Below are 57,671 nucleotides of genomic sequence, written 5' to 3'. Positions count from 1 at the left end.
CAGGCAGAGGGGGCAATCCGCCAACTTTAAATCAGCTGTCGGACGGCAGACTGGTTATGATTTACGGTTATCGGGATCAGCCTTACGGCATTCGTGCTCGTATTAGTACGGACCAAGGGGATACCTGGGGTGAGGAAATCATCTTGCGCGAGGATGCCGGCAGCTTTGATATTGGGTACCCGCGCACCGTCGTGCTGCCGAATGATACGATTGTAACAGCTTATTATTACAGCGATGCAATTGGAGCGCCTTGCTATATTGCATGTACTGTTTGGAAACCGTAGCAGGAAGCAGAAAGCGGGTGAATAGAGTGAAACAGTTGCCTAACGGCGTTTGGCCGACGATGATTACACCGTTTACGGAAAATAACGAGATTGATTATGCCTCGCTAGGAAAGTTGATTGATTGGTATATTGAACGCGGAGTGGACGGGTTATTTGCAGTCTGCCAATCGAGCGAGATGTTTAAGCTTAGTTTGGAGGAAAGAGTTGCCTTAGCCGCCTTTACAGTGGAAAGAAGCGCAAGCCGTGTACCGGTGATCGCATCAGGGCATATTTCGGATACCATGGAGGATCAGATTTATGAGCTGCAGGCTATCAGTAAAACCGGTATTGCTGCTCTTGTTTTAATAACGAACCGGCTGGCTTCGGAGGATGAATCGGATGAAGTGTTAAAAAATAGACTAGAGGAGTTGCTGCAGCATCTGCCGAAAGAGCTGCCGCTTGGCTTTTATGAATGCCCGGCACCGTATAAACGGCTTATGACGCCGGAGCTGCTGCGCTGGTGCGCTGATACGGGGCGGTTCCAATTTTTGAAGGATACAAGCTGCGATGTGGAGGAGATCAGAGCCAAGGTGGAAGCCGTCTCCGGAACCGGCCTAAAGCTGTACAATGCAAACTCTGCAACCTTGCTGGAAACCTTGAAGCTGGGCGCTGCAGGATACAGCGGTGTAATGGCTAACTTTCACCCCGAGCTGTATGTATGGCTAGTAAAAAACTTTCAGCAATTTCCGGCTGAGGCCCAGCTCCTTAGCGATCAATTAAGCTTAGCTTCCTTTATAGAAAGACAGGTTTATCCGGTTAATGCGAAGTATCATATGATGCTGGAGCAGGTGAGCAGCAATTACTTTTCAAGAACAAGGGACGCCTCTCAATTCCATGCAACAAATCGGTTAGAAGTAGAGCAGCTGCACAGGCTGGCTAAGCATTGGGAAAGTCAGCTTCCTGGGGTGTAAGCTGGAAGTGCATAAACCCGAAAGACAGACACAGCAAGGTGTCCGTTTTTCGGGTTTTGTTTTACTATTGAAATGGTAGAAAATTGGTGTATGCTGCGGAAACATACATATTCTTGCAACTATAAGGCAGCAACTTTCGTCTTTAACTAGTAGATAACAGTGAAGTCCGTTTATACTAGAGTTGGAGCAAAGAAGGGAGTTGTTCATGCTGAAGAAGATCGGAGTAATGTTCATACTTACGGTATTTATGTTTACTATTTTCAATGATGGCAGAGTACTAGCTTATAATGCACAGCTGCAGCCATTCAAGGATGAGGAATTTGATTATTCCAGGGAACCGATATATACCCTTGCAGCTATGGGCATTATTAATGGCTATGAGGACCTTACCTATCGGCCAGCAAACGATTTATCCAGAGAAGCTTTTATAAAATTACTAGTAACGGCAAATGAACAAAAAGATGATAGAAAGACAGGGAAGCTTCCGAAGGATGTCGCCTCTAATCGTTGGTCAGCCTCTTTTATTTCAGAAGCCTATGAACGGAATTGGCTGGACGGTTTAGTAGATTCCTCCGGCAATTTCTATCCAGCGCAAACGATTACTCGGCAAGAGGTAGCATTGCTGGTAGGTAAAGCATTGCTGGCAACGGAATCCAACGATGCTCAGCTCAAATGGTTAGACAGCGGCTGGAAGAAAGTCAAAGAGTCGCGGAAATTTAGAGATCAAAACGCAATTAATAGCGCTATGCAGCCTTATGTCTACTATGCTGTGCATAGAGGGGTTATGGAAGGAACGCCGACGGGGTTTAAACCACAGGAGCCATTAATAAGAAAACAAGCCGCTGCTGTAATTTTTCGTTTGTTGGACCGCAGCGCAGCAGCAAAAAAGATAGATTTTACAGGGTATTATGCGATCCGTTCTTACGAAGCAGTGAAGCATATTAACAAATTGAAGCATATGATTTTGGGATGGTCGCATTTGGAGTATTCTGGCCAAGGTGATGCCAAGCTTAATACAACGGCAACTGTCAACCGGATTCCTGAAGGCTTTGAAGAGGTTCTGGACGCGGCTAAGCAGGGGAATGTATCTAGAGAATTGATGGTCTTCTATGATCAGTCCAATTTGAAAGATTTTTTGAAGGATAAAGAAGCGCAGAGCAGCTTTATTGGCAGCCTGATAGCTGTGCTGCAAGATCCGGCGTATTCTTTTACAGGGGTAAGCATTGATTTTGAAGGCTTAAAGGATGCTGCAAGCGCACCTGATTTTGTTAAATTTCTGGAAGCATTAAAGGAGCAGCTTGATTTCAAGCATTCGTTGTCTGTTGCTGTACCGCCCGCTGAATATTACAAAGGCTATGATATGAAAAAGATAGGTAGCATTGCGGACACTGTTGTTTTGATGGCCTACGATTTCACCCATAGCAGCAGCAAGCTGCCTTCTGCTCCGTTGCCCTTAGTCAATGAGGCGATCGTGGAGGCGCTGCAATCCGTGCCAAAGGAAAAGCTGGTGCTCGGTATTTCGAAACAAGCTAATCAGTGGGTTACTGCTAACAATGGAACCGTATCCTTGACCAGCCCAGCTATCGCTGATGTTGAGAAACGGCTGGCGATGCCGGGTGTAACAAGCACTTGGAAGATGCCTTACTTTTTGTGGAATTCCACCTTTACTGACGAGCGGGGCAGTCATGAAATTTATTATGAAGACACGCAAAGCATCGCCAAAAAAATATGGCTTGCAAAGTTTTATAATTTAAAGGGCGTTTCGTTGTGGCATATGGGCCACTATACAGCCTCTGATTGGGACATGATCGGTTGGGAAACAGGGAATTAGCACTTATTCAAATATAATCCGGCAATAGAAGAAGATCGCCACCGCCTTGAAAGAAGGCAGGGGAGGCGATCTTTTTGTTTAATGCAACTCTAACGAATAATAGGAGACTGTCGATTAATTGTGGGCAACTATTAAAAAGCAATAAGAAAGGGGAAACGGAGAGCAAGAATGGGAATGGAGAAGCGTCAGCGTCCGCCTTTGTAGGCCAATTATCTCCTTTACAGGGGTTATTTCATCAAAAAAGTTGGACTACAACAGCGGTCGGAATCCCAATCCTGATCGTAGCAACATCCCTTTCGCCTGTTGCCCAATTAATCGCCACCTTAACCTGTAAAGGATGGATCCTGCTAAAGTGCAGGATTTTTTTGGGATTAAAGACAGTTTGAAGGGAACTCCTGCTAAAGTACAGGATTTTCAAACTTTATCGGCTAAAAAGGAGACTGGAGCTCATTAATCCTGTACAAATGCAGAATTTTCCAAAAGTAAAACAGAAATGGAGAAAAATGATGCACTTTCGCATCATTACTAATGGTCTGCTTAAAAGGATCCATTTAATACGCAATCCGCAAAAATTAAATAAAGTGGGGCTGTAAAGCGGCCCCAGCATATCTATACGAAAAAGCTCAGCAGCTATTGCCGGGCTTTTTTGCTGCTCAAAAACGTCGCGAGGTGAGAATGAGTTTGGATAGCTGCACCAAAAAAGTGTATTGACGCCTGCCTGTGTTGCATATATGATAATAGTAATCATTACGATTAAATAAAATAATGGCTTGCAAGTACAGGAGGATACGACATTGCGAAGAAGAACGGTAACTTTATTATTTGCATTATTTATTTCAATTGTATTGCTGGCAGGTTGCGGTAACAGTAATACTTCAGGAGAGGAAGCAGCAAAGCCAGTCAAGGAGTTGGTGTATGCCACTGCAAAAGATATTAACGATATGAACCCGCATTTGTATGCAGGCTCGATGTCAGCCCAAGGGATGGTGTATGAGTCGCTGATTGAAAATACGGAGGAGGGGTTAAAGCCCTTGCTTGCAGAAGCATGGGACATATCCGAGGACGGGAAGGTATATACCTTTCAATTGAGAAAGGATGTGACCTTCCACGATGGGGAGCCGTTTAACGCGGAGGCGGTAAAGGCGAACATCGATGCTGTCCAACGAAATGCCAGCAAGCATTCCTGGATCAAGCTGTCCACGAAAATCGTCAGCTGTAATGTTCTCGATGAATATAAGGTTCAATTGGTATTATCGGAACCCTATTATCCTGCTCTGCTTGAATTGTCGATGACCAGACCGTATGTGTTTATCTCCCCTAAAGACTTTATAAATGGGGAAACGAAGGATGGTGTAAACGGCTTTAATGGCACTGGCCCCTATAGGCTACATAAACAACAAACCGATCGATATGCTATTTTCGAGGCCAATGAAACCTACTGGGGCGGTGCTCCAAGCATAAAAAAAATTACGGCAAAGGTGCTGCCAGCGGGAGAAACGACATTATTGGCGCTGCAAAAGGGAGAGGTGAATTTTGTATTTACTGATGATAGGGGAACAGACAGTATCGATACTGCAGCTATAAATAAGCTAGTTGAATCTGGTCATTTTCGGCTGGTGAAAAGTAACGCAATGAATACAAAAATGATAGTCACCAATAGCAGCAAAGCGGGCAGTCCGGTACATGAGATGGCTGTTCGTGAAGCAATCTGGTACGCGGTAGATAGAGAAACCATAAGCAAACAAATTTTTGACGGCAGTGAGACAGCGGCGGAATCTTTATTTTCTTCTAATGTGAACTATGCAGATGTAGAGCTGAAGAAGCGGGGGTATGATTTAGAAAAAGCACAAGAAATATTGGAAGAAGCGGGCTGGAGCCTGGGAAACGGCAAAGCGGCGCGAGCAAAGGCCGGAAAAAAATTAGCGATGAAGCTGTACTATGACGCTAATTCCTCCTCGCAAAAAACGCAGGCAGAGTTTATCCAGAGCTCTTTGAAACAAATTGGGGCTGAGCTGGAGCTTATCGGCGAGGAAGCTGCTTCTATCGCGAAAAGAAGGGCTGAAGGTGATTATGATTTGTTATTCAATCAAACATGGGGATTGGCGTATGATCCGCAAAGCACGATTGCCGCATTTACTTCCGAATCCTCCTATTACTATACGACAAGCGGAATATCCCAAGCAGCTGAGCTTTACAAAAAAATAGATGAAGTAATGGTGTCAGCGAATGAGGATATACGAAAATCGTTATATGAAGATATTTTAAAAATCGTCCATGACGAGGCTGTTTTTATTCCGCTGACGAATGGCAGTATTACGATCGTAGCTCCAAAGGACTTGCAAGGCATCTCATTTAAACAAACGCAATATGAACTGCCATTTAATCAAATGTATTTCAACTAATCTTCAACGATAAAAAGAGGAGTTAACGATGGGCAGTTATATAATGAAACGATGTTTTATTACTATCCCAATGCTTTTGAGTATTTCCATTATCACGTTTTTTTTAAACAATCTTTCCTCTGTAGATCCAGTTGAAGCTGTGCTGCATGCCCAAGGCATACCGAATATAAACGACGAGTTAATCGCAGAAACGAAAGCAGCGCTCGGCATGGAGCGTCCGTTTCTCATTCGTTACTTGCATTGGCTTGCTTCATGCTTGCAGCTCGATTTTGGACATTCCTACGTGACAGGCAAGCCGGTGTGGTCATTGCTGGGTCCGGCATTTTTGAATACGTTGAAGCTTACGCTGGTGTCTGTTATTGTTATTGCAGTTTTGTCAGTAGCTCTCGGTGTCCTTTGTGCCATGCGAGAAGGAAAATGGATCGATAGATCGATTCGAGGCGTTTCATTTTTTCTAACGTCAATGCCGTCCTATTGGCTTGCTGCGCTTATGGTCTGGTACTTTTCGGTACATCTCGATTTGCTTCCGACAAGCGGAATGGACTCGTACAAAAGCTATGTGTTACCGATTATTGTCATTTCGGTCAGTTATGCGGGCATTTACTTTCGGGTCATTAGAAGCGCTATGCTAAGCCAACTGCATGAGGATTACGTGTTATATGGCAGGGCTAGCGGCTTGCCGGAGAAAAAAATATGGATGCATATTTTTAAAAATTCATTGCAGGTAGCCATTTCAGTATTCGGCATGGCTATTCCGATTATTTTAGGGAGCACAGTCGTAGTGGAAAATATATTTGCATGGCCGGGATTAGGGACGTTAAGCGTAAAATCTATTCTTAATAGGGACTTGCCGATCATTCAAGCTTATGTTCTTGTCTTGGCAGCAGCTTTTGTGCTGTTCAACACTGCTTCCGACATCATCAATGCGGCGATGAATCCTAAGCTAAGAAAGGATCTCTAAATGAAATTTTTTAAACATTTATTGCAGGATAAACTGGCAGTGATAGGCTTGTCTATTGTCGCGATAACGGTTGTTGCGGGAATCTTTGCTCCATTGGCGGCACCTCACCACCCGGAGGCAGTGAATATGGAACTGCGCTTTGCCTCTTCTTCATGGGAATACTTGTTAGGGAACGATCATTTGGGGAGATGCATTTTATCAAGACTGATCTATGGAATCCGCCCCAGTGTCCTTTGGGTGTTTGCAGCATTAGCATTATCGCTGACAATGGGGGCGGTTTTCGGCTTTGCGGCTGGCTACTTTAAAGGGAAAATAGATGCTTTTATTATGAGAGCTTGTGATGTGATGCTATCATTTCCGGGATATGTCATGATATTAGCTGTTATAGGCGTTTTGGGAACAGGTCTTGAAAATATTTTAATTGCGTTTGTATTGATGAAGTGGGCCTGGTTTGCCCGGATTATTAGAACGTCGGTGATGCAGCATGCCGATTCTGACTATATCAAGTACTCAAAAGCTCTTGGCGCCGGCAGCCTTACTATTATGGTTAAGCATATTGTTCCCGTATCGCTGCCAGACATTGCGGTCATTTCCAGCAGCTCTTTCGGCTCCATGATATTGCAGCTATCTGGCTTTTCTTTTCTTGGGCTGGGCATTCAAGCTCCGCATGCAGAATGGGGCATGATGCTGAACGAGGCGCGGGAAGTTATGTTTTCAAAACCTGAATTTATGCTGGCGCCAGGCTTAGCTATTATTATTGTAGTTTCGTCAATAAACTTTTTATCTGATGCGCTGCAAGCTGCTTTAGATCCCAAATTAATGGCCTCCAGCCGCAAGGTAAAATATCGAATGATTCCTGCCGGAAAAGAGGTGGCATAAATTCAGCGATGCCTATTTTAGAAGTGACTAATTTAAAGGTTTGGGACAGTATAACAGGCCGGGTGATTATTCCGGATAGCTCCTTTCAGCTAAAGAAGGAAAGCTGTTTGGCGATCGTTGGAGAAAGCGGCAGCGGCAAGTCTGTAACCTGCAGAGCCATTATGAGATTGCACAAGGCAGGCATTTGCCAAACAGGAGACATTCTGTTAAAGGGTGAAAATTTGTCAGAACTTTCTGAAAAAAATATGAGAAAAAAAAGAGGCAAGCAGCTGTGCATGATTATGCAAAGCGGTATGCGAGCCTTCGATCCCACCTGTGTAATCGGTGTTCACTTAAAGGAAACGCTTGTCCAGCACTTTGGCTGGAGTCATGCTGAAATAACAACCAAGATGAAACACGCAATGGAAAGCGTATTGCTTAAAAATCCAATTGAAGTGCTGAACAAATACCCGCATCAATTGTCAGGCGGCATGCTGCAGCGGGTTATGATTGCGCTTGCCCTCGTACTGGAGCCCGCCATCGTCATCGCAGATGAACCGACGACTGCGCTTGATACAATAGCGCAATACGAGGTAGTTGAACAGTTCATTCGGCTGCGGGAGAACGTAGGCTGCTCGATGATATTTATTTCTCATGATTTGGGTGTTGTTCAAAAAATAGCGGATGAAGTATTAGTCATGAAAGCTGGAGAAATTGTTGAAAAAGCCGACACGAAGACCATTTTCACTGAGGCGCAGCATGATTATACCCGACATTTAGTATCAGCTAAGCTGGCGCTAAATCATCATTTTAACAAAATAATGGGAGGCGTTGGATCTGCTGAGTGTTAGTCACATTGAGAAGTGCTATAAAAAGGGCGGAATGTTTTCAAAAGAAAAACAGATGGTGCTTAAGGGCATCAGCTTCGAGTGCAAGCAAGGGGAATGCCTGGGCATCATTGGCGAAAGCGGCAGCGGCAAATCCACATTAGGACGATTAATGCTGGGCATTGAAAAGCCTGATAGCGGAGCTATTTTATTTGAAGGCATGAACGTAGAAAATCGAAAAGCGAGATTAGGGAAAATTAGCGCTGTATTTCAAGACTATACGTCGTCCATCCATCCGTTTAATACGGTAGAACAGGCTATGATGGAGCCGTTAAAGCTGCTAAAAATAGCAAAACAAGAGGCTCAAGCTAAGATTGATCTGTTACTGCAGCAGGTTGGGCTGCCGCCATCCTATCGAACAAAATATCCGCATGAGCTGTCGGGCGGCGAGGCGCAGAGAGTGTGCATCGCAAGGGCAGCAGCAACAGAGCCAAAATGCATCGTACTGGATGAAGCCGTCAGCTCCCTGGACGGCTCTGTCCAGAAGCAGGTGCTTGATCTGCTTAAGAGTTTGAAAACGATATATGATATGGGCTACATCTTTATTACCCACGATATTCAGGCTGCTGCTTATCTTTGCGATCGAGTCATTATTATTAGAGAAGGCCGAATTGAGGAAATCGTTCATATTGAACATTTAAATGATGTTAAGACTCCTTATGCAAGAAAATTGCTAGAGGCGGTCATTATGCAGCAATAGGAGAATGGAACATGATCAAACAGAGCAGGGGAAGCAGGAAAGCGTTGAAAGGAGCGTTATCATGGCCTTTTCTGCGATTATATATGCTGACTCTATTTTATTTCAGCGCTAATTCTATATTGAATGTCATCATTCCATTAAAAGGTGAGTCGCTGGGAGCCTCTAACACAACAATCGGAATTATTATGGGGGCTTATTTGTTTACAACGATGTTTTTCCGGCCATGGGCAGGCCGAATGATCGATAAGTATGGCCCAATTGCAATTTTGCGTATAATTCTTGTTATTAATGGTGCAGCTCTAATTTTATATACATTTACTGGCTTGGAAGGCTATTTTATTGCCCGCATGCTGCAGGGAGTCTGTACTGCTTTTTTTTCTATGGCATTGCAGCTTGGAATTATCGACTCGCTGCCGGACGATGAGCGTTCGCAAGGCATTTCGCTGTATTCATTGTGCGCTTCTATGCCGGCTGTTATAGGCCCGCTGCTCGCACTGGGCCTGTGGCAAGCAAATGATATGAGTGCTTTCACAGTGGCTATGATTGCCATTGCGGTACTTACAGGAGCGGCAGGTTATACAGCTAAAATAGATAAAAATGATGCGGTATCAGCTGCGAATCCGTTGGGACAGCAACCGACCTTGCTTAAATCGCTAGGACAGCTGGTTGCAAATCGGCATTTATTTAAATGCAGTTTGCTTATGCTGACGGCTTCCCTTGTATTTGGAGCTGCAACAACCTTTATCCCGCTATATGCCCCGCAAATCAAATATGGAAATGCAGCTGTTTATCTTATGATACAAGCAGGAATGGTTGTGCTGGTTCGCTTTGTATGGAGGAAGAGAATGCCCTCGGACGGCAAATGGCATTCATCTTTTGTAATTACAGTCATGCTCATATTAGCAGCAGCCGCGCAGAGTGTAAGCTTTTCTGCATGGGGTGGTGCTTTATTTTTTTATGCAGGCGCGGGTTTGATGGGAGTTGCCCAGGCGCTTCTCTATCCCACGCTGACGACTTACTTATCTTTTGTGCTGCCGCAGCAGAATCGCAATGTATTAATGGGATTATTTATTGCAATGGCTGATCTGGGCGTTTCGCTAGGCGGTGTCTTAATGGGCCCGGTTGCGGATATTTCTTCTTATTCCTCTATGTATATGATTTGCGCTATTATTTGCTTGTTTATGCTCTTTTTTTCAAAAGAACGACGTTAGAGCTTAACGACTTTGCCAAAGCCTCCGTTAGATGTTTTATTTATCAGAAACTTTAGTCCTTACTAGTTAGTTAATATGAAACTAAAGGCATACTAAACAGCAAGCAGAAAGTTCCATTTTTATCATTGTGGAAAGGAAAGCATACATCTATGTCGAAGAGGAGATTATTACGATATAAACGGAGGAAGAGACATAGCTATGCATGCAGTTTACAAAAAAAGAGTGAATGCTGTTTTATCCATTACGCTATCTATGGCAGTACTGCTCGGAAGTCTATTCATTACTTCAGAGCGCACTTATGCGGATGATTTCGTTGAAGAAATTAAAGGCGAGTATCAAGCACTGTATAAGGAGTTTAGCAATCTGTATGAGGAGGATAAGACACAGGTTAGTAAAGAGTATAACTGGCTGTTGAATATTCTGACTGGCGAGCAGGACAAGATGGCGCAAATAGTTGACGCGGATTTGAAGTATTTGACAGAGCTATTTAAAGAAGATTTAAACCAGTTAGAAAGTAAGTATGGGAAACAGAGGGAATATCGCGAAAAGCTGAACGAGTACAGCAGACAAATGAATCCTAACTATTCATCTAGTGCGATGTGGACGTATAACATCACGATTAATAGAAACTATTCGTCAAGTACGCATTGGATCTTTAATAAAGAGATTAACCCCAACTATAGCTCAAGCACGATGTGGAGCTACAAAAATGCAACCAATCCCAATTATTCAAGCGGTACGATGTGGGCCTATACGAATGCGTTCAATCCTAATTATTCCTCCAGTCTAATGTGGGGACTTAGAAATGAAAGCAACGCCAACTATTCATCAAGCACAATGTGGAGCTATAGACTAGGCTATCTTACTTTAGCGGAAGCACGCGAGAAAATGGATAGTGCACTTGCAAAAGGTACAAAAAATTTGCAAGAAGCTCGGGATAATTATATGTCCTCGATCACTAAAACCCGGAAAAATTCGGTAGTTACATTATTTGAGCTTCGGGATAAAACAGCGGACAAGTTTTTGAAAACACGCAAGGAAACAGTGGAAACGATTCAAGCTATTCGAGAAAAGCATTTCGGCAGCCGCTTGAAGGTGGAGTCTATTGCGATTAAATTCGATCCTATTAAAGTTCTAATTAATAATAACTTAATTTCATTTGAACAGCCTCCGGTCATTAAAAATGGGAATACATTGGTGCCGATGAGAGCAATATTCGAGCAGCTAGGCGCTACTATTAAATGGAACCAGGAGGAATATTCAGTCACCGCAACTAAAGGCGACCAAACGATTTATTTGAAAATTGGTGATAAAAAGGCGCAGCTAAATGGCAAAACGATTGAGCTGGATGTGCCGGCGCAAATCGTAAAGGCGAATACGATGGTGCCAGTCCGTTTTATTAGCGAGTCGCTGGGCGCGCTTGTGGAATGGGACGACATGACAAGAACGGTTGTTATTTCAAAAGAATAATAGAGTATTGAAGAGAGCCTGGGAGGGATTAGCCTTCCGGGCTTTTTGTTATATCTTATTAAAATTGAGAAGCGCATGAATTGAGAGTTCTAATATTTTGATTTGTTGAAATAATTTACTTGGAGTAGGTGTAGAAAGTGAATCAGTACAATTTTCAAGCGAAAAACACATATTAAATAAATTAATTCAAATTATTATTGACTTAATAAAATATTTAAATTAATGTATTGCTTGTAAAGCACAAAATTAAACATCAGGCCGAAAGGGGGGGCAAGCGCCAGTATAAGAAAACAAAAGAAAGCGCTTTCTGTGTTTTTGGACGTTCAACATGTTACTTATAGGAGGGGATTTTGTGACGGCTAAATTTTTCAAAAAAAGCGTTCTTGCCATTCTCACATTTCTAGTACTGCTATCAGGGGCTCCAATTCTCGGCTCTTCAGGTGTCACAACGGCTTCTGCACAAAGCAATCTGGACATTGAAGGCCATTGGTCAGCGAACGTTGTAAAACGGTGGATACAAGAGGGGCTGCTTAACGGGTACTCTGATGGTACGGTGAGGCCTGACAAGCAGCTGACGCGCGGTGAATTTATTGCTTTCATTAATCGTGCATTCGGATTTGAGGAAGAAGGCACTATCACCTTTACAGACTTATCTCCGACTCATTGGGCGTATAAAGAAGCAGCAAGAGCCATCCAAGCAGGTTATGTGCAAGGCTATCCGGATGGAACGATCCGTCTCGAAAATAAAATTACAAGACAGGAAGCAGCGGTTGTTATTGCGCGTGTGCTGAAGCTTTCTGATGATGCTGAATACAAGGAAAATACATTCTCCGACTACGACTCTATTCCGGAGTGGAGCAGGCTGGCCATAAATAAGTTGGCAGCGCTTGGCATAATGCTTGGCTCAACGAATGGCAAGTTCAACCCGCAGGCGCCTATGACAAGAGCAGAAGCCGTCGTTTCTCTGGATCGGGGATTTTGGCAAAGCTCTTATTCCTACATCATTACAAAGCCCGGTGTATATGACTTTAAAGATCGCAGTGCAATTATTTATAAAAATGTAATTATAAAAGCCGCAGGTGTTACATTGCGAAATGTAACAATCGAAGGGGATTTGCTGTTATCTCATGAAATAAGCGAAGGCGATACTAACCTGGAGCATGTTAACGTAAATGGCAATGTCACAGCTGCTGGCGGGGGAATCTTGCGTATTGATCAAGGGGAGATTCAATCGCTTGTTATTCCTGAAGGCAGCTTAGGCATTCATATTAATCTGGGAGAAACGGCAAAAATCGTTTCGTTAACAAGCTTTGTGGTTATTCATGTTTCCGGTCAAGGAATCATTGAGACTGCGGTATTAAGCGAAAGCGCCAAAGGTTCTACTTTTGAGAGAAACCCGCTGAATTGGCCTGCAACTTCAACAGGCGGGAGCGGGGGAAACGCTGGTACGCCAACCCCGACACCTACAAAAGATTTGAAGCCCGTCGTCAATGGCACGGCAGAGGCTATCGTTGTAACAGCTGATAATGCAACGGGACAAGTGGCGACCGCAGCAAGTAAATTGATCGAATATGTACAGAAGTCGACTGGCGCAACTCTCCCGTTGATGTCGCAGTCTGCTGCTGAGGGTACAGCTGCTGCAGGGAAAACACTTATTTATGTTGGATTTATCGGTGCTTCTGCCGATGAAACGGCAATTGAGTCTGCACTAGAAGGATTGGATGACGATGGTTTCGTGATTCATTCTGAGAAAGCTGCAAATGTAATCTCAATAATCGGACCGACCGATTGGGGTACTGAATTTGGGGTATATGAATTTCTCGAGCGATATGTCGGCGTTCGCTGGCTAATGCCTGGACCAGACGGTGAGGATGTTCCGCTCAGTATGAATCTTTCTGTGCCAGAAGAACGTGTAGTTCAAGAGCCTTCGTTCATTTCAAGAGCATATGATTCCAATATCGAGAACACGCCGCATCGTATGGCATGGACACGATACAATCGCATGCATACGAGAGTAGAGCATAATCATATTTTTTGGCAAATTATGCCTGCCTCTAAATATCAATCACAGTATCCGGACTTCTATCCGACAGACAATGGACTTATTAATTCGCATGGAGGCTGGCAAATATGCTTTTCCAATCCAGATACTATTGATTTTGTAAGTGATCTTTTAATTGAATACTTCAACAATAATCCGAATGCAAGCTCTCATTCACTTGCTGTTAATGATAACGGAGGCTTCTGTGAGCAAAATCCAAGCCATCCGTCTTACACAACCGAGATGAATTCGATCGGGTTTACGAATATGTCTAACATTTATTACGATTGGGTGAATCAGGTTGCGGAGCAGGTGTTGGCCGTGCATCCTGATAAATATCTTGGAGTCATTGCTTACCACGAAGTTTACGATCCGCCTACCAATGTAGTGCTTCATCCGAACGTTATTGTTTACATAACGGATGAGCGGCTTACTTGGACTGATTCTGAGTTGGAGCAGGAGAATAAAGCTTTTACAGAAAGCTGGAAAGCTGCAGCGCCGGGACTTGCTTTTTATGAGTATTTGTACGGTACGCCTTATCCATTACCACGACCTTATTTCAATCAAATGGATAAGAACTACAAGTATGCAGAAGAGGTAGGCGTAGTTGCTCATTTTACAGAGCTTTATCCGAATTTCGGTGAAGGACCTAAGGCATGGCTGGCTTCTAAATTACAATGGGATGCGAGCGCAGATGCTGATGTGCTGCTTGATGAATGGTATATTCGTGCAGTTGGGGAGGCAGCGGCAGCAGATCTAAGGCAGTACTTCGAAATATGGGAAAATTTCTGGGAAGTGAGAATGCTGGATAGCATTTGGTATGAAAACTGGAAAAACGCTTCACCGAGAAGAAACTTCTTGAATTTCTATGATTCTTCTTATATTAAAGAAGTGACGGAGCAAGAAATAACGTTAAGCCGAAGTCTGATGGAGAGCGTAGTGCAAAAGGCAGTGACCCCGCAGCAGCAAACAAGGGCTAATATTTTAATGCAAGCCTTTGAATACTATGAAGCGAATGTATTAAGTTATCCTTCGGATGCTCCCGTTCAAGAACTCACATCCTCTAATGAAGCTATCGCTTTGCTGGATGAAATGCAAATTAAAATGGAAAAATCGGAATACAGAATTCAGCTTTATGAAAGCTTTAAGACAGATGAAGTACTGCAGCAGCCGCTTGATCCTAGGAATTACGGCATGGGTTGGTCAGGCGTTAGAAGCGAAGAAATTGACGCACTGATTCAATGGATTAAGGACGAGAGGGATAATGGCGAGGTGCAAGCTCATATTGAGAGCATAATTGCAGAGACAAATTCTGAGCTCACAAAGCATTATATGAAGTTTGTTATTGCGGAAGCAACTGGACAGCAGGCACTCAATGACAATATCTCCTTTGAGACAGGGATAACAGGTGACATTGATGATTCTCCGCCTTGGTGGTATTGGTTTGAGTATGGACAGAACGGAGATAATGCACACCGAAGCAATCTGCAAGCAAGAACTGGAAATTACAGTATAGAAACGGTCGGTCTCAAAATTGGCGGTCCGGTTGTGGATGGAGTCGAGATCGATCCGGGCTATCACTCATTGAGTGCCTACTATTATGTGCCTGAAGGATCAACTAGTAATGGCAATATATCCTTGTTTATTAATTTCTGGGATGCAAACGGGAACCACTTAGGTAATGCGATTACGATGAATAAGCTTGCAAGAAATAATGCTGGTAAGTGGTCATTAATCGAATGGGTTGGAGAAATACCAAGCAAAATCGGAGGAGTCCCTGTAAAAAAAGTGCAGTTCGGCACGAATATCTTTGATTTCGCAGACAATGAGCTTCTATATGTCGACGATTTCAAGCTGCTCCGATTGAGTGCTCCGTATGTCCCTTCGCCGGGGGATGACGAAGAGGACAGTGATGTAATTAATCATAACAGCTCATTTGAATACGGCAATGCTGGCGTTGAGGATGCTCTTCCTTGGTCATACTGGATTGACGGCGCCATTGGAACGATGAATAGAAGTAACGAGCAGGCGCGGACAGCGGAGTACAGCTTGAAAATATCCGGAGTGAGCGTAGGAGCGCTTAGTCAGATCGTAGCCGCGCCTGAATCAGGCACCTATACAGTGAAGGCTTACTACTATGTGCCAGAGGATCAAGCAGTGAATGGAAAAGTAAAGCTGTTTATGCACTTTAGAGATGAATCACATGGACATTTGGATACCATACCAACTGTGCATGAAGCTGTAAATGTACAGCCTGGTCAATGGAATTTGCTAGAGTGGACGGGAGTTATTCCGTCTGAAATAGGCGGCATCGGGGTGAAACATTTGCTGCTCGGTATCGAGGCCAAAGACTTTGCAGCTGGAGAGAGCGTCTATATCGACGACATTGAATTGACTAAGCAAATGTAAGGCAGTATCTATGTATGAGTTGCCTCTTAGCCTCTAATAGAGGTTAAGAGGTAAATAACAGATTAGGGGATTGATTCAGTTGACACTACTATGACACGGATGCCGTTGTTTCTCAACAAACCGTAGAGCAGATTCCAAAGGATGCACAGCTTGTTTATTGGGATTATTATCATGACGATCCCGATTTGTACCGTAACTTTATACAAAAGCATAAGCAATTCGGCTCCATCCCCGTATTCGCAGGTGGCGTATGGACATGGCTTGGCATGTGCACACATTATTCGAGAACATTCCGGTGCTCGGAAGCAGCGCTTGCGACGTGTAAGGAGGAAGGAATTCGCGAGGTGTTTATTACTTCGTGGGGAGACAATGGAGCGGAGAACAATATTTGGTCCGCGTTGCCAGGCCTGCAATTTTTTGCTGAGCATGCGTATATGCTCGATTTTGACCAAAGCAAATATGAACGCAGACTTGAATTTTGTACGAATATTCCGCTTGATCATTATTTAATAATCGAGAAGCTGGACGATATTGCCGGGATGGATATTGATCCGCTTGATTTTTCTAACCCATCGAAATATTTGCTATGGCAGGATGTTCTTTTGGGCTTATTCGACAGACATGTGGAAGGATTGGCTCTAGCGGAGCACTACAAGCTTCTGGAAGGAGAGATTAGTAAGCGGATGGATTGTTGTTCCATCTCGCGGCGAGTACTGGAGCTGCCCTCTAAGCTTTGCGGTGTGTTAGGGATGAAGGCGGATATGGGCATTCGCCTTAAAAAGGCCTACGATTCAGCGGACGGTGAAATGCTGTCTTTTATTGTGGACCAGGAAATTCCTGAATTGCTGGTGAGGCTTGAGGAATTGCAGGAAACGCATTATAAGCTGTGGATGAATGCCTATAAATCATTCGGATGGGAAGTGCTGGATTTACGTTATGGCGGTGAATTGCTAGATTAAAGACGGTTAAGAATAGAGTCAGCCTTTATCTGTCAGGTGATATAACAGAGCTCGAAGAACTGGTGGAGGAAAGGCTTTATTTTGACGATCGCGCTCGCAGAGGAACGGTCACTGACCATTTTACTGCCTATCATCGTATGGCGACACCAAATATTTATTGAGCTATTAGATTGGTTAAATTGCAAGCTGCAAGTAAAAGGTGTAGTTTTTTGAAATTTGAATTAAATAATTTATTTTTTCGACACCTATCATAACTTGCTTTAGGGGCGTGTCGTACTGTCTTTTGCAGCATGCTTCCTTAAAGAACATACAGGGAGTCGTTTTATAGTATAAATTATTTTATAAATATATTAATATTTTATATTGACAAAATAAACTAATTTATTTTATAGTAAAGCTGTGCTCGACACTTAATTGTGAGGGGGGAAGCTTGCTAAGTTAATGAGGGGCTTCAAGGACGGCATCATGAAAAGGCATACATGGATATGAATGAGGAGGGGTTACAATGAAAAAGAATGCCAAATTAACGCTGGTACTTGTATTTGCACTTATCATGACATTAGTTTCTGCTTGCGGCGACAGAGGGGGAAATGAAGGAAATTCGCCTTCGCCGACATCTGCAGCTACAAATACCGCAGAACAGCCGTCACAAGATGAGGTATATCCCGAGAACGGACTTTCTAAAACGGAGCAGGTTTCTTTAAAAATAGGTATTGATGAAAACGGTTACGGCAGAGCGTGGCTGGATTATGCGATTGATAATTTTACAAAGAAATACCCGAATGTAAAGTTTGAAATTAATGCGTCACCTGCTATCTATGACATGATTAAAACTAAAATTGCCGCGAATAGCGATACAGACATGTTCGATCTTTTTCCTGGCAAAATTGATTCCAATAGCGTTAAGCTGATCGACGCAGGAAAGTATGAGCCGATTGATGAGCTGTGGGAAAGAGATGTTCCGGATGTGCCGGGCCTGAAGCTGAAGGATGCGTTGCTTGATGGCGTTTACGATAATAATCCGAGATATAAAGGGAAATCGTACAACGTCCCAGTGGGCGGTTATACAACGGGATGGTTCTTCGATAAAAAGCTGTTTGAGGAAAATGGCTGGAATATGAACCCTCAAACCTGGGATGAATTTTTGCAGCTGATGGAAACGATTAAAGCAAAGGGCGTAACACCGATCGTCTATGCAGGTGTCTATCCTGAATATTTCCATACCTTTGGCTTTGGGCCAAAACAGTTTGAAATCGCTGAAATCAATGGCACTTTGGATAAGCTTCTTACAGATTTCCGAAGTATGACGTTGCCGAAGTATTCCAGTGCGGAAAATATTGCAGCTTGGGAAAAGATGGCCGAAATCGGCAAGAAGGGCTATGTAGCTAACGGTGTCGCTGCGATCAACCATACGCAATCCCAGATGATGGTGCTGCAAGGTAAAGCAGCGCTTGTGCCGACTGGCGATTGGGTTGGCAATGAAATGAAGGATGCTACACCGGAAGGCTTCGAATGGGGCTTTATGACGATACCTGTTGGCAACGATCCTAATCAGACGAAATGGATTATGAGTGATTATACATCCGGCGGCTACGTCGTTTGGAGCGGCAAGCCAGACTTGAACAAGAAGTGGGCAAAGGAATTTTTACTCTCACTTGCAACGCTGGATCAACAAACCTATATGGTAGAAAACGCTGGAATTTTCCCGGTACGCAAAGATTTTGCTGACGATGCGGCACGTATGGAAAAGGTGCAAAATGCTCCTAAAGCGGTCATGGAGTATTTATCTCAAAATAAGGTTCGTTCGGAGTCTATGAGAATAGATGTCGTCATTGACCATCCAGCTGTGAACAATGCGACTAAAGTCATTCAGGAAGCAGCGAATGATCTAATTACAGGGAAAAAAGAGATTGCTCCTGTTATGGCGAAAGCAGATGAGGTTTTGAAGGAAGCTATCGACTCTGTAAGTAAATAAAGTAAAAGAAATTGTGGTAGGCTGACTAGATGAAGTAAGGGGAGCGCTGCTCCCCTTGCAAGCTTTTGTGAGGATGGTGATGAAAGGATGAAGTCAGGGTTTTTAAACCAAAAGAGACAGAAATGGCTGTTTCTAATCATAGCAATAGTACCTTCTTACGCGGGTTATCTGCTCTTTACCTTATATCCAAACCTGATGTCATTTTTTTATGCGTTTCTGAAGTGGGATGGCATAACGGAGGCTAAATTTATCGGCCTGGATAACTTTGTCTATATGTTCAAAGACAATTATGTTTGGCGGGCCCTGTATCATAACCTGATTCTAATGATCACACTGCCTATATTAACGGTCATCATCTCTTTAGTGCTTGCTTATTTGCTTATAAATAAAGGCTATAGAGAAGCTCCCTTTTACAAAGTTTTATTTTTCTTCCCAAACATACTTTCAACCGTTGTAATTACGCTTCTATGGGTATATATCTACGATGGAGCTAACGGTTTGCTTAATGGAGTATTGCGGATTTTAGGCTTTGATAATGGGGGATATTACTGGTTGTCTGATCCCGGAACAGCGCTTTGGCTGCTGCTTCCTCCAATGATTTGGGGAGCGGTCGGATTCTATGTCGTTATTTTTATGAATGCTATGAAAAGTATTCCAAAGTCGATGTATGAGGCGGCTATATTAGAAGGTGCAAGTTATATGAACAGGCTAGTTAAAATTACGATTCCGCTCATCAATCCAGTCATAAGGGTAACCTTGCTCTTTTTATTTCTTGGAACGTTCAAGGGCTTCGAAATTATTTTAATTATGACGAATGGGGGGCCATCTGGCTCGACGGATGTTATAGGACTTTATATGTTTAATCAAGCGTTTGGGCAAGGTTCACAAAATTATGGCTATGCGTCAGCGATCGGCATGTTCTTGTTTATTATTCTTGTCGGCGGAAAGCTGCTAATCGATAAATTAATGCCAAATGATGATTTGGAATATTAAGCGTAATAACTTTGAAAATACGGGTGGGTTGCATATGACTAAGGAGTCATCTTTTATCGGTGATTTGCTTTGGAGAATCCTTTTGGCTGTATTTGCTTTATCGATCATACTCCCCATTTTTTGGCTTATATATGAGTCGTTAAAAACAAACCGAGAGTTTTTCCAAGATATTTGGGCGCTTCCTGCTCAGCTGCAATGGTCCAACTACACAAGCGCCTGGGAGAAATTCAAGCTGGGTCAGGTGCTGCTTAATACGGTCTATTATGTCGGGGTAAGCCTTGTTGCTGGTACCTTCCTTACTGCGCTGAACGCTTACGCGTTAACCAGGGTCAATTTCAAGGGAAAAAAACTGCTTTGGGCTTCCATTATGCTGTCTTTATTCCTCCCGGGCATTAATGCACTGGTGCCGCAGTATGTATTAATGCGTGACCTTCATCTGACAAACAGCTTGACCGGGCTTATTATTTTGGACAGCTTGGGGGAAAGTGTATTTTTCTTAATGCTTTTAAGCGGGTTTATGCAGTCATTGCCGAAGGAGCTGGAGGAAAGTGCATTTGTGGATGGTGCTTCCATCTTTCAAGTGTTTACGAAAATTATTTTTCCGTTATCTATGCCAGGTATTGTGACGGTCGCTATTTTTAAATTCCTCGGGTTGTACAATAACTTTCTTGCACCGTTTATTTATTTGGGTGAGGAGTCAAAGTACACGATGGCCGTCAATATGTATTTTGCCCATAAAAGGATGCAGTACAGCTCGGATTGGGTAACGTTGTTCGCTGGTCTTGTCATCACGATGATCCCGCCGATTATTATGTACATTTTGTTCCAGCGCAAGGTTATGGAGGGTGCTACATTGGGCGGCGTAAAAGGGTAATGGCTTTAGTGTGAGTTAATGAGGTTTTACTATTTAATCTTAGCAGTTTACAGGAGGATAGAGAGGCATGCCAAAATATAGATTAGAAGATAAGGTAATTTGGATAACTGGAGCAATGGGATTAATCGGTAGAGCCTCAGTGGAACATTTTCTAGAGGAAGGCGCACATGTTATTGGTACCGATTTGCAGGATCATACGAATGATTCAGCAGCGCTAGAGTGGAAAAGTAAATACGGTGATCGAGTGTCTTTATATGTGTCAGATGCAACGCTAGAAAGTGAAAATATTAAAATTATAGAAATCATAAAGCAGAAATATAATCGATTGGATGGACTATTTCATAATGTATATAAGCAGATTTGGAAGACGATATCAGAGGCGAGCCTGCAGGATTGGGAGAACGTTATTCATGGAACATTGACCAGCACTTTTCTTGTCAACAAATATGCTGTTGCTACGATGAAGGAGCTAGGCGGTGGAGCTATCGTAAATACCTCTTCTGTGCTTGGCAAGATTCCGCTCAAAGATGGGCCGATTGCTTATAGCTCCGCCAAGGCGGCCATAAATCATATGACCAGAATTATTGCCGTTGAAAATGCACCATATGCTATACGCGCCAATGCTATCATACCTGGCGATATTAAATCGGAAGATTACGCAAACCAGGATGTAAATAATTTGATTGGCAGAAGCGGACGGCCAGAGGAGGTTGCACGGCTTGCGGCATTCCTGCTGTCAGATGATTCATCGTATATAACGGGCTCGCTCTATTCAATCGATGGGGGCTTTAATCGGTAGCATGTTGGAACTCTCCATTTACATTTTCTGTTATAATGCTAAAGAGGAGAGTGGTAACTATATTAAAGTTGAAGGTTAAAAGGGAGCAGTTTGATGTACTTGCTAGGGATGAATTATTTGATGTTTGTTTCGAACCTATGCTGCAGGTTTACAAGCAGAGAATGGCAGAGCAGCCTATCGAGAATAGCACTGCGATGAAGGAGCAATTTTATCGGGAGCTGACGGACGGGCAGCGGGCGTTATTTACATTTCGCGCTTATTACAATCATGCGATTCAATCAGCTGCCGAGTATTATTGGTGGAGTGCCTATTTTATTGCACAGGCTAACATTTGGTCAGCAATTAAAGCGGGATTAACGTATTTTGGCGATGATAAGCTGCTCGAGAACATTGAGGTGACGGAATCGCTTCTTACAAACCGTATTCAGCCTGGCAGCCCCGATGAATTTAACGTTAAGCGTGAAGAGCTTGATCACGACAAGGAGCTTCGTTCTTTGATAAGCGATTTGTATGATGCTTTTGTTGCAGCGGCTCCTGCTGCGATCCATCTAATCAATAATAAAATAGAACGTCATTACGATGACTTTATAGTAATAGAAGAGTAGCCTATTGGATGTGTGATGGTAACTTGTTAGACGAACCTGGTGTGTTTGCGTGGTCGTAACCATCTGGTCAGACGTTCCGCTATTGTGCTTAATTAGCTCCTTTTGGCCAATAAAAGTGACAGACGTTCCGCTATTGCTCAAAAAACACCTAAAAAGAGGCGGGAAATGCGCTGATAACGGAACGTCTGTCCGCGAAACTTCGAAAACAGTAAGTTTTGGGCAAATAGCGGAACGAGTGTCCAACGTCCCCATTTTGTTCAAAAACCCGCCCCCAAATGCTCCGGATTCCTCACCGTGTGTCCACTTTGTACGAAAAAACGTACAAATACCCGGGTTTATCAACCGATATCCAAATAAGCGACAACTTGATTTAGTTTTTCTAGTGCCGCAGGGGCAAGCTTCAATGTAGATGCTGGTTCGCCCGTACCTCCATAAATAAAGGGATAACGGAACAGCTCTCTATCTAAGATGCATGGCAAGGAAAGCACTAAAGAGACACTCCCAACCGTGTATCCCGTTATTTGTTGAACTTCTTTTGGGTTTGCCATTTTCAATTGGTCACAACCTATAATTTCCGCAACTTTATCTAAGTCCACGCGTCCACGGTTTCCAGAAACAATCATCGCGAAAAAGCCTTTTTCAGACTTGAGAACTAAAGTAGGCGCTGTCTGACCTATCTCAATTCCAAAGTGGTTCGCACCTTCCTGTGCAGTACGAAGCGGTTTATCGTGATGAATAATTTCAAATTCAACTTTTTCTTCTTGTAAAATCGCAATTAAATTATCCATACACGCATTCCTTTCATAGTTGAAAAATAGTTGGCTTAGCGGCTCCACACCTATCCGATTTGTTTTGCAGCAATTAAATATCTTTTTTTAAATAGTAATGGGTATGGCCTCCTGCATTATGGATCGTTCCATATACTTCAAAGTCTTGTTTTTTATAAAAATCCAATGCTTGAAAGCTTAACGTATTGAGCTTTATAAAATCGCATTGTTTTTCCTTAGCTATTTTTTCAGCTTCTAGCAGCAGTTTTTTTCCGTAACCGGATTTGCGCAGCTGCTCATCTACATATAACAAATGAACTTCAAGCCAGTTCCAGCATATTTCTCCAACAAGCCCCCCGAAAATATGTCCATCTGCATCTTTCAAGTAGAGGCCTACCTCTTGGTATCTCCCGTTTAAATGTTCAGGAAAATGCTGGACGTTGAATGCGATTAATTGATTTCTTACATACTGCTTTGAAGTATCACTGGTTTCGTTGGATATATGTAATTCCATAGCGGATCATGCTCCTTTATATTTGAAACTAATGGAGATTTATAGTAATTTTAACATAACTAGAATTGAAGATATACCTGCGCTATTCATTCTGCCAGATTGTAAAAAATATAATATTTGCAAAATAACGAATGACATAGCCAGCCGGATTATGTTAATTGATGCCTGATTAAAGGGACGTGTAAGTCATTGTCTAATAGCTTAATAGAAGAGAGATATCGTGGGGATTGTGAAAAATGCTTCGGCTTATGCTGCGCAGCGCTGCCATTTGCCAAGTCTGCTGACTTTGCAGTGAACAAGGATGCCGGAACGCCTTGTACGAATTTACAGGCGGATTATCGCTGCGGCATTCATCGTGATTTAAGAAATAAGGGTTTTCGCGGCTGTACAGTATATGATTGCTTTGGTGCGGGGCAGCAGGTTTCTCAGTACACGTATAGCGGGAAAGATTGGCGGCAGAATCCCCATCTTGCAAAAGAAATGTTTGATGTTCTACCCGTAATGCAACAACTCTATGAAATGCTCGCTTATTTAAGCGAGGCTCTTCAATTGGAGGATACGAAGTCTATTCATGAACAGCTGTTTAAAGCCAAACTGGATATCGAACAGCTTACCAACCAAGAGCCGCAATTGCTGCTGGAATTAGATGTATCGAAACACCGTGCATATGTTAATGATTTATTCATTCAAGCAAGTCGTCTCGTGCGGTCAAAAGTGAAAGGTAATAAGGAGAACAATAAGCTTAATAAAGTTTTGAAAAGAAGAGATCATATCGGAGCGCGGTTAAGTGGCATTGATCTCCGGGGTGCTGATTTACGAGGATTTTTATTTATTGCCGCAGATCTGAGAGGGGCGGACCTTAGGTATGCGGATGTGATTGGCGCTGATTTTAGAGATGCTGATCTTAGTGGTGCTAATCTTAACGGCTGTATTTTTTTGACACAAGCTCAGGTGAATTCCGCCGCGGGAGATAAGCAAACCAGCTTGCCGCCTTCAGTAGAAATGCCTGAGCATTGGAATAGAAAGGCCTGAGCACCGGAAGTAAAATAGCTTCGAGCTATGGCAGCAATGGATCGACGAGGAGCTACATTTTTTAATCGAACTGCTTGCCTTTGATTGCTGGGTCTTGCCTTTCAATGCTATGATGGTGTGAAAATCAGACGCTACTACGAAGCAGGGGGAACGTATGAATAAAACGAAAGTAGCTATTGTGTTGCTGGCCGCGAACTTGGTTGTAACGACTTATTACGGCTATACCATTAAAAAGGAACAGCAGCGAACCCGTGAACTTACAGAGCAGCGGATGCAGAATATGCAAAATAGCATTGCAAACCTCAATTACCAGATCATCAACGGTGTAATGAACGAACTGCAGTCACAATCTGAGAAAATTTCTGCCACTGAATATAAGATTAAAGAAGTCAGCTTTCCACAAAAAACAGCTGTAGTCGATTTGTCTATAACTCTGAAAGAAGTTGCGCCTTCTGCACAGCTTTTGGTAGTTTATAAAACCGACAATGGGCAAGTGCAGGAAGCGCCGCTGACGGTTCAAAGCAGCCTTTCCTATAAAGCCGAGCTAAAGCTGCAGTCGGATCAGAATTACTTCTATAATATTATTGAGCGGGTAGGCGACGGAGAGCGCCAGTTGAATGCTTCAGAGCAGTTATTGCCGCTTTATAATGATCTTTATGGATCAAGGGTCTATGTGACAAGCACGGGCAGGAGTATTGATTCAGAACGGATGAGAATGGAATACTCGTTTACGGTTAAGGATCTTGGGATCCAAGGCACAAGCTTCAAGAGTGCGGAGCTAAGGGTGCTTTATGACAATGAGTTGGTAGAGGAGCTTGACATTACCAGTGAAGTAGAGCTTCAGGACGGAGATTATGCCTACCTGAGGGATAAGTATAATGTCGCGAAGGCCTCCGGGGAGATTGGCGAAGATGTAAGCCTGGAGCAGTATGGGCGGGAACATGGGGAAGGCCCTTCGAAAAACGATGGCGAGCAGAACTATACCTACACGAGAACAATTGTGTTTAAGAATGACTATCCCGAATTAAAGCTGAACCGTGAAAACATGGACAGGCTGAGCTTCCAGCTCATTGTTGAATGTGAGGACGGGTTTATATTTAAGCAGTAGCTTCCGTTTAAGAGACTATGCATTTTTCGTATTGGTGTAGATAAATAAGTATTCATTGCCTTGTCCAGCATTGGTCAGGGCTTTTTTCTGTAAATTTTTATTGAAATGACTTCAAAAAGATGCTAAACTTCTCCAAACAGGAGATGATCTGATGAATGAGAAAATGTCGTTTCAAGCATTGAACAAGCATAAGCTGGTTGATGACGTAGTTAAACAGCTGCAGCAGCAAATTTCCAGCGGCAATCTCCAGGAAGGAGATAAAATTCCTACTGAGCCGGAGTTGATGGAGATGCTGGGGGTGGGCCGTTCAACGGTGCGGGAAGCGGTTCATGTGCTTGTCCATGCCGGATTGCTTGAGAAAAAGCAAGGTTACGGCACTTTCCTGAGAAAAAAGCCGACTATTCAGGAGCCGCTTGCGCAAAGGCTTCATCGCGCCGAGATTATTGAAGTGTATGAAGTCCGCAAAATGCTGGAGCTGGAAATTTCGCGTTTGGCTGCGAGCCGCCGTGATGAAGAGGATTTGCGGAAGATGCGAGAGATTTTGGATATACGCGGGGCAGCACTGAAGCGCGGAGATCGGGACCAATATGTAAAATCGGATATCGAATTTCATATGGCGCTTGCTATAGCGAGCAAAAATGCCGTCATCATTGACTTGTTCCGCACGTTTTCCGATGTTTTGCTCAATACTATGTATAAGCTGGAAAAAGAGTACAGCGAGCATGATCCTCATACTTACTATCACGAGCAGATTTATGAGGCTGTCAAACAACAAGATGCGGAGCTTGCTGTGAAATGGACGATCCTTAATCTTGACGGCACGTTAGCCGAGCTTTAAAAACCTGATAGAAAAACACTGCTGCCGCAGCGATAGAAAAGGAGCAGAAACAGGTATAAGAGAAGTGACAGTTTTTTTTGATAGTAAACATCAGATGATAAGATGAATGGAAGTGGGAGAGAGATGAAAGCTAGCAACAGCGCAGTACAGACAACCGTTTTTTCGATTTTATTTTCAATAAGTTTGGTGCATCTATTTAACGATGCGATTCAATCGGTCATTCCGGCCATTTTCCCTATACTGCGCGATTCGCTTAAGCTTAGCTTTGCGCAAATCGGCTGGATTGCGTTTAACGTTGAATGTGACGGCATCCTTGTTTCAGCCGTTAATTGGATTATATACGGACTCCAAGCCAAAGCCTTTTTTATTGCCGATAGGCGTTGTGTTCTCGCTGTTAGGCATGATTGTTTTGGCCTTTGCGGCAGATTTTGCACAAGTTATATTCTCGGTCGTACTAATTGGACTTGGTTCATCAATCCTTCATCCCGAAGCGTCGCGAGTAGCTTATTTAGCTGCAGGACCACGAAGAGGCTTGGCACAATCGATTTTTCAAACCGGCGGAAATATCGGGCAAGCGCTCGCCCCTGTTTTTACAGCTTTAATATTTGTACCACTGGGCCAATTCGGTATTATCTGGTTTGTAATTCCTGCATTAATTGCGATTATGGTACAAATATTTGTAGCCAGATGGTATCGGGAATATATGAGCGTTCAGGTTAAAAAGCCAAAAGCTGAAGTTTTCGTTAGCGGTAAGCTTCCTGCTTCTACCGTTTCCTATGCTATTTCAATTTTGATTATGCTGCTGTTTTCCAAATTTGTTTATACCGCTAGCATGAGTGGTTTTTACGCTTTCTATTTAATAGAAAAGCATGCCTTAAGCACCGCGCAAGCACAGATGTATATTTTCGCGATGCTTGCTGCAGGCGCATTAGGAACATTCGTAGGCGGACCGCTGGCAGACCGGATTGGACGCCGTAATGCGATCTGGTTTTCGATACTGGGTACAGCGCCGTTTTCTTTAATACTTCCGTTTGCTAACTTATTTTGGTCGATGATATTATCCGTGTTAATCGGATTTATTTTACTATCGGGCTTCTCGGTTATTATCGTTTATGCACAGGAGCTATTGCCTGGCAAAGTGGGGATGGTGTCGGGGCTGTTTTTCGGTATATCATTCGGTCTCGGCGGGATCGGTTCAGTTGTACTCGGTAATTTAGCAGATTACACTAGTATCAGTTTTGTTATCAAGCTTTGTGCATACTTGCCTTTGATTGGCCTGCTTGCGGCATTTTTGCCTACGGATGCCAAGCTTAAGCTTCATCCTGCGAATAGCGAAGCTGCGATAGCTTCCGGGAACTAAGAAAGACTGGAAAGGAATGAATAGTATGAACGTGAACGAATTGAAAGAAAGCGCGCAAAAGGTGCAAATTGAACTGGCAAGAAGAGGATTTGCCAACGTAGTTATAGAGCTGCCCGGCAGCACTAGAACAGCGCAGGAAGCAGCTGACCAGATTGGCTGCAGCGTAGCGCAAATTGCCAAATCGATTATTTTTCGTATCAACGAAACGGACGAGCCGCTGCTCATAGTTACTAGCGGGACCAATCGGGTTAATGAAAAGCATGTCTCCAAAATGCTGAATGTCAAATTATCAAAGGCGGATGCAGATTTTATTCGTGAAAAGATCGGATATGTCATTGGCGGAGTGCCGCCTATCGGACATCTGGCTCCAGTAAAAACATTGATTGACGAGGATTTGCGCCAGTATGCTGCGATTTGGGCGGCTGGCGGTCATCCGTTTGCAGTGTTTGAGCTGACCTTTGAACAATTGGTTGATATGACAGGAGGACAAGTTACGGCAGTGGATCCGAAATAGTGCTGAACAGGCTGCATGGACGAAGAATTTTGTCGATGCAGCCTCGAGCATTGCCATGACTCATCGGTGAGCCCTGCTTTACTACTGTTTATCCTTCCAGAGCTGCATCGGGTTTTCTTGTCCTTGCTGCAGCGGCATATGTACAATTTTTAATCCGCGGTCTTCTCTTGCATGTCTTAGATCGTCGTAAATTTGCTTCGATTTTCCCAAGCCAGCCTCAGCGGCATCCTCAACTGACGCGCAATAATAAATCTGGTCCATTCCAGCGAAATACATAGCTGTCAGGCACATCGCGCAAGGCTCACCGCTTGCGTACATCGAAAAGCCGGAAAGATCGCTGATTTGCAGCTTTTCCTGCCCGCGCCTTATAGCCAGCAGCTCCGCATGTCCGCTCACATCATGCTTGATATGCATTTCATTGACGCCCTCTGCAATAATTTCCCCATCCTTCACCAATACAGCGCCAAATGGCTGTCCTCCGCTGCGAACATTATCAGCGGCAAGCTCTACAGCTCTCGCCATAAACTTATTCATCAAAAGCCCTCCTTCAAAAGAAGTATACTGTCTTCATTATACACAATAATTTGACAATATCGTGTCTTTAGTCTGGTATGGCCGATTGTTAGCTATACTGGATAGATAAAGGTATATTGAATAGGATACGGCTTTTCAGGAGGAATCTCAGTGAAAACAATTGTAGTAGTTGGCGGCGGAATTACAGGCACTTCTACAGCTTATTATTTACGGCAGAAAATGAAAGCAGCAAGTCAGCAAGCCAGAATTGTACTGCTTGAGGCAGAGGCGTCGCTTGGCGGCAAAATAAGATCCGTTCATGATGGTCCATTTATAATGGAATCAGGTGCAGATTCGATCGTTGCCCGCAAGAGGAATGTAGCTCCATTAATGGAGGAGCTTGGCTTGCGGGAGGAGGTTGTTTACAACGCCACTGGCGTGTCTTATATTTATCGGGACGGCGAGCTGAAGCAAATACCAAAAGATGCTGTATTCGGTATTCCGATGAGCATACAGTCATTGGCGGAGAGTGAGCTTGTCTCAGCAGGAGGCAAGGTTGCAGCATTGAAGGATTTGTATACGCCGAATGAAAAGTTTACGAAAGAGCATTCGATCGGAGAGTTTCTGGAGTTTTTTCTTGGCAAGGAGCTGGTTGAAAAGCAGATTTCACCCGTACTGTCAGGCGTCTACTCGGGTAAGCTGCATGACTTGACCATTGCTTCCACGCTTCCTTATTTGCTAGATTACAAAAATAAATATGGCAGCATTATTCATGGTCTTCATGAGCATAAAGAGCAGTTTCAGCGAGCAGGCGATAAAAAGTTTTTATCTTTTAAAAATGGTATGTCAAGCTTGCTGGATAGAATGGAAGAACGGCTCGAGCAGGTTGAAGTATTTAAAGGAGTGCGGGCAGAGCAGCTTGAAAAACAGGGGAAGCGCTATTTACTCTCCCTATCCAACAGTGAGTCGATAGAAGCGGATGTTGTTGTGCTCAGCACACTTCATACGGCAGCACAGCAGCTGCTTGACGATGCAAACCTTGATGAGTATTTCAATGAGCTGAAAAACAGCTCGCTGATCAGCATATATCTTGGCTACACTATTGCTGACAGCGAATTACCTAAGGATGGCACCGGATTTATCGTAGCGGAGAACAGTGATCTGCAGTGCAATGCTTGTACATGGACAAGCCGCAAGTGGGAGCATACGTCGGAGAACAGAAATTTACTCGTAAGGCTATTTTATAAGAGTACTGCTGAAATATATAGCAGCTTGCTGCAAATGACAGACGAAGAAAAGATTGAAGTCGCTCGCGCTGATATTAAGGCAAGCCTGAATATTTCCGCAGAGCCTGTTTCATATGAGGTGACAAGCTGGCATGAGACGATGCCGAATTATCATTTGAAGCATCCTCAGCTAGTAGCGGCCCTTGAGCAGCAGTTGGCTGAAGATTATCCAAATGTGCTGCTGGCAGGCTGTTCCTATTACGGTGTTGGAATACCGGATTGTATAGCTAATGGTGAACAGACAGCCGAGAAAGTAATAGGCCTGTTATAAACTATTATATTGGGACTGGATAGCGATTCTCTTTGAGCGTTTTAAATACACTAATCCAATTAGCATACAGCCTCAGCCTGTTGAGAAACCTCAGCGGGCTGTTATATTTTATTCATGTTGGCAGATCGGATGGTTTTCTCCGTTACCCTTCTCTCCGTTACCCTTTTCTTTGCTTACCAAATGTTGGTCACAAGGAATGGACATGGTCACACGTTCCGTTATTTGTCTGAAAACCGTCATTTTCTCAATTTCGCGGTCACACATTCCGCTATACGGCTCCAAATGGGGCACTTTCTGCGATTTATGGATCAATAACGGAACGTCTGTCACTTTGCCACCTCAAAACTACGATTTTAGGCGTAATAACGGAACGTCTGACCATCTAGCGAAGTTGTCGATTCCTTGTAGACAGGGCAACAAGCAATATGGGATGGTTTTGAAATGTAACGAATGTCAGAAGCGCTGATATGCAAAAAACGTTGTTGTAAAAAATCTAACGGAGATATGCGGCCTTATTTGGGTCAAAAGGCGCCTAAAAACGCGTATTATTCACACATAGAGCTGCTAATCTTCGTTAGAATTATTTTTCAACAGCCTGATGAAATACAGTTAGCTGAGAAAGGGGAGGCACGGTCGATTAAGGAGCTTTTTTGTAGCAGTGGATATTTAGGTATTATGTACTATTTTATGGCATTTCATAAGGACTTTTGTTGTGTATTATTGGCCTGGAATATGATATATTAAGCTAAAATAACAGGACAATAATAACTACTAGAAAAAAATCAATATCGAACAAGGCGCTTGTATTTTGTAGCTTTTAATGTCGAAAGAAATAAAAAAGTCTATATGTGTAAAAAAATGTTTGTTAAACTAGTTGAGTAAGTCGCTGTCATGTCGTATATTGATGGTAGGGGTTTGTACCTATACAGGAGTGTGTTCATCTTGAAGGAATTTCTTCTCTTTATGCTATTTTCATTACTCGAATGCTATTCTATGTACTTCTTAATGTTTAAAGTATTTAAAATAGACATTTTTCATAAAGAGATTATTTTTTCTAGTGCATTAATGTCAGGCGTTTCCTACGTATTGAGAGTAGATTACGGTTTAGCAGTCTGGGATATTGCATTTCAAATAACTCTAATGTTTTTATTGGTATGGATGCTTTTTAGAATACATATTTTTTATGCCATTATTATGACAATTACGACCTATCATGCTTATGTGACAATCCAGATAGGGCTTTATTACATCTTAGGCTTTAATATACCTAACCATATTAGCATCTATGTGCTTCAAGTTATTTCTGCAGCTACAGCTTGCTTGATTGGCTGGATTGTTGCAAAGAAGAGACTAGGGTTTGATTTTATACCTGATACGCCAAATTATAGACTAACATTGAAAACAAAAGATAAGATTTTATTTTTACTAACCATTCCTGCTCTGTTTTTTCTTACAACGACTATATATGTGACAGAAAATCTGCAAAAATGGATGGTATTGTTGCCAGTTGTACATGGATTTATTCTGATTGGTTATTTATTTATTAGTTACAGAAAGGATAGATCGGAATAAAAACGTTATCACATTCAATAGCTGCTGCTATAAAAGAAGCTAATCCGGAGCAAACACATTCTGTTGAAGTAATGGCATATTCCTTGACTATTATTTTGAACACTATGTTTATTATTGCAGTATCGCTAGTGATAGGGGCTTTGACAGGCAATTTTATAGCAACGTTATTAGCTATTATTAGCCTTCTCATAATACGCTTTGTTTCGGGAGGACCGCATATTAATTCAGTCTGGGGATGCAACATCGTATCTATATTAATTTGCACGGTTGTTCCCCATATTCCAATGTTCCTGCCTCTACTGGTAGTAAATATAGTAAGTCTTGTAATTATGCTAGTTTTTTCGCCCCAGCCAGATAAAAATGCTAAAATGCCAACTGGATTATATCCTTATTTAAAGATTTTATCGGTCACTCTTGTTTTCTTTAATTTTTTTATTCAGAGTGATGTTATTGGTCTGATTTTTTTAATTCAGGCCATAATCATTATACCTTGGCGAAAGGAGGGGAGAGCATGAAAAAAATGGCAGCTCGATATGCTTCTGCAGTTTTGGCTTCCTGTGCAACTTTCTTTGTAGCTATTTTTAAACCAGTACTTCACAGTCCAGAAATTCCTAAGGAACTGAAGTAATATGAAATGGGGAAGGAATAATGCGCGTTCTTAAACTGGATGGAACTCCTTTTGAAATTAAGGAGGAGGAAATATTGTATTTTTCTAGCCATAAAAATACAATACATGTCCATACGAAGGAATGCGATTATATCTATCCTACTTCTCTTACTGATATTCTTATAGCGATGAAGGACTGCGGTTACGACCGTTTGGATCGATCTAATGTTGTTAATACGAACAATATAGAAGCCTATGATTCGACAAGAAAAGTAGTGCTGTTCAATTCAAGCGAGAAGTATGCTATGGTATCAGAACCGAATGAGAAGAAGGTTAAGGCCATAATAGAATCAAAGGCAAAAGAACAGGATTAATTCCATCACATCGATAGACTTGTAAATCCATTTTGAATGGATGGCAAGTCTTTTTTTTGTCTTTAAATCAAACCTACTATTATCCCATAAATCTTCCATTTTTGTAAAGAGTTATTTGCAATGCAAATCGGTAAAGACGGAAGCAGTGTTCAATGCTATTATCTTTTTAATGCCACAAAATATGGAAGGGGGTAAAAAAGTAATTTATCATGAACAGAAGAAAATCAGCTTTAGATTCACTTTCAAATGAGCAGCTAATTGAAATTTACGAAGCAGCCATTCAAAGAGAGGTTTCTTACGATTTTATTGTTTTGGTCCGAAATGTTTTGTTAAAAAGAAGTATCCAGGTAGCCCCTCTTACGTAATCTTACGTCAAAAGAATGAGCTGCATGCTATATGTATAACCCGACCATCTTTACGACTTGGTTAAAGGGTTATTTTTTTTTGAAATATAGGAAAGTATAAGTTTTCACTTTATACATGTTCCTATATTTCATCGGTAAACGCGCCTGTCTAAAGGAAGGCGGAGCCGTTTATCCTTGAGCAGGTAAGGCTTGAAGCTTGAAGCATGAAGCTTGAAGGGAAAGCGATGTGTAAAATCAGTCTGGAGTCGGAGAAGAACTCATTCTTTTGCTCGTTTATTATGATTGTGATCCGCCTTATAATGGGAGTATCAATGAAGGAGGCGATAAAAATGGCGCTTCATTTACCTAAATCTTTACTGAACTTTCCAAAGGAACAATTAAAGCATCCAGTAGTGGATGAGCAAATATCTGCCGACGGCTTGAATCATGTGGATATCGATATGCAATTTTTAGGCCAGGTACTGATTGTTTTTGATGCGGAGGAGTCAGCACATATTAGAGCTGCTGGTAATGCGCATTTAATGCCAGATACAATTGAGCGTTATGGGGATAGGCTTATTATAGGCGCCAAAAATATTGGCTCTTTAGTTCGAAATATATTTCATTCCAAGTTGATTATGGAACTGCACTTGCCGGAGCATTGCAGTCTGAACATTAATTTCGTTGCGGGCGCTGTAGCTTTGTTTGGGGGTACGGGTGCATTGTCGGTGCAAGGGGCATTCGGCGAGGTTGCCGGATTATCCTATTCCCCTAGTACACTTGTTCGAATGAGCTGTGGAACCGTTAATTTGATTGAGTTGAAGGGTGCCGCTGATATACGAATCGGATTTGGAAGTACAGAGATTGGTCTTAGCAAGACAACGGGCAGAGAGCAGATGCGGCTGCGCTGCGGGGTTGGCTCCATTGAATTGACGGTAGTGCCGCAAGACGCTCCAGAAAGCGATCATGGCGGATTTTTCAAAAATAAAATGATCGTCACGCCGGCTGGCTCCAGAATTGAAGCTTCTGTGGGAATTGGCGCAATTGAAACGATGTACGGATAAAATGACCAGGCAAAAGCGGAGCTCACAGGCTTTTGCCTGGTCATTTTCCTTATAGCTGTCTTATTTGCTGTTGACTGCTTTTGCTGCCAGCGGCTCTACGTGTTTGATGCTAATGCCTGTGGAAGCTTCAAAGTCATACATCGCTTTGGCTGTTTCGGAGAATCGGTCCAGCTCGTTATAGGCGGGAATGCCATGGTATGCCATATCGAGTCCTTCTTCTTCAGCCTCGGTGCTTGCTCGAAGTCCGACTGTTGCTTTGGCAATATATGCGATTGCAGCGCCGCCGGCAAACCCCCAAATGCTGATTGCTGCTACGCCAAGCAGCTGTACGCCTACAAGCGCTGCACCGCCGCCTGTAAGAAGTCCGGCTTCGGAATCGAATATGCCGAGGGCTATTGCTCCGAAAGCTCCGTTAAAACCGTGTACGGCGACTGCTCCTACAGGATCATCAATCTTCAGCTTATCAATGAACAAGATTGCACCAATGATAATAAGTCCTGCAAGTAATCCGATAACTACTGCCTGCCATTGATTGACGTATGCACAGCCTGCGGTAATGGCGACCAGACCGGATAAAGAACCGTTCATTACCATACTGGGATCCGTTTTTCCATAACGAAATTTTGTGAAGAGCATGGAGGAGGTGCCGCCTGCTGCTGCTGCCAGCATCGTATTTAAAGCGATGTCGGATAGCATGGCGTCACTCGCATTAAGTGTACTGCCTGCATTAAAGCCGAACCAGCCGAACCAGAGAATGAACACGCCTGCTGAGGCGAGAGGGATATTAGAGGGGGCGAAAACGTTAATGCTGCCGTCTGTATATCGGCCTTTTCTTGGACCTAAAATCCAGGCTATCGCTAATGCTGCAGAACCTCCAAGCAAATGAATGACTGCTGAGCCTGCAAAGTCTTTCATGCCCAGCTGTGCCAGCCAGCCGTCTGCGTGCCATACCCAGTGACCGGAGATGGGGTAGATGAATAGTGTAATGCCTGCGGCTATCAGTACGTAAGCTTTGAAGCTCATCCGTTCTGCTACGGCGCCTGAAATAATTGATATGCAGGCAATTGCGAATCCTAGTTGGAATAATACATATGCTGCTGGGGGTAAATCGATAGCCAGTGCGATTTTGTCAGGGGCTCCGAATAGCGAAGTGCCGAGTAAGCCGCCTTGATCGGCGCCATACATGAGACCAAAGCCGATTCCCCAAAAGCAAAGCACGCCAATCGTCAAATCAACGAATATTTTCATTGTAACGTTAACTGCATTTTTAGTTCTGACCAGCCCAGCCTCCAGCAAGCTGAAGCCGCCTTCCATGAAAAGTACCATAGCCGCCGCGAGGACGACCCATATTGTGTTCAAATGAATCGTTTCAACCATATTGGTCACCCCTCCTTGATTGGTGGTCGCAGCTCATCAATCGTCTCATCGATTAGTCCTGTTCGAATATTGAAAGCTTGCTCAACAGTTGTAATAAATATTTTGCCATCACCAGCCTCGCCAGTTTGGGCGGCTGCCATAATGCTTTTAATCGTTCGTTCCACCATAAAATCAGAGATTACGATTTCCAGCTTCACTTTAGGGTGAAGGCTCATCGTAAAGTTTCGACCGCGGTAAATGCCGCTCCGATCCTTTTGCACGCCCCGTCCCACGACCTGATTAACCGTAAAAGCAGTTACGTTAATACTGTGCAGCGCTTTAATCGTGTCATGCAGCTTTTGTGGCCGTATAATGGCTTCAATTTTTTTCATCAGCTGGCTCCTCTCTATCTATGTTATATTTTCTAACATTGATTACCAAGCCAAATGAGCTCGTATTTGTTTGAAAAGGAGCGTTTATCGGGCGGAGGCTCCTCATAAAGCTGCAGCTGCATCGTATGCTGCTTAGCTTTTGCTCTTGCTTGCGGTCTGAAGACTTCAATTGCGAATATAGCCAAAAGCTTGGTATGCCTTGGATTAGCTGTACCATGGAGCTTTGACGCGCGCTTGAAGGTTTTAATCTTCTTCATCCGAGCAGCCTCCTTTTCTAAAGATTCGTTGAGAGGAATAGATCACATTTGTGCCTCGTTCAAATGCGCTTTCCTTCAACTGATGTAATGATATCTCACAGAAAATATTGCGGTCAATATTTTTGACGTTATTTGGGCATAAACGAATACTTATGTCATGTATAATAACATTTAATATGGCTTAAAAGGGGCAATAAATGCCGCGTATCCATATCATTTATTATGCTTTTAAAAAGGCAAAATCATTGCAGTAATTGGTTGCTTTTCGAATTTCAATTGTAAACAAGGCAAATTTAACTTTATTTCTGCTGCAGCATTGCCTATGATGAATAGAACGTTATGTTGGAGGTAAGAGGCGCGGATGAAAACGATATTGTATGTCGAGGATGATCTGGAGATTGGCCGCTGGACCAAAGAGGATCTTGAGCGTCGCGGATACAGTGTAGAGTGGCTGACTTCAGGTGAGCTGGCGCTCGATATGGCGGGCGATGCGCATATCATTATTTTGGATGTCATGCTGCCTGGGCTTGACGGTTTTACTGTAGGCCAGCGGATAAAGAAGGAACGGCCTGAGCTGCCGATATTGATGCTTTCAGCGCGCACTGCCGTTGATGACAAACTGCAAGGTCTGCAGTTCGCCGATGATTATTTAACGAAGCCCTTTCACCCGGACGAGCTAGCTGCCAGAGTAGAGGTGCTGCTGCGGCGCTTTGGAGCAGTTTCTGATCAGGAGATTAAGCTGGGCCATCTTAACATTATGCCTCAATTGCAAACTGTAGTGGATAGCAGGACGGGAGAAGAAATTTCGCTTACAGCGAAGCAACTGCAAATTTTGCTATATTTTTTGAAGCATCCGAATCAAATTTTGACCAAGGAACAAATTTATGAAGCGGTGTGGGAAGAGCCCTATATGGAAGGGGATAAAACGGTAATGGTTCATATCCGTTATTTGCGCGAAAAGATTGAGCTGAACTCAAGTGAGCCAACCATAATTGAGACGATACGCGGATTAGGGTACAGGGTGAGGCAATGAGATTTCGTTTGAAGCAATCGTTGCTGACCAAATATTTAATTATTATTTTTTGCGCTATGCTGCTGCTTCCCTTAATGTTTCCGCTTGTTTCGATTGTTTTATTTTATCCGCTGCAGCTTGGCGCGGAGGATGGGGATGAGCTTTATCGGGATGGCAAGCAATTGGAGAGCATGTGGCATTTGGAGGCACAGCAGCTGGACGGTGCGGAGGACGCTGCAATCGACAAACGGCTTTCGGAGCTTAAAGCTGTTTATTCGAAGGCCAGCATGTTCTGGGTCGACAAAGATGGTGTAACACGAACGCAGCTTCCTGTTAATCCTCAGCTGCCTGCCAAATGGACTGCTGCGTATACGCTGCAATTTATGAAGGAGCGCATTGGCGGCGATCCGTTTACGGTCGTTGCATTTATTGAAAGCGACAAGCAGGGGCGGTTTATGGTGTTTGAGCTACCTCGTTCCTATATGGTTGCTCAGGGCGTAAAGGTGCGAGAGTACTATGGAACGATATTTTCTGCAGGAGCTATTATTATTCTTGGCTTGTTTCTTTTTGTTTCTTTTATGTTTTTTTATCGTATTCGCAAGCGGCTCGTGCGTCTTCGCTGGGCTATGACCAGTCCGGCTGCAGGGGGCATACCAACTGCTGTTGAGGTCCAGAATAAGGATGAGATTGGCGAGTTGGAGAGCGCCTTTAATGATATGATCCGCAAGCTGGAAGCCGGGAGGTTAAGAGAGGCGGAAGAGGAGGCGCTGCGGCGGGAGCTGATTGCCAAGCTTTCGCATGATTTGCGTACGCCGCTTACAGCTATACGGAGCCATGCCTTTGGTCTTCGCAAGGAAAGGCTGACGGAGCAAGGGACGGAATCAGTTGCGCTTATTGAACGGAAAATTGATTATTTGGGCCAGCTGATCGAAAATTTATTTTCGTATTCTCTGCTGTCAGCGGGCAGATATCCCTATCGTCCCAAACAGGTGGATATCGTTCGCATGACGCGGACGATGCTGGCGAGCTGGTATCCGTTATTTGAGCAGGAGGGCTTCGACATTCAGCTGAGCTTGCCTGATGAAGCGGTAAACTGGGAGATCGATCCAGCTTGGCTGGAGCGAGTGCTGGACAACTATTTTCAAAATGTGCTTCGTCATGCGCGCGAGGGCCGCTATATTAGTGTTTCCGTAGTGCCGGAAGGCGGCGGCGCCATTACGATCGGCGATCACGGTCCGGGCATGGGGGCGGCTTCACTGGAAAAGGGCACAGGTCTTGGCCTGTCCATCATTCGTTTAATGGTTAAAGAGATGAGCCTGGATAATGAAGTGAAGACAGGTCCAAACGGAACGCAAATTACGATATCTCCGCGTGTAGTGCTCTATCTTTCAGAAATGAATAAAAATTTGCCATAATGATCGGCTATATACAGCTGGCATTTTTAAACGAAATTTAAACGAAGCAGCAGCTTTGTTTTAAACTTCGGCGCTTACGATGGTAAGCGAGGTGATTAAAAGTGAATGAATGGATATTGCAAACGAATCGATTAACGAAAAAGCTGGACGGCATACCTGTCGTCAATGATGTAAATGTAAGGATGAAAAAAGGAGAAATATACGGTTTTTTAGGGCCTAACGGCGCAGGCAAAACAACGACGATACGCATGCTGCTAGGTCTCGCGAAGCCAACGGCCGGAAGTGTCCATATTTTCGGCAAGGACATGAAGAGAGAACGATTGTCTGTGCTGCGCAAGGTAGGCTCGCTGGTAGAATATCCATCTTATTATGGGCATTTGAATGCAATAGATAACTTGGAGACTGTACGCAGATTGCTGGAGGTGCCGAAGTCGCGCATTGATGAGGTATTGTCAATAGTACGGCTGACAAAGGATGCGAAGCGTGCTGTTAAAGGCTATTCGCTGGGGATGAAGCAGCGGCTTGGCATTGCGACCGCGCTGCTTGGCAGCCCGGAGCTTCTCATTTTGGATGAGCCGACCAATGGATTGGACCCTGCTGGCATTTTGGAAATAAGAGAGCTTATTAAAAGCTTGCCGAGAGAATATGGCGTAACGATACTTGTATCCAGTCACTTGCTGTCTGAAATTGATCAGATGGCTACACATGTCGGCATTATTACTAGAGGACGATTGATTTTTCAGGACAGTATTGATGTGCTCCGCCAAAAAGCGCGCAGCCGAATAAACCTCCATGTCAGCGAGCCGGAAGCTGCCTGGAAAATGCTGCTCTCCCGGGGCTATCAGGCAGACTGGGACCGCCAGACGCTGTCTGTCGAGCAGGCATCGGACCAAACGATTGCTGCAATGGTAGCTGAGCTCGTTCACGGTCGCTACTCCGTCTATCGCGTAGAAGAGGAGAAAGCTTCGCTAGAAAGCATCTTCCTAAATATGACTGGCGGGGAGGGAAGCTTATAATGAAGCGCGTACTTTCCGCTGAGTTTTTAAAAATTCGCAAAAAAATGATTTGGTTTCTCATATTGTTAGGACCGATTGGCGTTATCGGGCTGCAGGCAGTAAACTTTGGGCTTCGTTACGATTATTTGACTAAAGTTTATGCCAAAGATTTGTGGGGCGGATTGATTGAGAATGTAGCTATGCTCGCCGTTCCGACTTTATTTGTTGGACTGGCTATTATATCGTCTATGACTGCTGGCATTGAGCATCAGACGAATGCATGGAAGCAGACGCTGGCGCTGCCGATTACTCGGATGCAAGTATTTATGGGAAAGTTCCTGCTTAATGCCTTGCTGCTGCTTTGCTCTGCCACACTGCTTGTACCGGGCACCATTATATTGGGCTTGCTGCTCGGCTTTCCAATGGATCAGTTTCCTTTAGCCTTCATGCTGAAATGGGCCTATCTGCCTTACTTGGCAGTGCTTCCTTTTTTGGCGCTGCAAGTATGGCTGTCAGTCGTCATGCACAATCAGGCCTTTCCGCTGACGGTTGGTATAGCTGGAACTGTTGTGTCTATGTTCTCGGTCAGGTTTGGAGATTGGGTGCCATATAAATGGGTATATTTGACCAATGAAGCGGATAACCCGTATTATTCAGCTGCTGCAGGTATATTTCTTGGTATAATAATGCTTCTTGCAGGCGCGCTGCATTTCATCCGAAAGGATGTGAAGTAGTCATGCTTAGAATGCTGCGTTCTGAATGGTTAAAAATTCGCGGAGGTTTGATATGGCTGCTTATTGGCGTTAGTCCGATTATTGCGGCATTGTCGGGATGGTTAAGCAGCAAGGAAGCAGGTGACGGGGCTGACGGAGTTGTTTGGCTTATTGCTCTCAGCATTATGTCCGCGCTCCATGCCATGCTTTTCCTGCCTTTATTAACAGGTGTTTTTTCAGCGCTAGTGTGCCGTTATGAGCATGCAAGCGGCGGATGGAAGCAGCTGCTTTCCTTGCCGGTATCCCGCTCGCAGGTGTATATGACAAAATTTATTGTTATTATGATGCTTATAGGTTTAGTGCAGCTGTTGTTTTTAGCTTTGCTGCTGTTAATCGGAACAGTGCTTGATTTTGGGGCACCTATACCATGGGCGAAGCTGCTTGCTTCTATTGCAGGCGGATGGGTGGCATGTCTGCCGCTTGCTGCGCTGCAGCTGGCAGTGTCCACCGCCTGGGCGAGCTTTGCAGCGCCGCTTGCACTTAATGTTATTTTTACGATTCCGAATATGCTGATTGCCAATTCCGCCGAATATGGTCCCTACTATCCTTGGGTTCAGCCGATGCTGGCTATGATTCCTTCTGGAGAAATGACCTTTGGAGCCTTTAACGTTTCTGCTGTCACTTTGTTCGTTATTATAGGCGGCAGCTTCTTGCTCTTTTTTGTTGGGGGCTGGTCGTATTTTTCAAGAAAGCCTGTATAGGTTATGATGGTGATCTAACGAATCGTAGGAGACTGTCGATTCATTGTGGATAGTTGCAACAAGCAATAGATAGGGGGGCAATGCGATCAAGAATGGGATTCCGAACGCTGCTCTCCGTTATCCCTTTCTCATTGCTTATCAATCGTTGCCCGTTATTATGCGGAACATACCCTTTCTAATAACCTAACGAATCGCAGCATCGTTATTATGCGAAAAATGCCCTTTCTAAAAATGTAACGAATCTACATTGTCTTATTGCTCAAAAAAAGCCTTCAAACCGGTGTTTGTTCACACATAGCGCATCTAATCTACGTTACAAACTCTAAACAGCACAAATAGGGCAAATAGCGTCGTAAGGATTCGTTAGAGTAACTAAATGGAGGGACGCAGCATGAAACTGGATCGGCTGCTCGCGATTACAATGCTTCTTTTGAACCGCAAACGTGTAGGAGCCAAGGAGCTGGCGGATCGGTTTGAGGTGTCTCTTAGAACGATTTATCGCGATCTAGAGACGATTAATCAGGCTGGGATACCGATTGCTTCGTTTGCCGGATCATCGGGCGGTTATGAAATTATGGACAGCTATCGGCTGGACCGCCAAATGCTGTCCTTGGAGGAGCTGCAATCTATTATTGTTGCCCTGCGTGGTGTCAGAGGGACGATGGAGGAACGGGATATCGGCAAATTGCTCGATAAGGTAGGAGCGCTGGTGGCCAAATCAGAGCACAGCTCAGCTGAGACACTCGGTAACGAACTGCTTATCGATATTAATCCATGGCAGCGCGGCGAAGAAGATAAGGAGAAGCTATCGGTGCTGCGGCAGGCAATTCGCCAGTCGCAGCTTATCCAATTTGCTTATACCTCTGCTCATGGCGAAGACTCGGAGAGAATCTGCGAGCCGATGTCCGTAGTACTGAAGGGATATGTGTGGTACGTGTATGGCTATTGCCGCCTGCGGGACGATTTTAGAATATTTCGCTTGTCTCGCATAACACGGCTGCAGCAGCTGCCGGAAGCCTTTGAACGAAGAGAAGTGTCAATCGAGAAGCTAGGCTACAATATGGGGCAAAGCATGCGCGGCTCAGCGAAGGATTTTCCGCTTATTCGATTATCACTGCGATTTAAGTCTCGTGCCAAAGCGCGGGTGCAGGATTATTTTGCACGTGAATCTATAAAAATGGAAGAAGACGGGACGCTGACAGTAGAAGCCGAACAGCCGGACGAGCCCTGGCTATACGGCATGCTGCTTGGCTATGGCGATGATGTAACCGTGCTGGAGCCGAAGCACGTGGCGCAGGAGCTGGTGCGCAAAGCAGAAAATATTATTCGGTTGTACAAGCAATACTGACATACAGCTGTCAGTGAAGGTGGATTATAGTGGTCTTATAAGAAAACAATATCTGTTAACGCATACGCTCATGTATGCGTTAAGGAAAAAGGAGACCATTATTATGTTCGTAACCGTTAAAGATTTTGTTGCTGCCTGGACCCATGAAGCCGCCGCTACTCAGCGTGTGCTCGATACGCTTACTGATGCTTCGCTTCACCAAAAAATTGCAGAAAATCACCGCACGCTAGGCCAGCTTGGCTGGCATCTTGCTATCACTATTCATGAAATGACGTCGCGTATGGGGCTGGAGTTTGCTCAGGCGGCAGGCGAAGAAGAGGCTCCCGAATCGGCGGCGCAAATCGCTGCAACCTACAGGCAGGCAAGCGATGCGATGCTGGAAGCGATACAATCGCAATGGACTGACGCTAATGTGCTGCAATCCAGCATGATGTATGGCGATGAGTGGCCGAACGGCTTGACGCTCGATATTTTGATCAAGCATGAAATTCATCATCGCGGTCAAATGACCGTGCTAATGCGTCAAGCAGGCCTGCTAGTTCCTGATATTTACGGGCCTACTAGAGAAGGATGGCTGGCGATGGGGATGGAGCCGCATTTATAGAATGGAAAAAAGCCTGTTGGATGAATTTAATCCAGCAGGCTTTTTTTTAAATATTAGAAAGTATAAGTTTTCACATTATACCTGTTCTTATATTTCATCGGTAAACGCGCCTTTCCAAAGGACGGCGGAGCCGTTTATCCTTGGTTGCGCCACGCTATACTGAATTACTTATGGTGGAGTGGGAGAAACCTGTATTAGTAAGGTTCTTGCTTCATCCGTTATAATGATTATACCTTGATTATGGACTACCGTAAGAGCGTTTCCTATAATGAATAAGCAAAAAGCAATATGGCCAAAGAAGGAGACGTTATGAAAATCCGTTCTAGCAAATATTTTATCCGACTACTCATATTTAGTCTGCTTATTGGGTCCATACCCGTAATTGTGGTAGGAATTACTTCATATTATTTGTCTTCCTCTATTGTGCAGGACAAGGTGAATGAGCGAAGTATGGATGCGCTGCAGCAAACCCAGCTTCGGGTTGAGCAAATACTAAAGACGATTGATTATTCAGTCACTCAGTATATCAGTTCGCCGCTTGTAGTAAAAGCGATGTCTTTGCCTTATGCTGCGGAGTATTATCAAACCTATAACGAAATGTATCAGAGCATGGTGCGCAGCCAGACATTTGAGCTGACGATCGGCAATATGACTTTTCTGAATTTGAATGGTCAATGGGGGATAGATAATAACAATATTTTTAAATTTGATGATATAAATGATTTGGAAGAGTTGCTGCGCTATGAACGCTTGCCTACCTTTTCGGCATGGGTTACGAACAAGGACAGTCGTCCATCGAGCATTAGTCTGGTCAAAAAAATTCCGCTTAACTCGTTGAAGGCTAATGGTCTTGCTATTGTTACGATTGCGGAGTCGGAATTGACCCGGCTAGTAAGAGAGGGAAATCAAAGCGGCGACGTATTGGTGTTGGACAGCAGCTATGGGGTGTTGTCTTATGGGGGGGCGGCAAACGAGATGCCAGGAATTGAACAGCTAACCTCCGAGCTTGAAAATAGGCACAGCGAAGCAAGCAATCAATTCAATATTTCTTTGAATGGCGAGGAATACAGTATTATTGCGCGGCAGTCCAGCTATAACTCGTGGACATATGTGTCGGCCATCTCGATTAAGGAAATTACAAAGGATTCTCGATCCATAGGGTGGATGACGCTGGGAGCTTGTTTGCTTATGTTATTGTCGATTGGCAGTCTAGCTTTGTTCGGTTCGCGTTCATTCTATCAGCCGATTCGTCAATTAGCATCGGCGCTGGGCATCAAACCGGATGATTCTCAAAAGGAAAAAGTAAAGGATGAATTTACTTTAATTGGCTTGCGTCTGCAATCTATGCTGCAAAAGGAGTATAGGCTCTCTGAGGAAGTAGCGGGCAAGGTTAGGGAAATGAGACAATTTTTCGTTCAGAAGCTAATTCGGGGAGAAGAGAGAAAATCGCAATTGCCAGCGAAACTGACCGAGTACGGCTATCCGGGAGATTGGCGCTGGCATGCTGTAATTGCGATTCAGATAGACTCTTTGGACGATTCCCGTTATCAGGAAGAGGATCGCGATCTGTTACTATTTGCTATTGCTAATATTACGGCAGAATTGGTTCCCGCCCATGAACGGCTTGATCCTGTGCTGATGGAGCAGTCGCAAGTTACAATAGTTGGCGGGCATGATGCAGGCGATGAGGCGGAGTACAAGTCCGGACTGTTTGCAATAGCAGAACTGGTTCAACAAGCAGTAGAGCAATATTTGCACTTGCCTGTAAGTATCGGAATCAGTCGGCCGCGCAGCCACTTAATGGATGTGCCATTTTCTTGTGAAGAGGCATTGGAGGCGCTCCGATATCGAATAAGAATTGGTGCTCGCTCCGTGTTGTTTATTGATGATGTGCATCCGGGCGACAATACGATAAGTGTGTTTCCTCACCGCGTTGCCAAGGAACTTTGCGATGCGGTAAAGCTGGCAGAATGGAATAAAAGCAGGGAGCTTTTAGAGCAATGTATTTCCTTGATTTTTAGGGAGCAGGCAGATTGGCGACAATATCAAATGTCATTAATTCGGTTATATACTATGCTGATCGAGCTGGTTCAGCCCAATTCCTACGCTTTGCAGCTTGAGTCGTTGGAGGAACCTATATTTTCAGCGGATAATGAAAAAGAGTTCTTTGAGCAAATTTTTGAGCTTCAGTCGCAAGAGAGCATCAAAGTATGGTTTTATGAAGTTGTTATTGAACCGATTATGAATAAGTTCGAACAACAAAGGAAATCGCATGCCAAACAAATCTCTGATCAGGTGTTGCAAAGGATATATGAGGGATTTGATACAGAACTTACACTTGAAGCGTGTGCAGCGGAATTGAATTATCACCCCAATCATTTGGGACCTTTGTTCAGCAAAGAGACGGGAGTCAGCTTCAGCGAGTGCCTGCAGCAGTATCGGTTGCAGATGGCCAAACAATGGCTGGTTGAGACGGATATGAAGATTGGCGATATTGCCGAACGTCTTACGTATACAAATCCACAAAATTTTATTCGATTTTTTCGCAAGATGGAGAATATGACTCCAGGGCAATATCGTAAGCTATATGGCGATCCCCATATTTCATAAATACTCTCCTTACACAAAAACCAGATGCGGTGCAAAAACTGTATCTGGTTTTTTGTCGTGTCTAGATCCAGTATGCATTTCGGCTTAGTAGGGTGTCCGTTAAGATGATTATTTTTTCTGTTTTAATGATTATCACACTATTTTTAAGGAGTCGCGTTCTTATGATTATTCGTTGATCATGGACGAATCGTTTCTACACCCTTTAAGGTTAAATCACGCAACAAAAGACAATACGTTTAAACAAAGGTGGAGTTAGGAGATGAAACAATTAAATAGTGAAATGGCCCCTTTAACGCCTTCTTTCATTTTTCAGGGCCAGCGGGTTGCTCGGCGGTTAAGGCGGGATAAATGGCTGTACTTTATGCTTATTCCCGGTGCAGTTTATTTTATCTTATTTAAATATGCGCCGATGTGGGGGTTGCTTTTGGCATTTAAAGATTACCAGCCCTACTTGGGGTTTATGGGCAGCGAGTGGGTGGGATTAAAGCATTTCAACCGATTATTCCATGACCCTGTGTTTTGGATGTTGTTACGGAACACACTTATATTAGCTAGTTATAATATATTTTTCTTTTTCCCGGCACCGATTCTGCTGGCGCTGATGCTGAATGAAGTACGAAGAGAGGGTTTTAAGAGAGTCGTTCAAACGATGATTTATGTGCCGCACTTTGTTTCGTGGGTGGTTGTCGTCGGGATTGCCTATACTTTCTTTACTTTGGACGGAGGATTGGTTAATGAGGCGTTAGTTGCCATGGGCGCTGAGAAAATCAATTTTTTGGTGAGCACCGAATGGTTTCGTCCAATGATAACCTTAGAGGTTATTTGGAAAGAAACAGGCTGGGGGACAATTATTTTTCTAGCTGCATTATCTGGTGTGGATCCGCAATTGTATGAAGCGGCAAGGATGGATGGTGCGGGGCGTATGCGACAATTATGGCATGTGACGCTTCCAGCGATTCGTTCGACAATAATTATCTTGTTTATTTTACGGTTAGGGACATTTCTAGATACAGGGTTCGAGCAAATTTTCCTGATGTTAAACTCCATTAACCGTGAGGTTGGCGAGGTATTTGACACTTATGTGTATACGGCCGGAATAACGCAAGGCCAGTTCAGTTTCAGTACAGCTGTAGGACTGTTCAAATCGATTGTAGGATTTGTGCTGGTGATTAGCGCTAACTGGCTTGTCAAAAAATTTGGTGAGGAAGGAGTGTATTAGTCATGTATGAGCGCAGTTTTAAAAACAGAATTTTCAGTATTGCCAATGGAACCGCATTAACGCTGGTGGCAGCCGTTATGATTCTTCCTTTTATTTATATTGTTTTAATTTCATTTGCTACTGAAGAAGAAGTGCTCGCCAAAAGCTTCATGTTGTTTCCAACCAAGTTTTCATTGACAGGGTATCGCTATATACTGTCAACGCCCATTTTGCTGAACAGCTTGTGGGTGACAGTCGGCGTTACGGTGGTGGGTACTCTTGTAAATTTGCTGATGACGGTGCTTATGGCCTATCCATTGGCACGCAAGGAGCTTTACGGTCGCCGGCTGATTATGCTATTGATTATGTTTACGATGGTGTTTAGCGCGGGGATCGTCCCTACATTTCTTATTGTAAAAGGATTGCATCTTACAAATACGTATTGGGCTTTGATCATTCCAAGTGCAATCAGCGCCTTTAACCTGATTATTATTAAAAACTTTTTTCAGCAACTGCCTGATGGGTTGGAAGAATCGGCAAAAATAGATGGCTGCAATGATCTGGGCATTCTCTTGCGGATTGTACTTCCTTTATCGATGCCGGCAATCGCAACCTTTGCATTATTTTATGCGGTAAGCCATTGGAATACGTTCCTGAACGCTATTCTTTATATTAACGATTCGCGCAAATGGCCGATTCAGGTTTTGCTCAGACAAATTGTTATTTTAACGGAGAAAGGCTTATCCGACATGAATGAGGCTCCGCCTCCGCCATCTAAAATCATTAATATGGCTGTTATCGTTTTCTCAACAGCTCCAATTCTGGCCTTTTATCCGTTTCTTCAAAAACACTTTGCCAAGGGGGTGTTGCTTGGCTCAGTAAAAGGATAGGTTGCTTTGGTACGGACTCGTTTGGTCAACGCAGTCAATGCATTGACAATTTTTGATCAAAGGATGGATAAGCTGTCTTTTGATACAATGAATTTACTTATTCAAGGGGGATTAAGACATGGCAATTTTACCGCGCAAGTTGGCTCTTATCGGGCTTTCTGTTCTTTTGGCAGCAACATTGGCAGCATGTGGGCAAGGAGGAAAAGGCGGCAATAACGGGAAGTTCACCTTTACTATGATGAATCAGTACACTTCTCCTGAGCCTCCAAGCAAAGATAATCCGATTATTAAAAGGATTGAGGAGTATACCAATACCAAAATAAATGCTACCTGGATTCCGGCGTCTGCTTACAATGACAAAGTAAATGTATCCATTGCATCCAATGATTTGCCGCAAGTTTTAATGATTCAGGATACAAAATCTTCTTCTATTATTAACGCTCAGCGGTCCGGAATGTTCTGGGAGATTGGCCCGTATTTGAAGGATTATCCGAATCTGAGCAAATATAATGGCAACGAAACGGTGCTTAATAATATTTCTGTAGACGGCAAGGTGTACGGTCTGTATCGTGCTAGGGCATTAGCGCGCCAAGGGATTGTTATTCGTCAAGATTGGCTGGACAATTTGGGACTAGAGCAGCCTAAAACGATTAATGATCTATACGAGGTGATTAAGGCATTTACTTTAGAGGATCCGGCGAAGTCAGGCAGCCAGAACACCTTTGGCCTGGTGGAGGCGGAAGATTCCAGCAATGGCGCAGCAGCGGTCGGGCTGACTGGGTTTCAGACAATCGCTGCATTCTTTGGAGCGCCAAACCAATGGGAGATACGTGATGGCAAGGCTGTGCCGCAATTTATGACGGATGAAAATATGGAAGCCATGAAATTTTATAAACGTTTATATGATGAAAAATTGATTAATCAGGATTTCGCCGCTACGAAAACAAGCAAGCAGCAAGAGCAGTTTTTTCAAGGCAAGGCCGGTGTTATCTTCACTACACTTGATTTTCTTATTACTGGCGGTAACGAATTGAAGAAGGTGGACCCCGAAGCCAAATTAGACATTATCAGCCGGATCGAAGGGCCTAAAGGGGAAAGAGTCTTTGCTACAACAGGATATAATGGAATGTTTGTTTTTCCTAAAGCAACTGTCAAAACAGAAGCTGACCTAAAAAAACTGCTGGAGTTTTTTGACAAGATTGTTGACGAAGAAATGATGTATACCTGGACATGGGGAATCGAAGGACGCCACCATGAGAAGAATTCGGGAGAGCCGGCGATTACAGATCAGACAGCTTACTCCAATGAAGTGTCGCCATTGAAACAACTGCCTACTTATGATGGTGCGTTAATGATTTGGAAGGGCAAGGGAGAGGCTGATAACAAGTTTCGTCAGATGATGCAGGATAATGAGTCTATTATTGTGTCCAATCCGGTAGAGCCTTTAATCTCTCAGACAGCTGTTGAGAAAGGGACGGAGCTGAATAAAATTATTACTGATGCCCGTATCAAGTTTATTATGGGAACGTTAGATGAAGACGGATTTTATAAAGAAGTAGAGAAGTGGAGAGCGCAAGGCGGCGATCAAATCATTGCGGATTATACGGAGCTCTATGCGCAACAATCTCAGAAATAAGGTAAGGGAGTTTAGCATCATGGCTAAGGATTATTTCAAACCATTTGCATTCGATATACGAAAAAGCTTAGCCCCGGCTGATCATATATGGGTAAGCAGCGGATTCAGTACGACAGCCCCCAAGAGAAGGACAGTAATGGGGGTGCTGGGATGTTACGCGCCGCCTTTCTCGGCCCGGGACTTACAGCTTCAGGTAGCATTGACAGCGGATGGACATCTGATTGAGGATAGCGGGAACTTGGGCAAAGGTGATTGCGGGTTGTTGTATGCAAAAGAAATTTGGCAGCCAGATAGAATTTTGCGCAGTGGTACTTATCATCATTTTGTTAATGGAAAACTGCTTTCTTTGAAAGTTGACAGTGAGCTGATACCGCTTTTCGGCAAACATGGCTTTATGCTGAAAGTGACGGTGTTTAATCGCAGTGGAAGAGCGATGCCCCTAACAATTACGCCACAAACAGTGCCGGGTCAGCTTGCCTTTGTTTCTTATGACGAATGGGACTATGGGTGGCCCGTTGCAGCAGTTGAAGAGGACAGCTGTCTTAGTCAGAATCGCGATCAGGATCAGATTTGGGAGAACAGCCAGGTAAGGGCAACCCTTGTCTGTGAAGGGCAGCTCGAAATGAATTTGGCGGCGGATGCGTCTTGTACCGTGCGTATTTGTGTGGCGATGACAAGTGCTGGCACTGCTTTTGAAGAGCCAGGGACATTGGAACAGCTTGAGAATAAGACTCGGATCGTATGGCAGCAACGAATTGCTGAAGCCGAGCGAAGGCTGCCAACCCTTCAGTCCGATATTCCAGGGCTCGAGGATTATTATCTGCGTTCCGTGATGAGCGGTTTGATCTGTCTTTGGGATAATGCTGAATTTGCTATGCAGCCATTTCCTGTTGTTTCAGGCATTGAGGGAGCGGGGATCTGTTGTTATCCGTGGGACGTGGGCGGATACGCAGCCAAAACTATGGGACTCTTGCTGGGGCAAGAGAAAAGTTTGGAGCTTGCCCGATTAATGGCTAGAAGCGGGATTGATCGTCATTCGCGCTTTGCTCCGAGTGGAAAAGGAGCTAATGTTCCTTACTCCTACAGTCTTTGGTCATATATTCATTTTGCATGGAGCACCTTGCTTCTTTATGGCGAGGGAGGCAAGGAACTGTTTCCCACTATGCGTCAGCTTATGCTGCAAGATGACCAGAGACTTCCGCAGCAAAATGAGCTGCTGGATTACGGTCTGCAGCATAATCTGCTGGAAATGCGAGGGGCAGGCTATGAACATATTGTGGCCAGTCCTAATGCAGAACGAGCATGGAGTTATGACAGACTTGCTCAATTGGCAGAGTGGCTCGAGGAAGACCAGGAGCTTGCAGGGCAGTGGAGAACAAAGGCTCAAGCGATTCGTCAATCTATCCGTCTTCATCTGTGGGATGAAGAGAAGGGATGGTTCAAAGCGCTGTATCCTGACGGGCATGAGGAATTTATTTATTCGATTCAGTATTTCGATGCCTTGCGGTTTGGAGCATGCACGAAGCCTATGCTGGAACGAATGCTGGAGCATGTCAAACCGGGAGCATTCCTTGGCGATTATGGCGTAAGCAGTGTGTCCGCCCAGGATGAGCTTCACTATGAGCAGAACGATCCGGACTGGTCGGGCAGCGGTTCTTATACAGGGGACGGGCCTATGCTGGCACTGACGTTATGGGAACAAGGCAAGGATAAGGAAGCATGGGATGTGCTGCGAAGGCATTTCTGGATGGGATGTCATTTGCCTTACTACCCGCAAGAGCATTATTGCGATCGTCCGGCCATCCCTGCGCACAAACGGGCAAATGTAGTTGCCGGTTTGTCCGGGGCCGAAGCAATATTGTTTGGCATGGCAGGGATCGAGCCTCAGCTAAATGGCGATTTATGGATACATCCCAAACCACCAAAAGAAGGTTATGTTTATTTGACAGATTTTTCTTTTCGCAATCACAGTTTTGATATAAAGATGCGTTCGGAATACTGTCAGATTTTTCGAGATGGCGATGTCATATACGAAGGGGTACCGCAACGGATTTTAGCGGGCAGCTTCGCTTCTGTGGCAGAAAACCTATTTTCAAATCATGACGCGGCACAATCGAGCGCGGAAGAAGAGGGATGAGCCAATGGATACTGCAATGAACCAGTTCGATATTATCGTAGCCGGAGCAGGCGTTGGAGGAATCAGTGCTGCCCTTGCAGCAGCGAGGCTGAAGCAAAAAGTGCTGCTGATCGAACAAGCTGACGAAGTCGGAGGCACAGGTGTCTTCTCCAGTGTATCACTTATTTGTCAGTTTCGTGACAGCAATGGCCGACCGATTAACAGTGGCATTCACAGGGAGTTGTTTCCCACGGCTTATACGCATTACAGCGAGCAATTAGTGCCGACCTACGATGAAAAACAGTTGAAGGAAAGCTACATCAATTTACTTGGGGCAGAGCCTTGCTTAACAGTATGGACAGGTTCCAGGATCACACAGGTTGAAATGCATCAGAATCGTATCGTTCAGCTTCATACCAGCGGCAAATATACAGGTATTGTGTCCGCCAAAGCCTATCTGGATGCAACGGCTGATGGGAATCTGTCAGCACTAGCCGGATTATCCTATCATTTGGGCAGAGAAAGCGACGGCAAGCTTCAATCGGCTACAGCAACCTTCAAAGTAAGCGGAATCGACAGGATGCGTCTTCAGCAGCCCGACATTCGACAATGGTCAGCTATTCATTCATTAAGAAAAGAGCTGCTGCCGTATTATGAATCATTGAAGAAGGAGGGTGCAACAAGCAACCCCCGAACCGGAGTTACTTGTTTCCCTTATCCGGACGGCGAGGCACTCTTGTTTAACTCTACTTCGGTTTTAGATGTTGATCCTACACGGCCAGAGACGGTGGAGCGCGGCATGGAGGAAGGCAAGAAGCAAGCAAAGGAGCTATTCGAAGCGATCTGTCATCATCCGGCTTTCCGCAATGCACGATTAGACTATGTTGCCCCCAAACTGGGGGTTCGTGAAGGAAGGCGTATTATAGGAGAATATGAACTTACAGCGGATGACTGCCTAGGCGCTCGAACATTTGAAGATATGGTTGCCGCTTGTGCCTACTCTCTGGATATTCATGATCCTGAAGGCGGCAAGACCAGACTGGAACCTATTCCGAGCCCGGGTTATTATCATATTCCGTATCGTTCCTTGATTCCCAAGGGAGCAACCAACTTGCTGCTTAGCTCGAGATGCATTAGCGGCTCTCACGAGGCGCATAGCTCATACCGGATCATGGCATCAGTCAGCGCAATAGGAGAAGCTGCCGGAACCGCAGCGGCCCTCTTTGTTTTTCAAGGGCTGGAGGATGTCAGACAGGTCAATTCCGCGCATATAAGGTTTATTCTGCAGCTGCGGGGACAATTTGTGGAAGGAAAAGTGGAGCGATTGTCCTTGCCAACTGCATAGAAGGATCGGTAAAAACAGTTTTGGCAGTCATGTTGCATCAAGTGAGGGGAGAGCAGGTATGCTGCATCTCTCCTCCATGCAATTTTTGATTAAAGAGAAACAAATGAGAGGAGACGCAAGCAATGACAAAGCAATCGATATCACGCAATAGGGCAGAATCCAAGGTGATCAAGCTTGTCAGATGGTCGGGGATTGTACTAATGACGTTGTTGCTGAGCCTTCAAGGCTTGGCAAGTGAAGTTTACGGACAAGAATTGGAAGCGCTGTCAAGTGGGGCGGGCAGTATGAATCCGTCCAATATAAGTAGTGAGATATTACCGGTTACCATTACTCCATGGGAACAATTCAAACAAACCTTCGGTTCTCGCAAACATATGGTGGCATTGCAAACAGAACAAATGGAAATGGACGGATTAGAAGGGAAATGGTCGAGGTTTGCCAAAATTCAGCTGCCTGCAGACCAAAAGCAGATTGAACTAAAGGAATGGGCAGGCGCTGAGGATTTGTCAGCTGATGTGTACACGGCCTATGATGATAACTACTTTTATTGGGCTGCGAAAGTCACGGACAATAATCATACCCCTGTATCAGGAAGCACGATGTGGAGGGGGGACAGTATTCAATTTGCCTTCAGTCCGGATGGTACCTATGGTCCGGAGTATGGCATAAATTATATGGATGGCCAAGCGCATTTGTGGCAGTTCAGCGAGGGGAAAGCTGAAGCGGGAGCGGGTCAGATTACGGCTGCAGCTGTTCAGGAAGGAGATATTACTTTTTATGAAGTAAGGATGCCTTGGAATACGATCTATACAGAGAAACCTGAGAAGATCCTTCCTTTCAGCTTGCTTATTAATGATAATGACGGAGCAGGACGTCGCGGCTGGATAGAATGGACGCCGGGAATAGGAAAAGCCAAGAGTCCAAGCTCACATGGCAAAGTACATCTGATTTCCAATGATATGCCTTGGAGCTTCTGGGTTGAGGGATCAGAGGAACTTGGGGCAGGAGAGACAGGCGAGTATGCGGTGTATGCTGTGAACTGGGGCGATGAAGAAATTGCTCTGAATCTCTCTTCCAGATCGATGGGCATCGGGCAAGAAATTAATATTCTGGCTCAATCGGCAGCTGAGGTGAAAGTGGATTTTGCACCGTCACAAGCAACGGCATATGAGCTTGACTTTACTTTGGCAGAGGTAGATGGCATCCGAACGCTTACGGAGACTATAGATGTAAACGTTGTCATGACTCCGGAAGCATTACAGCATAAGTTGGAGGCTATCGCGGAAAAGCTTCCGCTGCTTGAGCAGAAGTTGGGGGTTGTCGAGGCCCAAGGCTTGTCCACTGACTATGAGCGAATCAATTATACGGTAATCAAAGAGTTTATAAAGTATGGTCAAGATGATATTGTCAATAACAGGCTTAGTCGTGCTTATTACGTCATTGAGGAACTCGAACGATTATACAATGAAGCGCAGTCCAAACTTCAGCAATATTTGGATAACAGCGCACAGCCTCAGGAAGTGCAGCGTTATGTGACGGGAAAGACTGACATTTCAGGCTATTCCTTTATGGGCGACACAGTCGTGCGAAGCAGCGGTGCAACAGAGGAACGCCCGATTTTCTTTACAGGCTACGGCCATTTTGGCAAGGTGAGAGAGGATATTCCAATCTTTCAGGATTTGGGAAATAACATTATTCAGATTGAGATAGGGCCAAGAGATGTTATTTTGGATAAAAAGGATTTTGTAAATCAATATACGGTAGGCCGTTCCGGCAATGTCCATGCAAGTGCTGCAGCAGTAAAGGGAGTCAGCCATTCAGGGGATTCTTCCTTGCAAATCAAGAATGATTCCCCGTTGCAGCCTAATGTTTATATAAATGTCAGCCAGACGATTCCAGTAGAACCTGACACAACCTACGAGTTTCGTGTGTGGGTAAAAGGTGAGAATGCCAAAAACACTTGGTTTCCCGGCGGAGCCGCGATGAAACAACGCAAATCTTTTCCAAGCGGAACCTATGATTGGCGGGAAGTTGTCTATGAATATACGACAGGAGCTAATGAAACCAGTTACAAACTAATGATCGTATCTGAGAATACGGGAACCATTTGGATTGACGATATTCAAGTTTTAAAGGTGGGAAGTAACGACAATCTCATAAAAAATGCCGGTTTTGAAGAGTTGGGAGGATATTCAGAAGATAAGGAATACATTGTTTCTACTCGCAAGATAGAATCAGATATTCAACAAGTGCTGCAGCGGGCAGAAGAGCATGATATAGCTGTTAATTTGCTCATTTCCCCACATTACTTTCCAGCCTGGGCATTGGACAAGTGGCCTGAGTTAAACGTATTGAACAACGGTTTTATTAAGTTTTCCATATTTCATCCAAAAGCTAAGGATATCATAGAGGATTATTTGCGCGCGTTAATTCCGGCAGTTGCAACCTATGAATCGCTGCACAGCATTACGCTGAGTAATGAATCGGTCTATCAGGCGAATAAAGATCTGTATGCATTGCCATTTTGGCAGGAATATTTGAAAGATATTTATCAGGATAATTTAAATGAATTGAATCAGATCTATCAGAGCAACTACAGCTCCTTTGAAGAAGTGCCGATGCCGGCCAATGTGACGGCGAACCCATGGTCTTATGACTATGTAATGTTCAACCATGATTATTTTGCGCGTTGGCATGAGTGGATGATTGAAGTCATTCATGAGCTGGCTTCTGATTTGCCGCTGCACGCCAAAATTATGGGTGATCCACAGGGAAGTCTGTCATGGGGCGTCGATATTGAACGGTTCTCGGAGTTTAGTCAAATCAACGGAAATGACAATTGGAATTATATCAATGAAGGGCCGAAAGGTTTTATCGAGGAATTAAGCTTTTATGATATGCAAACTTCATTCAAAGAAGCACCGGTATTTAATTCCGAACATCATATTATAGCTGATGGAGACAAGGTATATACCCCGGAGCAAGCCAAACATTTCCGTACGGTTCTTTGGCAAAGCGCCATCCATGGTCGAAGTGCTTCTACGATCTGGATATGGGAACGAACATACGACGAGTCTTCCAGTAGGGAAGGAAGCGTCCTGCATCGCCCGGATGTTGTAGCTGAAGCAGGGCGCACGAATCTGGATTTAAATCGTCTCGCTTGGGAAATTACAGCTTTCCAGAATGAAAAACCGGAAGTGGCGCTTTTGTATAATGTGCCCGCCGGCATTTTCTCTGGAGATTTCTCCAACAATATGCTGCGTGCCTATGAGGCGTTGTCTTATAGCGGCTACAAGACCGGGTTTATATCGGAAAAACAAATTGCAGCCGGTCAGCTTAATAACTATAAAATGCTGGTGGTCCCTTATGTGACGAGAACAGAAGCGAATACATTAAGTGAGATAAAAAGTTTTATCGAGCAAGGAGGACGAGTCCTGCTAATTGGTACACATGCTTTGAAGCTTACACCGCATGGAGCGGAACAAGCGGCGGCGGATCGCCAGTATATTTTGGAGCATGCTGATTTTATATCTGCTGCGAATTGGACAGCTTTGCAAATGCGGGATTTTATGGAACCTATCCTGGGAAGTATTAATCCGCAGCATATAAAATTAATTGATTCTTCAAACGGCAAAATGCCTTACCATGTGGAGTGGCGCAGCACAATATTTGAGGGCAAGACATTGTTAAATGTTGTGAATTATGGCTCGGAAGCGGTGTCAGTGCAAGTACGTTCAGAAAATCAAATCATCTCACCTGTATTAAATCTGATTACCGATGAGGCGGTGCATGGAAGTACAATAACACTGGAGCCGCTAACCCCATATTTGTTCGTTCTGGATGAATCTGAAAATCCTGGAACTGAAAATCCTGGAACCGAAAATCCGGGAACTGAAAATCCGAATACAGGTGAGCCTTCTGAATCAAACCCAAGTGAAACTGCTGAAGAAGAAGAAACAGAAGCAGAACCGCAAACGGAGACGGAGGAAACAACGCAAAATGAAGTACATCATCCATATGATCGCATTTCTGGTGTGCAATTGAATGCAGACAAGAACTATCGTTATATAAACGGTTATGGAGACGGCAGTTTCCGACCCAATCGACCTATTAAGCGTTCAGAGTTTTCCCAACTATTATTTCGTCTTGTCTTAAATGAAGATAAAAATGAAGTCTTTAAGCCGTTGTTTTCCGATGTTAAATCAGATGATTGGTATGCTCAAAGTGTAGGTTACTTTGGTGAAAAAGGGATATTATCAGGCTATGCGGATAACAGTTTCCGCCCCAACAAGTCTTTGACCCGCGCAGAAGCTTCAGCCATTCTCGCACGTTTTGTCGAACAGTCCGAGTCTCAGCCCTTAGAAGGCTTTGCAGATACCGCAGGACATTGGGCTGAGAGTTCCATTACGCTGCTGGCTAATCAAGGGTATCTGCGCGGCTACCCGGATTATACCTTCCGTCCCGATGCTCCTATTTCACGTGCGGAGACGGTAGTTATCTTAAGCCGCTTGCTGGGACGTTATGGGCAGGCAATTGATCCTTACGAGGGAACCAGGACATTTACCGATCTGAAGGATTCTTATTGGGCTTATAACGAGATTCAAGCAGCAGCAGCACCAAACGGAAGTTAGACAAGCACCAATATGATTG

49 protein-coding genes and 1 pseudogene (1 of these 50 only partly in view) are annotated in these 57,671 nt (G+C 44.1%); 44 read left to right on the top strand and 6 right to left on the bottom strand.

Going from position 1 to position 57,671, the window contains the following annotated elements; genetic code table 11:
- From ACRRU2_RS05025 to ACRRU2_RS04940, 18 genes are all read left to right on the top strand, one after another.
- Positions 1–284 carry the end of a sialidase family protein gene (locus ACRRU2_RS05025; RefSeq protein WP_432500194.1) on the top strand. Its footprint begins 817 nt before the window's first position, so 284 of the gene's 1,101 nt are visible here — the last part of the coding sequence; its start codon lies beyond the left edge, outside the window; its stop codon occupies positions 282–284.
- A gap of 17 nt (positions 285–301) precedes the next feature.
- A complete protein-coding gene (locus ACRRU2_RS05020; protein WP_432500193.1) occupies positions 302–1,234 on the top strand; it encodes a dihydrodipicolinate synthase family protein in 933 nt (310 codons plus the stop codon).
- Between the two features lie 205 nt (positions 1,235–1,439).
- Positions 1,440–3,065, top strand: a complete 1,626-nt coding sequence (locus ACRRU2_RS05015) for a glycosyl hydrolase family 18 protein (protein WP_432500192.1) — start codon at positions 1,440–1,442, stop codon at positions 3,063–3,065.
- A gap of 794 nt (positions 3,066–3,859) precedes the next feature.
- Entirely contained in the window at positions 3,860–5,467 is a 1,608-nt protein-coding gene (gene cntA, locus ACRRU2_RS05010; protein WP_432500191.1) for a staphylopine-dependent metal ABC transporter substrate-binding lipoprotein, read from the top strand.
- Positions 5,468–5,495: 28 nt separating this feature from the next.
- Positions 5,496–6,428, top strand: a complete 933-nt coding sequence (gene opp1B, locus ACRRU2_RS05005; RefSeq protein WP_432500190.1) for a nickel/cobalt ABC transporter permease — start codon at positions 5,496–5,498, stop codon at positions 6,426–6,428.
- The gene (gene cntC, locus ACRRU2_RS05000) at positions 6,429–7,307 is read left to right on the top strand and encodes a staphylopine uptake ABC transporter permease subunit CntC (protein ID WP_432500188.1); all 879 of its coding nucleotides are present in this window, start codon (positions 6,429–6,431) and stop codon (positions 7,305–7,307) included.
- An 8-nt stretch (positions 7,308–7,315) separates the two neighbouring features.
- Entirely contained in the window at positions 7,316–8,137 is an 822-nt protein-coding gene (gene cntD, locus ACRRU2_RS04995) for a staphylopine uptake ABC transporter ATP-binding protein CntD (RefSeq protein WP_432500187.1), read from the top strand.
- Positions 8,124–8,873 (top strand): ABC transporter ATP-binding protein, encoded by a 750-nt coding sequence (locus ACRRU2_RS04990; RefSeq protein WP_432500283.1) that lies wholly within the window; start codon positions 8,124–8,126, stop codon positions 8,871–8,873. Before cntD ends, ACRRU2_RS04990 begins: the two co-directional genes overlap by 14 nt.
- A 44-nt stretch (positions 8,874–8,917) precedes the next feature.
- Complete coding sequence (cntE, locus tag ACRRU2_RS04985) at positions 8,918–10,084, top strand: staphylopine family metallophore export MFS transporter CntE (protein WP_432500282.1); 1,167 nt, start codon at positions 8,918–8,920, stop codon at positions 10,082–10,084.
- Positions 10,085–10,282: 198 nt separating this feature from the next.
- Positions 10,283–11,554: a copper amine oxidase N-terminal domain-containing protein gene (locus tag ACRRU2_RS04980; protein WP_432500185.1), complete on the top strand. Its 1,272-nt coding sequence runs from the start codon at positions 10,283–10,285 to the stop codon at positions 11,552–11,554.
- A gap of 352 nt (positions 11,555–11,906) precedes the next feature.
- Positions 11,907–16,004, top strand: a complete 4,098-nt coding sequence (locus tag ACRRU2_RS04975; RefSeq protein WP_432500183.1) for a DUF4838 domain-containing protein — start codon at positions 11,907–11,909, stop codon at positions 16,002–16,004.
- A gap of 185 nt (positions 16,005–16,189) precedes the next feature.
- A complete protein-coding gene (locus ACRRU2_RS04970; RefSeq protein WP_432500182.1) occupies positions 16,190–16,963 on the top strand; it encodes a hypothetical protein in 774 nt (257 codons plus the stop codon).
- Positions 16,951–17,124: a hypothetical protein gene (locus ACRRU2_RS04965; protein ID WP_432500280.1), complete on the top strand. Its 174-nt coding sequence runs from the start codon at positions 16,951–16,953 to the stop codon at positions 17,122–17,124. Before ACRRU2_RS04970 ends, ACRRU2_RS04965 begins: the two co-directional genes overlap by 13 nt.
- Before the next feature lie 344 nt (positions 17,125–17,468).
- Positions 17,469–18,938, top strand: a complete 1,470-nt coding sequence (locus ACRRU2_RS04960; protein ID WP_432500180.1) for an ABC transporter substrate-binding protein — start codon at positions 17,469–17,471, stop codon at positions 18,936–18,938.
- Positions 18,939–19,025: 87 nt separating this feature from the next.
- Positions 19,026–19,931: a carbohydrate ABC transporter permease gene (locus tag ACRRU2_RS04955; RefSeq protein WP_331699781.1), complete on the top strand. Its 906-nt coding sequence runs from the start codon at positions 19,026–19,028 to the stop codon at positions 19,929–19,931.
- A gap of 34 nt (positions 19,932–19,965) precedes the next feature.
- Complete coding sequence (locus tag ACRRU2_RS04950; RefSeq protein WP_432500178.1) at positions 19,966–20,805, top strand: carbohydrate ABC transporter permease; 840 nt, start codon at positions 19,966–19,968, stop codon at positions 20,803–20,805.
- A gap of 67 nt (positions 20,806–20,872) precedes the next feature.
- Entirely contained in the window at positions 20,873–21,604 is a 732-nt protein-coding gene (locus tag ACRRU2_RS04945; protein WP_331699779.1) for an SDR family NAD(P)-dependent oxidoreductase, read from the top strand.
- 50 nt (positions 21,605–21,654) lie between these two features.
- Positions 21,655–22,209 (top strand): hypothetical protein, encoded by a 555-nt coding sequence (locus ACRRU2_RS04940; RefSeq protein WP_432500177.1) that lies wholly within the window; start codon positions 21,655–21,657, stop codon positions 22,207–22,209.
- A 338-nt stretch (positions 22,210–22,547) separates the two neighbouring features.
- Here ACRRU2_RS04940 and ACRRU2_RS04935 read toward each other — a convergent pair whose 3' ends face one another.
- Both ACRRU2_RS04935 and ACRRU2_RS04930 read right to left on the bottom strand, forming a co-directional pair.
- Entirely contained in the window at positions 22,548–22,997 is a 450-nt protein-coding gene (locus tag ACRRU2_RS04935) for an aminoacyl-tRNA deacylase (protein ID WP_432500176.1), read from the bottom strand.
- 73 nt (positions 22,998–23,070) lie between these two features.
- Positions 23,071–23,490, bottom strand: a complete 420-nt coding sequence (locus ACRRU2_RS04930; RefSeq protein ID WP_432500175.1) for a GNAT family N-acetyltransferase — start codon at positions 23,488–23,490, stop codon at positions 23,071–23,073.
- A gap of 189 nt (positions 23,491–23,679) precedes the next feature.
- Between ACRRU2_RS04930 and ACRRU2_RS04925 the strand changes: the two genes are divergently transcribed.
- From ACRRU2_RS04925 to ACRRU2_RS04905, 5 genes and pseudogenes are all read left to right on the top strand, one after another.
- On the top strand, positions 23,680–24,522 hold the full coding sequence (locus tag ACRRU2_RS04925) for a pentapeptide repeat-containing protein (RefSeq protein ID WP_432500174.1): 843 nt from the start codon (positions 23,680–23,682) through the stop codon (positions 24,520–24,522).
- A 154-nt stretch (positions 24,523–24,676) separates the two neighbouring features.
- A complete protein-coding gene (locus ACRRU2_RS04920; protein WP_432500173.1) occupies positions 24,677–25,630 on the top strand; it encodes a hypothetical protein in 954 nt (317 codons plus the stop codon).
- A 151-nt stretch (positions 25,631–25,781) separates the two neighbouring features.
- Positions 25,782–26,468, top strand: a complete 687-nt coding sequence (locus ACRRU2_RS04915; protein WP_331699773.1) for a FadR/GntR family transcriptional regulator — start codon at positions 25,782–25,784, stop codon at positions 26,466–26,468.
- Between the two features lie 123 nt (positions 26,469–26,591).
- Positions 26,592–27,828: pseudogene (locus ACRRU2_RS04910) on the top strand (MFS transporter).
- A 25-nt stretch (positions 27,829–27,853) separates the two neighbouring features.
- Positions 27,854–28,342 carry a YbaK/EbsC family protein gene (locus tag ACRRU2_RS04905; protein WP_432500172.1) on the top strand — a complete coding sequence of 163 codons (489 nt, stop codon included), beginning with the start codon at positions 27,854–27,856 and terminating at the stop codon, positions 28,340–28,342.
- An 81-nt stretch (positions 28,343–28,423) separates the two neighbouring features.
- Here the strand turns inward: ACRRU2_RS04905 and ACRRU2_RS04900 are convergent, their stop codons facing one another.
- Entirely contained in the window at positions 28,424–28,876 is a 453-nt protein-coding gene (locus ACRRU2_RS04900) for a nucleoside deaminase (RefSeq protein ID WP_432500171.1), read from the bottom strand.
- 150 nt (positions 28,877–29,026) lie between these two features.
- Between ACRRU2_RS04900 and ACRRU2_RS04895 the strand changes: the two genes are divergently transcribed.
- The 7 genes from ACRRU2_RS04895 to ACRRU2_RS04865 all read left to right on the top strand — a co-directional run bounded on the left by ACRRU2_RS04895 (position 29,027) and on the right by ACRRU2_RS04865 (position 34,373).
- Positions 29,027–30,412: a protoporphyrinogen oxidase gene (locus ACRRU2_RS04895; RefSeq protein WP_432500169.1), complete on the top strand. Its 1,386-nt coding sequence runs from the start codon at positions 29,027–29,029 to the stop codon at positions 30,410–30,412.
- 942 nt (positions 30,413–31,354) lie between these two features.
- Positions 31,355–31,984 (top strand): hypothetical protein, encoded by a 630-nt coding sequence (locus tag ACRRU2_RS04890; protein ID WP_432500168.1) that lies wholly within the window; start codon positions 31,355–31,357, stop codon positions 31,982–31,984.
- Positions 31,975–32,499 carry an accessory gene regulator ArgB-like protein gene (locus ACRRU2_RS04885; RefSeq protein WP_432500277.1) on the top strand — a complete coding sequence of 175 codons (525 nt, stop codon included), beginning with the start codon at positions 31,975–31,977 and terminating at the stop codon, positions 32,497–32,499. The genes ACRRU2_RS04890 and ACRRU2_RS04885 overlap by 10 nt, the downstream gene beginning before the upstream one ends.
- Positions 32,496–32,612 (top strand): cyclic lactone autoinducer peptide, encoded by a 117-nt coding sequence (locus tag ACRRU2_RS04880; protein ID WP_331702428.1) that lies wholly within the window; start codon positions 32,496–32,498, stop codon positions 32,610–32,612. Before ACRRU2_RS04885 ends, ACRRU2_RS04880 begins: the two co-directional genes overlap by 4 nt.
- Positions 32,613–32,632: 20 nt before the next feature.
- Positions 32,633–32,965 carry a LytTR family transcriptional regulator DNA-binding domain-containing protein gene (locus ACRRU2_RS04875; protein WP_432500167.1) on the top strand — a complete coding sequence of 111 codons (333 nt, stop codon included), beginning with the start codon at positions 32,633–32,635 and terminating at the stop codon, positions 32,963–32,965.
- A 209-nt stretch (positions 32,966–33,174) separates the two neighbouring features.
- A complete protein-coding gene (gene sda, locus ACRRU2_RS04870) occupies positions 33,175–33,330 on the top strand; it encodes a sporulation histidine kinase inhibitor Sda (RefSeq protein WP_331702426.1) in 156 nt (51 codons plus the stop codon).
- A gap of 329 nt (positions 33,331–33,659) precedes the next feature.
- Positions 33,660–34,373, top strand: a complete 714-nt coding sequence (locus ACRRU2_RS04865; protein WP_331702425.1) for a hypothetical protein — start codon at positions 33,660–33,662, stop codon at positions 34,371–34,373.
- A 60-nt stretch (positions 34,374–34,433) separates the two neighbouring features.
- Here ACRRU2_RS04865 and ACRRU2_RS04860 read toward each other — a convergent pair whose 3' ends face one another.
- Genes ACRRU2_RS04860 through ACRRU2_RS04850 form a run of 3 tightly spaced genes read right to left on the bottom strand, consistent with a single transcriptional unit; the run spans position 34,434 to position 36,378 of the window.
- Entirely contained in the window at positions 34,434–35,750 is a 1,317-nt protein-coding gene (locus ACRRU2_RS04860; protein WP_432500166.1) for an ammonium transporter, read from the bottom strand.
- A gap of 5 nt (positions 35,751–35,755) precedes the next feature.
- Positions 35,756–36,121: a P-II family nitrogen regulator gene (locus ACRRU2_RS04855; RefSeq protein WP_331702423.1), complete on the bottom strand. Its 366-nt coding sequence runs from the start codon at positions 36,119–36,121 to the stop codon at positions 35,756–35,758.
- 32 nt (positions 36,122–36,153) lie between these two features.
- Positions 36,154–36,378: a hypothetical protein gene (locus ACRRU2_RS04850; protein WP_331702422.1), complete on the bottom strand. Its 225-nt coding sequence runs from the start codon at positions 36,376–36,378 to the stop codon at positions 36,154–36,156.
- Positions 36,379–36,739: 361 nt separating this feature from the next.
- Between ACRRU2_RS04850 and ACRRU2_RS04845 the strand changes: the two genes are divergently transcribed.
- The 14 genes from ACRRU2_RS04845 to ACRRU2_RS04780 all read left to right on the top strand — a co-directional run bounded on the left by ACRRU2_RS04845 (position 36,740) and on the right by ACRRU2_RS04780 (position 57,652).
- Positions 36,740–37,411: a response regulator transcription factor gene (locus ACRRU2_RS04845; RefSeq protein WP_331702421.1), complete on the top strand. Its 672-nt coding sequence runs from the start codon at positions 36,740–36,742 to the stop codon at positions 37,409–37,411.
- Positions 37,408–38,805 carry a HAMP domain-containing sensor histidine kinase gene (locus ACRRU2_RS04840; protein ID WP_432500164.1) on the top strand — a complete coding sequence of 466 codons (1,398 nt, stop codon included), beginning with the start codon at positions 37,408–37,410 and terminating at the stop codon, positions 38,803–38,805. Before ACRRU2_RS04845 ends, ACRRU2_RS04840 begins: the two co-directional genes overlap by 4 nt.
- A gap of 101 nt (positions 38,806–38,906) precedes the next feature.
- The gene (locus ACRRU2_RS04835; RefSeq protein WP_432500163.1) at positions 38,907–39,821 is read left to right on the top strand and encodes an ABC transporter ATP-binding protein; all 915 of its coding nucleotides are present in this window, start codon (positions 38,907–38,909) and stop codon (positions 39,819–39,821) included.
- Positions 39,821–40,534, top strand: a complete 714-nt coding sequence (locus tag ACRRU2_RS04830) for an ABC transporter permease (RefSeq protein WP_331702417.1) — start codon at positions 39,821–39,823, stop codon at positions 40,532–40,534. Before ACRRU2_RS04835 ends, ACRRU2_RS04830 begins: the two co-directional genes overlap by 1 nt.
- A gap of 2 nt (positions 40,535–40,536) precedes the next feature.
- On the top strand, positions 40,537–41,274 hold the full coding sequence (locus tag ACRRU2_RS04825; RefSeq protein WP_432500162.1) for an ABC transporter permease: 738 nt from the start codon (positions 40,537–40,539) through the stop codon (positions 41,272–41,274).
- A 391-nt stretch (positions 41,275–41,665) separates the two neighbouring features.
- Positions 41,666–42,622: a helix-turn-helix transcriptional regulator gene (locus ACRRU2_RS04820; RefSeq protein ID WP_331702414.1), complete on the top strand. Its 957-nt coding sequence runs from the start codon at positions 41,666–41,668 to the stop codon at positions 42,620–42,622.
- Between the two features lie 103 nt (positions 42,623–42,725).
- On the top strand, positions 42,726–43,226 hold the full coding sequence (locus ACRRU2_RS04815; protein WP_432500161.1) for a DinB family protein: 501 nt from the start codon (positions 42,726–42,728) through the stop codon (positions 43,224–43,226).
- Between the two features lie 309 nt (positions 43,227–43,535).
- Positions 43,536–45,836, top strand: coding sequence for a helix-turn-helix domain-containing protein (locus ACRRU2_RS04810; RefSeq protein WP_432500160.1), 2,301 nt, complete (start codon positions 43,536–43,538; stop codon positions 45,834–45,836).
- 280 nt (positions 45,837–46,116) lie between these two features.
- Positions 46,117–47,055, top strand: coding sequence for an ABC transporter permease (locus tag ACRRU2_RS04805; RefSeq protein ID WP_331702430.1), 939 nt, complete (start codon positions 46,117–46,119; stop codon positions 47,053–47,055).
- A gap of 2 nt (positions 47,056–47,057) precedes the next feature.
- Positions 47,058–47,924: a carbohydrate ABC transporter permease gene (locus ACRRU2_RS04800; protein WP_331702409.1), complete on the top strand. Its 867-nt coding sequence runs from the start codon at positions 47,058–47,060 to the stop codon at positions 47,922–47,924.
- 118 nt (positions 47,925–48,042) lie between these two features.
- On the top strand, positions 48,043–49,560 hold the full coding sequence (locus ACRRU2_RS04795; protein WP_432500159.1) for an extracellular solute-binding protein: 1,518 nt from the start codon (positions 48,043–48,045) through the stop codon (positions 49,558–49,560).
- Positions 49,561–49,579: 19 nt separating this feature from the next.
- A complete protein-coding gene (locus ACRRU2_RS04790) occupies positions 49,580–51,697 on the top strand; it encodes an MGH1-like glycoside hydrolase domain-containing protein (RefSeq protein WP_432500158.1) in 2,118 nt (705 codons plus the stop codon).
- Between the two features lie 4 nt (positions 51,698–51,701).
- On the top strand, positions 51,702–53,021 hold the full coding sequence (locus ACRRU2_RS04785; RefSeq protein ID WP_432500157.1) for an FAD-dependent oxidoreductase: 1,320 nt from the start codon (positions 51,702–51,704) through the stop codon (positions 53,019–53,021).
- Positions 53,022–53,143: 122 nt separating this feature from the next.
- On the top strand, positions 53,144–57,652 hold the full coding sequence (locus tag ACRRU2_RS04780; RefSeq protein WP_432500156.1) for an S-layer homology domain-containing protein: 4,509 nt from the start codon (positions 53,144–53,146) through the stop codon (positions 57,650–57,652).
- Positions 57,653–57,671 lie beyond the last annotated feature (19 nt).

Origin of the sequence: Paenibacillus sp. GXUN7292, from assembly GCF_050864975.1 — a bacterium.
Lineage (GTDB): Bacteria > Bacillota > Bacilli > Paenibacillales > Paenibacillaceae > Pristimantibacillus.
Note: the sequence above shows the minus strand (reverse complement) of the source record. Positions and strands in the feature narration are given on the sequence as shown.

What these genes read in the sequence shown, in the direction of transcription:
- ACRRU2_RS04960 (WP_432500180.1), top strand. Translation starts at nt 17,469, where the DNA reads ATGAAAAAGAATGCCAAATTAACGCTGGTACTTGTATTTGCACTTATC.
- ACRRU2_RS04875 (WP_432500167.1), top strand. Translation starts at nt 32,633, where the DNA reads ATGCGCGTTCTTAAACTGGATGGAACTCCTTTTGAAATTAAGGAGGAG.
- ACRRU2_RS04935 (WP_432500176.1), bottom strand. Translation starts at nt 22,997, where the DNA reads ATGGATAATTTAATTGCGATTTTACAAGAAGAAAAAGTTGAATTTGAA.
- ACRRU2_RS04790 (WP_432500158.1), top strand. Translation starts at nt 49,580, where the DNA reads ATGGCTAAGGATTATTTCAAACCATTTGCATTCGATATACGAAAAAGC.
- ACRRU2_RS04980 (WP_432500185.1), top strand. Translation starts at nt 10,283, where the DNA reads ATGCATGCAGTTTACAAAAAAAGAGTGAATGCTGTTTTATCCATTACG.
- ACRRU2_RS04865 (WP_331702425.1), top strand. Translation starts at nt 33,660, where the DNA reads ATGGCGCTTCATTTACCTAAATCTTTACTGAACTTTCCAAAGGAACAA.
- ACRRU2_RS04795 (WP_432500159.1), top strand. Translation starts at nt 48,043, where the DNA reads ATGGCAATTTTACCGCGCAAGTTGGCTCTTATCGGGCTTTCTGTTCTT.
- ACRRU2_RS04780 (WP_432500156.1), top strand. Translation starts at nt 53,144, where the DNA reads ATGACAAAGCAATCGATATCACGCAATAGGGCAGAATCCAAGGTGATC.
- opp1B (WP_432500190.1), top strand. Translation starts at nt 5,496, where the DNA reads ATGGGCAGTTATATAATGAAACGATGTTTTATTACTATCCCAATGCTT.
- ACRRU2_RS04855 (WP_331702423.1), bottom strand. Translation starts at nt 36,121, where the DNA reads ATGAAAAAAATTGAAGCCATTATACGGCCACAAAAGCTGCATGACACG.
- cntD (WP_432500187.1), top strand. Translation starts at nt 7,316, where the DNA reads ATGCCTATTTTAGAAGTGACTAATTTAAAGGTTTGGGACAGTATAACA.
- ACRRU2_RS05015 (WP_432500192.1), top strand. Translation starts at nt 1,440, where the DNA reads ATGCTGAAGAAGATCGGAGTAATGTTCATACTTACGGTATTTATGTTT.
- cntC (WP_432500188.1), top strand. Translation starts at nt 6,429, where the DNA reads ATGAAATTTTTTAAACATTTATTGCAGGATAAACTGGCAGTGATAGGC.
- ACRRU2_RS04945 (WP_331699779.1), top strand. Translation starts at nt 20,873, where the DNA reads ATGCCAAAATATAGATTAGAAGATAAGGTAATTTGGATAACTGGAGCA.
- ACRRU2_RS04900 (WP_432500171.1), bottom strand. Translation starts at nt 28,876, where the DNA reads ATGAATAAGTTTATGGCGAGAGCTGTAGAGCTTGCCGCTGATAATGTT.
- ACRRU2_RS04815 (WP_432500161.1), top strand. Translation starts at nt 42,726, where the DNA reads ATGTTCGTAACCGTTAAAGATTTTGTTGCTGCCTGGACCCATGAAGCC.
- ACRRU2_RS04860 (WP_432500166.1), bottom strand. Translation starts at nt 35,750, where the DNA reads ATGGTTGAAACGATTCATTTGAACACAATATGGGTCGTCCTCGCGGCG.
- ACRRU2_RS04905 (WP_432500172.1), top strand. Translation starts at nt 27,854, where the DNA reads ATGAACGTGAACGAATTGAAAGAAAGCGCGCAAAAGGTGCAAATTGAA.
- ACRRU2_RS04845 (WP_331702421.1), top strand. Translation starts at nt 36,740, where the DNA reads ATGAAAACGATATTGTATGTCGAGGATGATCTGGAGATTGGCCGCTGG.
- ACRRU2_RS04800 (WP_331702409.1), top strand. Translation starts at nt 47,058, where the DNA reads ATGTATGAGCGCAGTTTTAAAAACAGAATTTTCAGTATTGCCAATGGA.
- ACRRU2_RS04830 (WP_331702417.1), top strand. Translation starts at nt 39,821, where the DNA reads ATGAAGCGCGTACTTTCCGCTGAGTTTTTAAAAATTCGCAAAAAAATG.
- ACRRU2_RS04950 (WP_432500178.1), top strand. Translation starts at nt 19,966, where the DNA reads ATGACTAAGGAGTCATCTTTTATCGGTGATTTGCTTTGGAGAATCCTT.
- ACRRU2_RS04920 (WP_432500173.1), top strand. Translation starts at nt 24,677, where the DNA reads ATGAATAAAACGAAAGTAGCTATTGTGTTGCTGGCCGCGAACTTGGTT.
- ACRRU2_RS04825 (WP_432500162.1), top strand. Translation starts at nt 40,537, where the DNA reads ATGCTTAGAATGCTGCGTTCTGAATGGTTAAAAATTCGCGGAGGTTTG.
- ACRRU2_RS04955 (WP_331699781.1), top strand. Translation starts at nt 19,026, where the DNA reads ATGAAGTCAGGGTTTTTAAACCAAAAGAGACAGAAATGGCTGTTTCTA.
- ACRRU2_RS04930 (WP_432500175.1), bottom strand. Translation starts at nt 23,490, where the DNA reads ATGGAATTACATATATCCAACGAAACCAGTGATACTTCAAAGCAGTAT.
- ACRRU2_RS04810 (WP_432500160.1), top strand. Translation starts at nt 43,536, where the DNA reads ATGAAAATCCGTTCTAGCAAATATTTTATCCGACTACTCATATTTAGT.
- ACRRU2_RS04805 (WP_331702430.1), top strand. Translation starts at nt 46,117, where the DNA reads ATGGCCCCTTTAACGCCTTCTTTCATTTTTCAGGGCCAGCGGGTTGCT.
- ACRRU2_RS04880 (WP_331702428.1), top strand. Translation starts at nt 32,496, where the DNA reads ATGAAAAAAATGGCAGCTCGATATGCTTCTGCAGTTTTGGCTTCCTGT.
- ACRRU2_RS04840 (WP_432500164.1), top strand. Translation starts at nt 37,408, where the DNA reads ATGAGATTTCGTTTGAAGCAATCGTTGCTGACCAAATATTTAATTATT.
- ACRRU2_RS04850 (WP_331702422.1), bottom strand. Translation starts at nt 36,378, where the DNA reads ATGAAGAAGATTAAAACCTTCAAGCGCGCGTCAAAGCTCCATGGTACA.
- sda (WP_331702426.1), top strand. Translation starts at nt 33,175, where the DNA reads ATGAACAGAAGAAAATCAGCTTTAGATTCACTTTCAAATGAGCAGCTA.
- ACRRU2_RS04915 (WP_331699773.1), top strand. Translation starts at nt 25,782, where the DNA reads ATGAATGAGAAAATGTCGTTTCAAGCATTGAACAAGCATAAGCTGGTT.
- ACRRU2_RS04820 (WP_331702414.1), top strand. Translation starts at nt 41,666, where the DNA reads ATGAAACTGGATCGGCTGCTCGCGATTACAATGCTTCTTTTGAACCGC.
- ACRRU2_RS04785 (WP_432500157.1), top strand. Translation starts at nt 51,702, where the DNA reads ATGGATACTGCAATGAACCAGTTCGATATTATCGTAGCCGGAGCAGGC.